At 72.5% G+C, this 55,450-nt stretch carries 55 protein-coding genes (1 of these 55 cut by a window edge); 20 read left to right on the top strand and 35 right to left on the bottom strand.

The window, feature by feature from the left end; translation table 11 throughout:
* The 3 genes from AB0B33_RS40390 to AB0B33_RS40380 form a co-directional block, all read right to left on the bottom strand.
* Positions 1 to 1,094 carry the 5' portion of a GNAT family N-acetyltransferase gene (locus AB0B33_RS40390; protein WP_360781932.1) on the bottom strand. Its footprint begins 109 nt before the window's first position, so only the first 1,094 of its 1,203 coding nucleotides appear in the window; it begins with the start codon at positions 1,092 to 1,094; the stop codon falls past the left edge of the window.
* Between the two features lie 69 nt (positions 1,095 to 1,163).
* Entirely contained in the window at positions 1,164 to 1,937 is a 774-nt protein-coding gene (locus AB0B33_RS40385) for a DUF4333 domain-containing protein (RefSeq protein WP_360781930.1), read from the bottom strand.
* A gap of 160 nt (positions 1,938 to 2,097) precedes the next feature.
* Complete coding sequence (locus AB0B33_RS40380) at positions 2,098 to 4,875, bottom strand: DEAD/DEAH box helicase (protein WP_360781928.1); 2,778 nt, start codon at positions 4,873 to 4,875, stop codon at positions 2,098 to 2,100.
* Positions 4,876 to 5,023: 148 nt separating this feature from the next.
* Here AB0B33_RS40380 and AB0B33_RS40375 point away from each other — a divergent pair, with 148 nt between their 5' ends.
* Positions 5,024 to 5,599: a hypothetical protein gene (locus tag AB0B33_RS40375; RefSeq protein WP_360781926.1), complete on the top strand. Its 576-nt coding sequence runs from the start codon at positions 5,024 to 5,026 to the stop codon at positions 5,597 to 5,599.
* A gap of 463 nt (positions 5,600 to 6,062) precedes the next feature.
* Here the strand turns inward: AB0B33_RS40375 and AB0B33_RS40370 are convergent, their stop codons facing one another.
* The 7 genes from AB0B33_RS40370 to AB0B33_RS40340 form a co-directional block, all read right to left on the bottom strand.
* The gene (locus AB0B33_RS40370) at positions 6,063 to 6,944 is read right to left on the bottom strand and encodes a YegS/Rv2252/BmrU family lipid kinase (protein ID WP_360781924.1); all 882 of its coding nucleotides are present in this window, start codon (positions 6,942 to 6,944) and stop codon (positions 6,063 to 6,065) included.
* On the bottom strand, positions 6,944 to 7,915 hold the full coding sequence (gene tatC / locus AB0B33_RS40365; RefSeq protein ID WP_360781922.1) for a twin-arginine translocase subunit TatC: 972 nt from the start codon (positions 7,913 to 7,915) through the stop codon (positions 6,944 to 6,946). The genes AB0B33_RS40370 and tatC overlap by 1 nt, the downstream gene beginning before the upstream one ends.
* 86 nt (positions 7,916 to 8,001) lie before the next feature.
* Positions 8,002 to 8,316 (bottom strand): Sec-independent protein translocase subunit TatA, encoded by a 315-nt coding sequence (gene tatA, locus AB0B33_RS40360; RefSeq protein ID WP_360781920.1) that lies wholly within the window; start codon positions 8,314 to 8,316, stop codon positions 8,002 to 8,004.
* A gap of 31 nt (positions 8,317 to 8,347) precedes the next feature.
* Positions 8,348 to 8,560, bottom strand: a complete 213-nt coding sequence (locus tag AB0B33_RS40355) for a bacteriophage holin (protein ID WP_360782022.1) — start codon at positions 8,558 to 8,560, stop codon at positions 8,348 to 8,350.
* Positions 8,561 to 8,570: 10 nt separating this feature from the next.
* Positions 8,571 to 9,551, bottom strand: a complete 981-nt coding sequence (locus AB0B33_RS40350) for a WYL domain-containing protein (RefSeq protein WP_360781918.1) — start codon at positions 9,549 to 9,551, stop codon at positions 8,571 to 8,573.
* Entirely contained in the window at positions 9,548 to 10,531 is a 984-nt protein-coding gene (locus AB0B33_RS40345) for a WYL domain-containing protein (protein WP_360781916.1), read from the bottom strand. Before AB0B33_RS40345 ends, AB0B33_RS40350 begins: the two co-directional genes overlap by 4 nt.
* Before the next feature lie 10 nt (positions 10,532 to 10,541).
* Positions 10,542 to 10,973, bottom strand: a complete 432-nt coding sequence (locus AB0B33_RS40340; protein ID WP_247023272.1) for a winged helix-turn-helix transcriptional regulator — start codon at positions 10,971 to 10,973, stop codon at positions 10,542 to 10,544.
* A gap of 108 nt (positions 10,974 to 11,081) precedes the next feature.
* Between AB0B33_RS40340 and AB0B33_RS40335 the strand changes: the two genes are divergently transcribed.
* Both AB0B33_RS40335 and AB0B33_RS40330 read left to right on the top strand, forming a co-directional pair.
* Entirely contained in the window at positions 11,082 to 11,993 is a 912-nt protein-coding gene (locus AB0B33_RS40335) for an NADP-dependent oxidoreductase (RefSeq protein ID WP_360782020.1), read from the top strand.
* Between the two features lie 10 nt (positions 11,994 to 12,003).
* Positions 12,004 to 12,702, top strand: a complete 699-nt coding sequence (locus AB0B33_RS40330; protein WP_360781914.1) for an SDR family oxidoreductase — start codon at positions 12,004 to 12,006, stop codon at positions 12,700 to 12,702.
* Here the strand turns inward: AB0B33_RS40330 and AB0B33_RS40325 are convergent.
* Both AB0B33_RS40325 and pafA read right to left on the bottom strand, forming a co-directional pair.
* Positions 12,699 to 13,724 (bottom strand): oxidoreductase, encoded by a 1,026-nt coding sequence (locus AB0B33_RS40325; protein WP_360781912.1) that lies wholly within the window; start codon positions 13,722 to 13,724, stop codon positions 12,699 to 12,701. The genes AB0B33_RS40330 and AB0B33_RS40325 overlap by 4 nt on opposite strands.
* A 61-nt stretch (positions 13,725 to 13,785) precedes the next feature.
* Positions 13,786 to 15,144, bottom strand: a complete 1,359-nt coding sequence (gene pafA / locus AB0B33_RS40320) for a Pup--protein ligase (protein WP_247023269.1) — start codon at positions 15,142 to 15,144, stop codon at positions 13,786 to 13,788.
* Positions 15,145 to 15,286: 142 nt separating this feature from the next.
* Between pafA and AB0B33_RS40315 the strand changes: the two genes are divergently transcribed.
* The 3 genes from AB0B33_RS40315 to AB0B33_RS40305 all read left to right on the top strand — a co-directional run bounded on the left by AB0B33_RS40315 (position 15,287) and on the right by AB0B33_RS40305 (position 18,909).
* Positions 15,287 to 16,768 (top strand): phosphatase PAP2 family protein, encoded by a 1,482-nt coding sequence (locus AB0B33_RS40315; RefSeq protein ID WP_360781909.1) that lies wholly within the window; start codon positions 15,287 to 15,289, stop codon positions 16,766 to 16,768.
* Between the two features lie 103 nt (positions 16,769 to 16,871).
* Positions 16,872 to 18,107, top strand: coding sequence for an alpha/beta hydrolase-fold protein (locus AB0B33_RS40310; protein ID WP_360781907.1), 1,236 nt, complete (start codon positions 16,872 to 16,874; stop codon positions 18,105 to 18,107).
* Between the two features lie 31 nt (positions 18,108 to 18,138).
* The gene (locus tag AB0B33_RS40305; protein WP_360781905.1) at positions 18,139 to 18,909 is read left to right on the top strand and encodes a class I SAM-dependent methyltransferase; all 771 of its coding nucleotides are present in this window, start codon (positions 18,139 to 18,141) and stop codon (positions 18,907 to 18,909) included.
* Between the two features lie 52 nt (positions 18,910 to 18,961).
* Here the strand turns inward: AB0B33_RS40305 and prcA are convergent, their stop codons facing one another.
* From prcA to dop, 4 genes are all read right to left on the bottom strand, one after another.
* Positions 18,962 to 19,753, bottom strand: coding sequence for a proteasome subunit alpha (gene prcA, locus AB0B33_RS40300; RefSeq protein WP_360781903.1), 792 nt, complete (start codon positions 19,751 to 19,753; stop codon positions 18,962 to 18,964).
* Positions 19,754 to 19,804: 51 nt separating this feature from the next.
* The gene (gene prcB / locus AB0B33_RS40295) at positions 19,805 to 20,659 is read right to left on the bottom strand and encodes a proteasome subunit beta (protein ID WP_247023264.1); all 855 of its coding nucleotides are present in this window, start codon (positions 20,657 to 20,659) and stop codon (positions 19,805 to 19,807) included.
* Between the two features lie 111 nt (positions 20,660 to 20,770).
* Positions 20,771 to 20,965: a ubiquitin-like protein Pup gene (locus tag AB0B33_RS40290; protein WP_013226725.1), complete on the bottom strand. Its 195-nt coding sequence runs from the start codon at positions 20,963 to 20,965 to the stop codon at positions 20,771 to 20,773.
* A gap of 86 nt (positions 20,966 to 21,051) precedes the next feature.
* Positions 21,052 to 22,554 carry a depupylase/deamidase Dop gene (gene dop / locus AB0B33_RS40285; RefSeq protein ID WP_247023263.1) on the bottom strand — a complete coding sequence of 501 codons (1,503 nt, stop codon included), beginning with the start codon at positions 22,552 to 22,554 and terminating at the stop codon, positions 21,052 to 21,054.
* Between the two features lie 41 nt (positions 22,555 to 22,595).
* On the opposite strand from dop, the gene AB0B33_RS40280 reads away from it, so the two are divergent.
* The gene (locus AB0B33_RS40280) at positions 22,596 to 23,114 is read left to right on the top strand and encodes an NUDIX domain-containing protein (RefSeq protein WP_247023262.1); all 519 of its coding nucleotides are present in this window, start codon (positions 22,596 to 22,598) and stop codon (positions 23,112 to 23,114) included.
* Here the strand turns inward: AB0B33_RS40280 and AB0B33_RS40275 are convergent.
* Genes AB0B33_RS40275 through AB0B33_RS40265 form a run of 3 tightly spaced genes read right to left on the bottom strand, consistent with a single transcriptional unit; the run spans position 23,105 to position 25,032 of the window.
* On the bottom strand, positions 23,105 to 23,719 hold the full coding sequence (locus AB0B33_RS40275; RefSeq protein ID WP_360781899.1) for a hypothetical protein: 615 nt from the start codon (positions 23,717 to 23,719) through the stop codon (positions 23,105 to 23,107). The genes AB0B33_RS40280 and AB0B33_RS40275 overlap by 10 nt on opposite strands.
* Before the next feature lie 48 nt (positions 23,720 to 23,767).
* Positions 23,768 to 24,697, bottom strand: a complete 930-nt coding sequence (locus AB0B33_RS40270) for an aldo/keto reductase (RefSeq protein ID WP_360781897.1) — start codon at positions 24,695 to 24,697, stop codon at positions 23,768 to 23,770.
* Positions 24,694 to 25,032 (bottom strand): hypothetical protein, encoded by a 339-nt coding sequence (locus tag AB0B33_RS40265; protein WP_247023259.1) that lies wholly within the window; start codon positions 25,030 to 25,032, stop codon positions 24,694 to 24,696. Before AB0B33_RS40265 ends, AB0B33_RS40270 begins: the two co-directional genes overlap by 4 nt.
* A 48-nt stretch (positions 25,033 to 25,080) precedes the next feature.
* On the opposite strand from AB0B33_RS40265, the gene AB0B33_RS40260 reads away from it, so the two are divergent.
* The 3 genes from AB0B33_RS40260 (at position 25,081) to AB0B33_RS40250 (ending at position 27,347) form a co-directional block, all read left to right on the top strand.
* Entirely contained in the window at positions 25,081 to 25,419 is a 339-nt protein-coding gene (locus tag AB0B33_RS40260; RefSeq protein ID WP_360781895.1) for a metalloregulator ArsR/SmtB family transcription factor, read from the top strand.
* Between the two features lie 85 nt (positions 25,420 to 25,504).
* Positions 25,505 to 26,356: a TIGR03620 family F420-dependent LLM class oxidoreductase gene (locus AB0B33_RS40255; protein WP_360782018.1), complete on the top strand. Its 852-nt coding sequence runs from the start codon at positions 25,505 to 25,507 to the stop codon at positions 26,354 to 26,356.
* A 70-nt stretch (positions 26,357 to 26,426) separates the two neighbouring features.
* A complete protein-coding gene (locus AB0B33_RS40250) occupies positions 26,427 to 27,347 on the top strand; it encodes a DMT family transporter (protein ID WP_360781893.1) in 921 nt (306 codons plus the stop codon).
* 51 nt (positions 27,348 to 27,398) lie between these two features.
* Here AB0B33_RS40250 and arc read toward each other — a convergent pair whose 3' ends face one another.
* A complete protein-coding gene (gene arc, locus AB0B33_RS40245; RefSeq protein ID WP_247023256.1) occupies positions 27,399 to 29,201 on the bottom strand; it encodes a proteasome ATPase in 1,803 nt (600 codons plus the stop codon).
* 357 nt (positions 29,202 to 29,558) lie between these two features.
* Here arc and AB0B33_RS40240 point away from each other — a divergent pair, with 357 nt between their 5' ends.
* Positions 29,559 to 30,455, top strand: coding sequence for a hypothetical protein (locus AB0B33_RS40240; RefSeq protein ID WP_360781890.1), 897 nt, complete (start codon positions 29,559 to 29,561; stop codon positions 30,453 to 30,455).
* 13 nt (positions 30,456 to 30,468) lie between these two features.
* The gene (locus AB0B33_RS40235; RefSeq protein ID WP_360781888.1) at positions 30,469 to 30,915 is read left to right on the top strand and encodes a hypothetical protein; all 447 of its coding nucleotides are present in this window, start codon (positions 30,469 to 30,471) and stop codon (positions 30,913 to 30,915) included.
* Here the strand turns inward: AB0B33_RS40235 and AB0B33_RS40230 are convergent.
* Together AB0B33_RS40230 and AB0B33_RS40225 are read right to left on the bottom strand one after the other, a co-directional pair.
* A complete protein-coding gene (locus AB0B33_RS40230; RefSeq protein WP_247023253.1) occupies positions 30,912 to 31,742 on the bottom strand; it encodes a tRNA (adenine-N1)-methyltransferase in 831 nt (276 codons plus the stop codon). The two genes, AB0B33_RS40235 and AB0B33_RS40230, sit on opposite strands and share 4 nt — an antisense overlap.
* A 62-nt stretch (positions 31,743 to 31,804) precedes the next feature.
* Positions 31,805 to 32,956, bottom strand: a complete 1,152-nt coding sequence (locus tag AB0B33_RS40225) for a M50 family metallopeptidase (protein ID WP_360781885.1) — start codon at positions 32,954 to 32,956, stop codon at positions 31,805 to 31,807.
* 247 nt (positions 32,957 to 33,203) lie between these two features.
* On the opposite strand from AB0B33_RS40225, the gene AB0B33_RS40220 reads away from it, so the two are divergent.
* From AB0B33_RS40220 to AB0B33_RS40210, 3 genes are all read left to right on the top strand, one after another.
* Positions 33,204 to 34,103, top strand: a complete 900-nt coding sequence (locus tag AB0B33_RS40220; RefSeq protein WP_247023251.1) for a RecB family exonuclease — start codon at positions 33,204 to 33,206, stop codon at positions 34,101 to 34,103.
* Positions 34,103 to 34,894: a thioesterase family protein gene (locus AB0B33_RS40215; protein ID WP_360781882.1), complete on the top strand. Its 792-nt coding sequence runs from the start codon at positions 34,103 to 34,105 to the stop codon at positions 34,892 to 34,894. The genes AB0B33_RS40220 and AB0B33_RS40215 overlap by 1 nt, the downstream gene beginning before the upstream one ends.
* Positions 34,895 to 34,958: 64 nt before the next feature.
* A complete protein-coding gene (locus tag AB0B33_RS40210; RefSeq protein WP_247023249.1) occupies positions 34,959 to 35,897 on the top strand; it encodes a ParA family protein in 939 nt (312 codons plus the stop codon).
* 41 nt (positions 35,898 to 35,938) lie between these two features.
* Here AB0B33_RS40210 and hisG read toward each other — a convergent pair whose 3' ends face one another.
* The 6 genes from hisG to metH form a co-directional block, all read right to left on the bottom strand.
* The gene (hisG, locus tag AB0B33_RS40205; protein ID WP_360781880.1) at positions 35,939 to 36,784 is read right to left on the bottom strand and encodes an ATP phosphoribosyltransferase; all 846 of its coding nucleotides are present in this window, start codon (positions 36,782 to 36,784) and stop codon (positions 35,939 to 35,941) included.
* Between the two features lie 32 nt (positions 36,785 to 36,816).
* The gene (locus tag AB0B33_RS40200; RefSeq protein ID WP_247023247.1) at positions 36,817 to 37,080 is read right to left on the bottom strand and encodes a phosphoribosyl-ATP diphosphatase; all 264 of its coding nucleotides are present in this window, start codon (positions 37,078 to 37,080) and stop codon (positions 36,817 to 36,819) included.
* 103 nt (positions 37,081 to 37,183) lie between these two features.
* Complete coding sequence (locus AB0B33_RS40195; RefSeq protein WP_360781878.1) at positions 37,184 to 37,669, bottom strand: methylated-DNA--[protein]-cysteine S-methyltransferase; 486 nt, start codon at positions 37,667 to 37,669, stop codon at positions 37,184 to 37,186.
* A 14-nt stretch (positions 37,670 to 37,683) separates the two neighbouring features.
* A complete protein-coding gene (locus AB0B33_RS40190; RefSeq protein WP_360781876.1) occupies positions 37,684 to 39,144 on the bottom strand; it encodes an AlkA N-terminal domain-containing protein in 1,461 nt (486 codons plus the stop codon).
* A gap of 56 nt (positions 39,145 to 39,200) precedes the next feature.
* Complete coding sequence (locus tag AB0B33_RS40185; RefSeq protein WP_360781874.1) at positions 39,201 to 39,863, bottom strand: HAD family phosphatase; 663 nt, start codon at positions 39,861 to 39,863, stop codon at positions 39,201 to 39,203.
* Between the two features lie 12 nt (positions 39,864 to 39,875).
* On the bottom strand, positions 39,876 to 43,430 hold the full coding sequence (gene metH, locus AB0B33_RS40180) for a methionine synthase (protein ID WP_360781872.1): 3,555 nt from the start codon (positions 43,428 to 43,430) through the stop codon (positions 39,876 to 39,878).
* 38 nt (positions 43,431 to 43,468) lie between these two features.
* Here metH and AB0B33_RS40175 point away from each other — a divergent pair, with 38 nt between their 5' ends.
* Positions 43,469 to 44,374, top strand: coding sequence for a PAC2 family protein (locus AB0B33_RS40175; protein ID WP_247023242.1), 906 nt, complete (start codon positions 43,469 to 43,471; stop codon positions 44,372 to 44,374).
* Position 44,375: 1 nt separating this feature from the next.
* Here AB0B33_RS40175 and AB0B33_RS40170 read toward each other — a convergent pair whose 3' ends face one another.
* The gene (locus AB0B33_RS40170; protein ID WP_360781869.1) at positions 44,376 to 45,314 is read right to left on the bottom strand and encodes a phosphotriesterase; all 939 of its coding nucleotides are present in this window, start codon (positions 45,312 to 45,314) and stop codon (positions 44,376 to 44,378) included.
* A gap of 38 nt (positions 45,315 to 45,352) precedes the next feature.
* On the opposite strand from AB0B33_RS40170, the gene AB0B33_RS40165 reads away from it, so the two are divergent.
* Positions 45,353 to 45,898, top strand: coding sequence for a CGNR zinc finger domain-containing protein (locus tag AB0B33_RS40165; RefSeq protein ID WP_360781867.1), 546 nt, complete (start codon positions 45,353 to 45,355; stop codon positions 45,896 to 45,898).
* A 262-nt stretch (positions 45,899 to 46,160) separates the two neighbouring features.
* Here the strand turns inward: AB0B33_RS40165 and AB0B33_RS40160 are convergent, their stop codons facing one another.
* Genes AB0B33_RS40160 through AB0B33_RS40150 form a run of 3 tightly spaced genes read right to left on the bottom strand, consistent with a single transcriptional unit; the run spans position 46,161 to position 48,804 of the window.
* The gene (locus AB0B33_RS40160; protein ID WP_247023239.1) at positions 46,161 to 46,994 is read right to left on the bottom strand and encodes a metallophosphoesterase; all 834 of its coding nucleotides are present in this window, start codon (positions 46,992 to 46,994) and stop codon (positions 46,161 to 46,163) included.
* Entirely contained in the window at positions 46,958 to 48,220 is a 1,263-nt protein-coding gene (locus AB0B33_RS40155; RefSeq protein WP_360781865.1) for an MFS transporter, read from the bottom strand. Before AB0B33_RS40155 ends, AB0B33_RS40160 begins: the two co-directional genes overlap by 37 nt.
* Entirely contained in the window at positions 48,217 to 48,804 is a 588-nt protein-coding gene (locus tag AB0B33_RS40150) for a helix-turn-helix domain-containing protein (RefSeq protein WP_360781863.1), read from the bottom strand. The genes AB0B33_RS40155 and AB0B33_RS40150 overlap by 4 nt, the downstream gene beginning before the upstream one ends.
* 148 nt (positions 48,805 to 48,952) lie before the next feature.
* Between AB0B33_RS40150 and AB0B33_RS40145 the strand changes: the two genes are divergently transcribed.
* Positions 48,953 to 49,429, top strand: a complete 477-nt coding sequence (locus AB0B33_RS40145) for a MarR family transcriptional regulator (protein ID WP_247023236.1) — start codon at positions 48,953 to 48,955, stop codon at positions 49,427 to 49,429.
* Between the two features lie 158 nt (positions 49,430 to 49,587).
* Positions 49,588 to 51,222, top strand: coding sequence for an ABC-F family ATP-binding cassette domain-containing protein (locus AB0B33_RS40140; RefSeq protein ID WP_360781860.1), 1,635 nt, complete (start codon positions 49,588 to 49,590; stop codon positions 51,220 to 51,222).
* A gap of 57 nt (positions 51,223 to 51,279) precedes the next feature.
* On the opposite strand, the gene mshC is transcribed toward AB0B33_RS40140, so the two are convergent.
* Positions 51,280 to 52,518 (bottom strand): cysteine--1-D-myo-inosityl 2-amino-2-deoxy-alpha-D-glucopyranoside ligase, encoded by a 1,239-nt coding sequence (gene mshC, locus AB0B33_RS40135; protein WP_360781858.1) that lies wholly within the window; start codon positions 52,516 to 52,518, stop codon positions 51,280 to 51,282.
* A 67-nt stretch (positions 52,519 to 52,585) separates the two neighbouring features.
* A complete protein-coding gene (locus AB0B33_RS40130; protein ID WP_360781856.1) occupies positions 52,586 to 53,347 on the bottom strand; it encodes a MerR family transcriptional regulator in 762 nt (253 codons plus the stop codon).
* Positions 53,348 to 53,475: 128 nt separating this feature from the next.
* Here AB0B33_RS40130 and AB0B33_RS40125 point away from each other — a divergent pair, with 128 nt between their 5' ends.
* Positions 53,476 to 54,798 (top strand): hypothetical protein, encoded by a 1,323-nt coding sequence (locus AB0B33_RS40125; RefSeq protein WP_360781854.1) that lies wholly within the window; start codon positions 53,476 to 53,478, stop codon positions 54,796 to 54,798.
* 93 nt (positions 54,799 to 54,891) lie between these two features.
* On the opposite strand, the gene AB0B33_RS40120 is transcribed toward AB0B33_RS40125, so the two are convergent.
* A partial coding sequence (locus tag AB0B33_RS40120; RefSeq protein WP_360781852.1) for a transposase occupies positions 54,892 to 55,450 on the bottom strand: 559 nt, incomplete at its 5' end.

Here is a 55,450-nt window from a genome sequence, read left to right as displayed (position 1 = left end):
GACGCCTTCCACGTGCCGAGGTAGAGCATCGCGAGCGTGGTGACGTCCAGCCGGAGCGCGGCGGGCTCTCCGGTGCGCTCGGCGCCGTCCGGGGTGATCCGGTAGGTGCCGCTGTTGGCCGGCAGCAGCGGATCGGTGACCTCGACCGCGACCGGCTCGGCGGCCCCGTATTCCCGCGCGGCCAAGGCCTTCGGGACGTCGACCAGCCGGACCCAGTGCTCGTCGCCGATCCGGTCGTCGCTCAGCAGGCGGTGGTCGGCCAGCAGCAGTTCGATCGGCTCGTCGAGCGGCCGCTCCTCGGCGACGATCCGGTCCACCAGGTCCACGCCGAGCAGGAACCGCCACAGCCCGGCGAACGCGGCGGGCGTGGCGGCGAACAGGTCCGGCACCTCCAGGTCCTTCGTCCACGGGTGCGCTTCCAGCCCTTCGACGAAGTAGGTCGCGAACCCGTCCGGCCCGTCGGGACCGTGGTGCACCACCGCCTTCATCGGCACGCTGCGGCGCCGACACTGGGCCTCGTAGAGGCGCCACAGCACCTCGGGCCGGGACATCATCCCCGGCCGGCGCCCGATGCGGTCGTAGACACCGGGCAGGAGCTCCCAGGCCCGATCGGCGTCCAGCAGCTCGATCTCGCCGCCGACCGGGGCGTCGGCCCGCAGCCGGGCCCGTGACCGGTCGACGCGGTAGGTGCGGTTCCGCGTCGCCAGGCCGTACCCGAACCGGCCGTAGATGGCGGCTTCGGAAGCCAGCAGGTTCGCGCACACCACCCCGCGCGCGGCGAACTCCTCCAGCTGCGCCGCCATCAGCGCGCGCAGCACGCCACGGCGGGTGCGGTCGGCGCGGACCCCGACGCCGGTGACGCCGGCCATCGGCACCCGCGCCCCACCCGGGACGGTCAGCTCGGCGTCGAAGAACCGGGCCGTGCCGACGAGCTCCGGGTCGAACGCGCCGATCGCCCCACCGGGCTGGTACGCCAGGCCGGAGCGCTCCCACTCCGCGTCGGAGGCCGGGCGGACGTGCACGGTGTCCCGGAACAGATCGCTCGCGGCGCGGTGCTCGTCCGTGCGCAGCGTCCGGATCTCGAAGTCGCTCATCCCCGGATCATCTCCGGAAACGACGAAGTCCGGCCACCGGAATTCCCCGGCGGCCGGACTCCTCGCGAACTACTTGGTGGCGGGCGGGGAAACCTCGTAGTTCCCGCCCGTACCCTTGACCGTGATCTGCACCTGCTGCGGCTTGCCCGCGATCGTGGCGGTGCAGTCGAACTTCGCGCCGTCCTCGACCTTCTGCTCGGCCGGGCAGGTCACGCCGGTGACGCCGTCGATCTTGTACGTCTCGGTGAGCAGCTTCTGCACGTCGGTCTGCATCTGGGTGTTGTTGAAGACCTGCGTCTTGAAGAACCCCGGTGCGACGAACCCGAGCACCCCGACGACCGCCAGCACCACGACCAGCGCGACGATGCCGATCAGCAGGCCCTTCTTGGACTTCGCCGGCTGCTCGCCCTCCGGCGCGCCCGCGCCGGGGTACTGCTGCTGTTGCTGGCCGTAGTCGTACTGGCCCGGCTGCTGCCCGTACTGCGGCTGCGCCTGGGGCCCGCTCTGCGGGTACGCCCCGCCCGGCTGCTGCCCGTACTGGGGCTGGGCCTGCGGACCGCTCTGCGGGTACCCACCACCCGGCTGCTGCTGCCCGTACGGCGGCGGCTGCTGGCCCCACTGCGGCTGCTGCGGGGGCTGCTGCTGCCCGTACCCGCCCGGCTGCTGCCCATAGGGCGGGGGTTGCTGCGGCTGACCCCACTGCTGCTGGTTCGGGTCGTAGGAAGGCGGCTGCTGCTGACCCCACTGGGGCTGCTCCTGCGGGCCGCTCGGCGGGTACCCACCGCCCGGCTGCTGCCCGTACTGGGGCTGCTGTGGGTCGTTGCCGCCATACGGCGTGCTCATCGTCTGCCTCCGCCTGCTTCGCTCAACTGGCTCTCCACCCCGAAACCGCCGTAAAGCCGCGTACGCACGGTGTTCCCAGCGATCCAACCACAGGTCGGACCCGAGCACACGTGTCCCACGCTCACCGTTGTGCCCCGTCCGAGCAGGCCTAACACGGAGTTCACGCGGCGCCCGCGGCCACGACACCACGGCGCAGCGCCTTCACCGCGTCGGCCGCCGCCGCGCCCACCGGGTCGGCCTTGCCCAGCACGTCCCGGATCTGGTCGAGCAGGTCGATCACCTGGCGCGACCACCGCACGAAGTCACCCGCCGACAGCTCCTGCCCGTTCGCCTCGGCCGCCGTGAGCACCTTCTCCAGCGATTCGCCGCGCGCCCACCGGTAGACCGGCCACGCGAACCCGGCGTCGGGCTCGCGCGTGCGGTCGAGCCGGTGGCGCCGCTCGTCCTCGGTCAGCTCGACCCACAGCCGCGCCGTCTCCTGCCACGCCTCGGGCACCGCGCCCCCGGGCAGCCGCGGCTCGCCCGCGGTGTCCCGGCGCGCCTCGAACACCAGCGTGGAGACGACGGCGGCGAGTTCGGCCGGGCCGAGACCACGCCACACGCCGTGCCGGATGCACTCGGCGGCCAGCAGATCGGACTCGCTGTAGAGCCGGGTCAGGCGCCGGCCGTGCTCGGTGACGCGGTCTTCGCCGTCCCCGGCCGACTCCGGGCCCAGGTACCCGCGCTCACCCAGCAGCGCCAGGATCCGGTCGAACGCGCGCGCCAGCGAGTGCGTGGTCGCGGCCACCTTCCGTTCCAGCTGCTGGGTTTCCGCGGTCAGCCGCTGGTACCGCTCGACCCAGCGCAGGTTCGCCTCGCGCTCGGCCAGCCCGTGACCCGGGTGGGCGCGCAGGGCCCGCCGCAGCGCCGCCAGCTCGCCGTCCTCGTTGGCCCCGGACCGCCGCTTCTGCCTGCCCGGCAACGAAATCCCGGCGTTGCGCAGCGTCGAAGCGATGTCGCGCCGGGTCTTCGGCGAACGCAGCTCGATGTGCCGCGGCAGCTTGATGTGCCCCAGCGCCTCGACCGGCGCCGGGAAGTCGGCCACCGACAGCGGCCCGGACCAGCGGTCCTCGGTCACCACGACCGGACGCGGTTCGCGGATCGGGTCCAGCCCCGGGTCCACCACCACGGCGAGCCCGGCGCGGCGCCCCGCGGGCACCGCGATGACGTCCCCCTTGCGCAGCTTCTCCAGCGACTCCGCGGTCCCCGCCCGCCGCGCCGACGTGTTCTGCCGCGACAGCGCCTTCTCCCGCGCCGAGATCTTCGCCCGCAGCTCGACGTACTCCAGCATCTCGTCGAAGTCGCCGGTGATGGCGGCCGCGTACCCCTTGAGGGCTTCCTTGTTCCGCTCGATCCGGCGCGCCGTGCCGACCACCGACCGGTCGGCCTGGAACTGCGCGAAGGACTGCTCCAGCAGCTCCCGCGCCTCGGCCGCGCCGACCTGCGCGACCAGGTTCACGGCCATGTTGTAGCCCGGCCGGAACGACGACCGCAGCGGGTAGGTCCGGGTCGACGCGAGCCCGGCGACCTGCTTCGGGTCCACCCCGGGCTGCCAAGCGACCACCGCGTGGCCCTCGACGTCGATCCCGCGCCGCCCGGCCCGGCCGGTCAGCTGCGTGTACTCCCCCGGCGTCAGGTCGACGTGCGCTTCGCCGTTGTACTTCACCAGGCGCTCCAGCACGACGGTGCGCGCCGGCATGTTGATCCCCAGCGCCAAGGTCTCGGTCGCGAACACGACCTTCACCAGGCCGCGGACGAACAGCTCCTCGACGGTCTCCTTGAACGCCGGCAGCAGCCCGGCGTGGTGCCCGGCGATGCCGCGCTCGAGCGCTTCCCGCCACTCCCAGTAGCCGAGCACGCCCAGATCGCCCTCGGGCAGCTCCGACGTCCGCGCGTCGATCACCCGGCGGATCTCCTCGACCTCGCCGGGACCGTTCAGCCGCAGCCCGGACCGCACGCACTGCGCCACCGCGGCGTCACAGCCCGCACGGGAGAAGATGAACACGATCGCCGGCAGCAGCCCGGCCCGGTCCAGCTGCTCGACGACCTCGACGCGCGACGGCGGCCGGAACCGCGGCATCCGCGACGGCGCACCCCGGCGCCCGCGTGGCCCGCGGAACCCGGCCGGCGCGTACTGGCGGCCGATCTCCTCGGTGCGGCGCAGCAGGGTCGGGTTGATCCGCAGCTCGGCGCCGGGCAGGTGGACGTCCTCGCCGGCGAACAGGTCCAGCAGCCGGTTCCCGACCAGCATGTGCTGCCACAGCGGCACCGGCCGGTGCTCGTCGACGACGACCGCGGTGTCGCCGCGCACCTCGACCAGCCACTCGCCGAACTCCTCGGCGTTGCTGACGGTCGCCGACAGCCCGACCACGCGGACGTGCTCGGGCAGGTGCAGGATCACCTCTTCCCAGACCGCGCCGCGGAACCGGTCGGCGAGGTAGTGGACCTCGTCCATGACGACGTAACCGAGGTCGGTGATCGTCGAGGAGCCGGCGTAGAGCATGTTCCGCAGCACCTCGGTGGTCATCACGACCACCTGGGCGTTGCCGTTGATCGAGGAGTCCCCGGTCAGCAGGCCGACGGCGTCGGCGCCGTGGCGCGCGACCAGGTCGGTGTACTTCTGGTTCGACAGCGCCTTGATCGGCGTGGTGTAGAAGCACTTGCGGCCCTCGGCCAGCGCCAGGTGCACGGCGAACTCGCCGACGACGGTCTTGCCCGCCCCGGTGGGTGCGCAGACCAGCACACCGTGGCCGCCTTCGAGGGCTTCGCACCCCCGGATCTGAAAATCGTCGAACTCGAAGGACGCCTCCGCGGCGAAGCGCGTCAGCTGGGGGTACTTCCCACGGCGCGAGGAGGCCGCATAGGCCTCGGCCGGGGACGGAGAAGGGCTACTGGCCACCTCGTCAGGGTTTCACACCTCCCTGTCGTTCCGCACGCCGCGTGACTGACGGCGTGGCGTGCGGCGCGGTATAGGGCGTTATACACATGAATGTTCACCGGGAACCGGATCGCCGGCGGGTGCGTCGGAGCGGCGGAAGGAGGTCCCGATGACCGAACCGTGCCCGAGCTGCGGGCAGCTGGACCAGGTGCAGCACGTGCCGGCGGTCTACCACGGCGGGCACTCCTTCTACCGCGGCCAGGGCCCGATGGTCGCCGTCCCCGCCGGCGACAGCGTCGTCTACACGCGCAGCCAGGTCAGCGGGATCTCGGTCACCGCGGTCGCCCGCTCCCTCGACCCCTTTCCCCCACCGCGCCGCAGCGGCGGCCTGATGGCGGCCGTGATCGTGCTGGCGCTGGTCGGCGGCTGTTTCCTGCTGCTGCCGTTCTCGGCGGCCGACGACCCGCCGCCCGGCGGGGAGGGTGCCCGGGCGCTGGGCTACGCGGTGCTCTCGCTGCCGGCGTTCGGGGTGTACCTCGCCGTGGGCGTGCTGGTCTGGCTCTACGTCCGCCGCGTGCGGGCGCACCGCAAGCAGCAGAAGGGCGTGCCGGCGGCCCAGCAGGTGTGGGAGCAGGGCTGGTTCTGCCACCGCTGCGGCGGGGTGTACTTCGCCGACACGGGACGGCTGCTGACCCCGGCCCACTTCCGCCAGCTGGTGGCCCGCGCGGGCGGCTACGACAGCTAGGGCCTGTATCGATCAACGACCAAGAAGATCGAGAACACCGGGGACCTCGTGGTCGGCTCGCCCTGGCGTGACGTCCCGCCCGCATCGGCTGCTGGCAAACCGTCTACGGCCTGTTCCGGCGCCGGCAGCGCACCGGTGTGTGGGCGCTGATCCTGGCGGCGTTGCAGACCCGGGCGGCTGGACCACCAAGCTGCACCTGGCCACCGAGCAAGGACACAAACCACTCTCGCTGCTGGTGACCGTGGGGCAGCGAGGTGATTCGCCGCAGTTCGAGGCGGTATTGGCCGGGATCAAGATCACCCGTGCCGGCGGTGGACGGCCACCCACGTTCGATCCGCAGATCTACAAGCAGCGGCACGCGTTCGAGTGTGAGATCAACCGGGGCGTGGCCACGCGGTTCGACAAGCTCGCGGTTCGCTACGAGGCGACTGTGCACGTCGCGGCGATCAACGAGAAACTGGCCCTAAGCGAGCACGGTCAGGGCGCCCGGGACGCAGCTGACCGTCACCGGGACCGTGCCCTGGGGCTCGCCGTCGGCGTACGCGGGCCAGCTGTTGCCGGTCAGGGCGACCGAGCGGGCGCGCAGCGTGCGGACCGCCGGGTGGGTGACGTGCTTGCCCGTGCGCAGGCCCGGGAGCATCCGCATCAGGCCGCGGCGGGTGGCGTGGCCGATGATCGTCACGTCGAAGACGCCGTCCTCGGGGTCGGCCGTCGGGCAGATCGGGACGCCGCCGCCGTAGAAGCGCGTGTTGCCGATCGCGACCAGGGTCGCGTCGAGCTCGATCCGCGCGGTGCCGGTGTCGATGACAACCGGGCGGGAGCGGAAGGACGCCAGCTCGGCCAGGATCGCCAGGTCGTAGCGGCGGGGCCCGGACGGCCAGCGCATCCGGTTGGCGCGTTCGTTGACGCTCGCGTCGAAGCCGGCGCACAGGACGGTCGCGAACCAGGTGTCGCCGATCCGGCCGAGGTCGAGCCGTCGCCGCGCGCCCGATTTCAGGGCCGCCACCAGCGCGTCGACCGCCGCCAACGGCTCGGCCGGGACGCCGAGGGCGCGGGCGAAGTCGTTGCCGGTGCCCGCCGGGACCAGGCCGAGGGCCACGTCGTGGTTGGCGCAGAACTGGACGCCCTGGTGGGCGGCGCCGTCACCGCCGAGGACGATCAGCACGTCCAGGCCCGCGTCGTGGGAGGTCCGCATCAGCTCGCGGGACTCCTCGACGGAGTTGGCGACCAGCACGTCGAGCCGGTCGACGGCGGCCCGCAGCCGCTCCGCGACCGTGTCGGCGATCCGGGCGGCGGCGCCGTGCCCCGAGGCCGGGTGCACGGCGAGCGCGGCGTGGATCCCCACTACGTGACGTCGTCGGTGCTCGACCGGCCGCCGGAAGCGGTCGGCGTGGACGGCTCGTCGTCGACGGTGCTCGGCGTGTAGTCGAACGGCGCGGCCTCGTCGTCGGCCAGCTTGTCCCAGCCCTCGTCACCGCGGGCCTTTTCGAGCTTGCGGTCGTGGAAGCGCGCCATCTGCACGGCGATCTCGAACAGCACGGTGAGCGCACCGGCCAGGCCGAGCATGGAGAACGGGTCCGACCCGGGGGTGGCGAAGGCCGCGAAGACGAACAGCGCGAACACGATGCCGCGCCGCCACTTCTTCAGCTGCGCGTACTTGACCACGCCGACGCGGTTGAGCATCACCACCAGCAGCGGGAGCTCGAAACTGATCCCGAAGATGATCAGCAGCGACAACAGGAACGAGATGTACTTGTCCGCGGTGAGCGCGGTGACGAACGCGTCCTGCCCGAAGCCCATGAGCAGCTGCAGGGCGTGCGGGAACAGGATGTAGGCGAGCACGGCGCCCGCGGCGAACAGCACCGACGCGAACCCGACGAACGTCAGCGCGTACTTGCGCTCCTTGCTGTACAGACCGGGCGCGATGAACGCCCAGAGCTGGTACAGCCAGGCCGGCGAGAGGAGCACGGCGCCGGCGGCGATGCCGACCTTCAGCTGCGTCATGAAGGCCTCGAACGGCACGGTCTGCAGCAGCCGGCACCCTTCGGCGCTGTCCAGCCGCCGGTTCGGCGGGATGGCGCAGTACGGGTCCTTGACGAGGTCGCCGAGCGACGGGATCGGGCCGACCTTGGTGCCGAACCAGATGAACCCGAGGATCCCGCCGATCACGACCGCGAGCATCGCGAAGCCGAGACGGCGGCGGAACTCGTAGATGTGCTCGATGAGCGTCATCGTGCCGTCGGGGTTGGTCCGACGGCTGCGCTTGCGCCGCTTGGACCGGCGGTTGTCACCGTTTCCGGAGGCGGATTCCGCCACGGGTTGTTCCGTTCTCGTCGGAGTCCGCCGGAGCGCGCCGCGACGGGCGCGCTCCGTGGACCGGGGACCGGGTGCGGCTCAGCCGCTCAGCTGGCGTTCTTCTGCGGCTGGTCGGCGGCCTGCTGCTTCTTCAGCTCGTCGAGCTGCCGCTGCAGGTCGGCGACCTGCTGGTCGGTCGAAGCCGGTGCGACGGGCTTGGCCGGGATCTGCTTCGTCTCGACCGGCTCCGCGTCTTCGGCCGCCGCGGCCTTGTCGCCGGTGAGGTCCTTGGTTTCGGCCTTGAAGATCTTCATGGACTTGCCGATGGACCGGGCCGCGTCGGGAAGCCTCTTGGCCCCGAACAGCAGCACGACGACGAGCACCAAGATGATCAAATGCCACGGCTGCAATCCGTTCAGCATGGTGGCCTCCTATCTGCGTCTGGTAGGGATGTTACTGGTTTTCGGGTTTCCGGCGGCGCTCCGCGAAAGCGACGCGCAGCGCGGCCGACCGGGCGCGGATCAACCCCGTCCGATCCTGGGTGTTCTCAGCCACCATGCTTGCGGTCCGCCGGAAGGCACGCAAGACCTTGACGGTCCGGACCAGCAGGACGACGAGCAGCAGCAGGCCGATCGCGGCGAGCACGACGGTGGGCAGGTACGGCACGCGGACCAGCCTAGTGGTCACAGGTTGACGGAAGGTGACGGGCTCGGGCCACCGCGTCGGCGGCGCGGCGGCCGACTTCGGACGCGAGGTCCGCCGGGCTCTCGACCAGCACTTCCCCGCCCTGGCCGAGCACCAGGCGCACCATCCAGGACTGGTCGGCGTAGCGCATCCGGATCCGCAGCCGGCCGCCCTCGAGCTCGTCGAGCTCCTCGCACGGGTAGTACTCGGCTACCCAGCGTGCGTCCGGGTCGAGGACCAGCACCGCCTCCCGCTGATCGGGACGCTGGCGGAAGACACCGTCGGAGATGTCGGTCGGGTGGGCGTGCGCGGGCGGCCGCGACGGCTCGCCGAGGACCGTGAGCTCGTCGATCCGGTCGAGCCGGAACAGCCGGACGCCCTCGGCGCGGCGGCACCAGGCTTCGAGGTAGCCGACCGCCTGGACGATCAGCAGCCGCATCGGGTCGACCGTGCGCTCGGTGATCTGGTCCTTCGACGCGGTGTAGTAGCGGATCCGCAGCGCCCGGCCGTCCTGCAGGGCCCGGGCGACCTGCTCGCGGGTCCGCGCGGTCTTCTCGCCCTCGCGCACTCCCCCGCCGACGACCACGCCGGCGGGCTGCGCCTGCCCCGCCGCGGCCTCGATCTTGGCGATGGAGCGGCGGACGGCGTCGCCGTCGACCACGCCCGGCGTCTCGGCCAGCGCCCGCAGCGCCACGAGCAGCGCGGTCGCCTCACCGCCGGTGAGCCGCAGCGGGCGGTTCATGCCGGCGTCGTGGGTGACGACGATCGTGTCGCCTTCGAAGGACAGGTCGATCAGGTCGCCGGGCCCGTAGCCGGGCAGCCCGCACATCCACAGCAGCTCGAGGTCCTTGCGCAGCTGCTTCGGCGTGACGTCGAAGTCGTGCGCCGCCTCGTCGATGCGGATGCCGGGGCGCGCCAGCAGGTACGGCACGAGCGCGAGCAGTCTCGGCATCCGGTCGGTGGACCCGCTCACAGCGCGCTCACCTGCCGGGCGACGACGGCTTCCAGCCGGTCCTGGACCGACTTCGCCAGCACGTCCGGTTCGAGGACGACGACGTCGGGGCCCTGCGCGCTGATCCAGTCGGCCGCCGACTCCGGGTAGAGCAGGCCGATCTCGACGAGGTCGCCTTCGTCGCCGTCGATGGTCGCGCGCCCGACCACGGTGCCGCGGCGGCGGACGCCCGCGGCGCGGCCGTCGGCGACCCAGACCCGGGCGGTGGTGACCGGCGCGGGTTCGCTGCCGCCGGTGGCCGTGACGAGCTTGAGCAGGTTGACGCCCTCGGGGCGGCGCACCTCGCCGGGCTTGCCGACCGGGCGGACCTGGCCGGTGACGCGGGAGAGGCGGAAGCAGCGGGTGGCGCCGCGATCGCGGTCGTGCCCGACGACGTACCAGCGGGCCCGCCACGACACCACGCCCCACGGCTCGAGCGTGCGCATGATGCGCTCGGGCGAGCCGCTGCGGCGGTACTCGAAGCGCACGGCCTGCCCGCTCTGCACCGCGGCCAGCAGCGGCCCGAACGCCGGTTCGGCGCGCACCCGCGGCTCGACGACGGTGGGCGCCTGGTCGTCGACCTCCAGGCCGGCCGCGCGCAGCTTCACGAGCGCGCCCTGCGCCTGCCCGGTCAGCTCCGGGGAGTCCCACAGCCGCGAGGCGAGCGCGACCGCGGCGGCTTCGTCGGGAGCGAGGTCGATCTCGCCGAGTTCGTAGTCGCGGCGGGCGATGCGGTAGCCCTCGATGGCGTCGAAGGCGGAGTTGCGGCCGGTCTCCAGGGGGATGCCGAGTTCGCGGAGCTCGGTCTTGTCCCGCTCGAACATCCGGAAGTAGGCCTCGTCGCTCGCCGCGTCGCCGTAACCGGGCACGATGCCGCGGATCCGCTCGGCGGTCAGGTACTGCCGGGTGGACAGGAGGGCCAGCACGAGGTTGACCAGCCGTTCGGCGCGGGCGGTGGACACCCGGTAGAGCCTAGCCCGCGCCGCCCGGCCCGATCGTGAGGTCCGGTGTACGCGCGTCGTAATCGGTGCGCGCGGCGTCGACGGCGTCGAAGTTCGCCTCCGCCCAGTCCTTGAACCCGGCCACCAGCGCGCGCAGCGATTCCCCCAGTGGCGTAAGGGAATAGTCGACGCGGACGGGCACCGAAGGCGTCACCTCGCGGTGCACGAGACCGTCGCGCTCGAGCACCCGCAGGGTCTGGGTGAGCATCTTCTGGCTGACGCCGGCGATGCGCCGCGAAAGGTCGCTGTAGCGCTGCGGCCCGTCACCGAGCGCGACCAGGATCAGGCTGACCCACTTGCCGGCGATCTCGTCCAGCAGCTTCCGGGTCGGGCAGGCGGCGAGGTAGGCGTCGTAGGCGGCCTTTTCGGCGTGCCGCCGCTGTTCCGCCGTGCGCGTGGGCACCGGGCGAACCTCCTGGTACGGGGGGAACCTGCGAGTGCGTACTTCCCATTGGAGAGTAGCTCCCCATACGGTCGCGGGGAAGGAGGTCCGATCGTGAGGGAGCAGAGGATGCGCGCGGTGGTGGTCCGGCGGTTCGGTGGCCCGGAGGTGCTGGAGGTGGCTGAAGTCCCGGTGCCGGAGCCGGGTCCGGGGCAGGTGCGGATCCGGGTGGCGGCGGCCGCGGTCAACCCGGTCGACCTCGCGACGCGGGCCGGGGTCCTGACCGCAGCGGGCGTGATCCCGCCGCGGAAGGTGCTCGGCCTGGGCTGGGACGTCGCGGGTGAAGTCGACGCCGCGGGCCCGGGCGCGCGGTTCCGGCCCGGGGACACCGTGCTCGGCCTGCGCGACCGGATCGCGCTCCCGCTCGGCGCCTACGCCGACTACGTCGTTCTCGACGCCTCCGCCGTCGCTCTCGCACCCCCTGGCGTCTCCCCCGTCGAAGCCGCGACCCTCCCGCTCAACGCGCTGACCGCGGCCCAGGCGCTCGACCTCGTCGAGAGCACCGGGACCGTGCTGGTCACCGGGGCGGCGGGCGCGGTCGGCGGGTACGCCGTCGCCCTCGCGCACGCCCGGGGGCGCCAGGTCGTCGCCGTCGCGGGCGAAGCCGACGAGGCCATCGTCCGGGGGTTCGGCGCCGACGAATTCGTCCCGCGCGGCCGGGACCTCGGTGAACGCGTGCGAGCCCGGGTCCCCGGTGGGGTGGACGCCGTCCTCGACACCGCGCTCCTCGGGCTGGACGCGCTCGACGCCGTCCGGGGCGGCGGCGAGTTCGTCGCTTTCGCCGCCGGGGCCGCCCCGATCCCGCTGCGCGGCGTCCGCGTCCGCACCGTGTGGATCCGCGCCGACGGCGAACGGCTCGCCGGGCTGGCCACGACCCTCCGGCCACGGGTCGCCGGCGTCCTCCCGCTCGAGAAAGCCCCGGCAGCGCACGAACGGCTGGCCGCGGGCGGGGTGCGTGGCAGGCTCGTCCTGACTCCCTAGCCTGGACGGCATGGATGATCGCGTACTCCTCATCACCGGTGCCTCGCGCGGGCTCGGCGCCGCCACCGCGCGGCTGGCCGCCGAAGCCGGGTTCAAGGTCGCGCTCGTGGCGCGCAGGGCCGAGTCCGTCACGGCGCTCGCCGCCGAGCTGGGCGAAGACCGGGCCCTCGCGCTCGGCGCCGACGTCGGCGACTGGCCGAGCGTCTCCGGGGCCGTCACGCGGGCCGTCGAGCGGTTCGGGCGGCTCGACGCGGCCTTCGCCAACGCCGGGATCGGCGTCGGGACGTCGTTCTTCGGCGACGACGACCCCGATCCGCGGGCGTGGGAGGAGATGGTGCGCACCAACGTCCTCGGCGCCGCCTACACCGCCCGCGCGGTGCTGCCCGCGCTGAAGGGAACCGCCGGGCACCTGCTGATCACCGGCTCGGTCGCGGGCCGCTACATCCGCAACGCCAGCCTCTACTCGGCGACGAAGTGGGCGGTGACCGGGATGGCCGGCGCGATCCGCGAGGAGGCCGTCGGCACCGGCGTCCGGGTCACGCTGATCAACCCGGGCATCACCGACACCGACATCCTCACCGACGAGCAGCGCACGAAGCCGATGCTGGCGGCCGGGGACATCGCCCGCGCGGTGCTCTACGCCCTCCAGCAGCCGCCCTCGGTCGACGTCAACGAGATCATGGTCCGCCCGACCGGCCAGGTGCTCTAGCGGCTCAGGCGGGCGACGCGGCCTTGGACACCACTGGCCCAGCAGCCCGCGCCGGCGCAGTCGACGCTGTCGAAGCTGCCGTCGTCGAACCGGGTCCAGTGCCGGCCGCCGTCGGGGCTGAGGTCGCTGCCACCGGGGCCGACGGCGAGCACGGTCCCGCCGCGCCAGGCCAGCCCGGAGCGGTACCCCGCGGGGTACTGCCCCGGGGTGGTCCAGGTGCGGCCGCGGTCGCGGGTCAGCGCGACGGCCGGGCCGGGCGCGTCCGGGCTCGCGAAGTCGCCGCCGATCGCGACCCCCTGCGACGGCGAGCGGAAGGCGAGGGCGAACACGCCCGCCGAGGGACTGCTCGGCAACGGCGTGCCGGAGGCGGTCCAGTGGCGGCCGCCGTCACCGGAGTGCAGGACGCGGGCGGTGGTGCCGCCGCCGGTCGCGAGCCAGGCGTCGAACGGCCCCGACGTGGTGATGCACTGACCGCTGGCCGCGAAGCCCGCCTCGCCGGGCAGCGCGGGCGGGAAGCCGCTGTCGGGGACCTGCCGCCAGCTGCGGCCGCCGTCGAAGGTGGCCTGCACGCGGAAATGCCCGTCGACCGGGTCGCTCATCGCCAGGCCGCGCCACGGATCGAAGAAGGCGAGGCAGTCGTAGAACGCGGCCGCGTCGGTGTTCTGGAACGCAAGGCGCCAGTGCGCACCGCCGTCGTCGGTCCGGTAGACGCGCGAATCGGTGCCGGGACCGATCGACAGCGTCACGGCGTGGTCGGCGTCGAAAGCCTCGATGTCGCGGAACTGGAGGGTCTCGGTGCCGGGCGGCCCGACGGACTTCCAGGTGGCCCCGCCGTCGGTGGTGCGCAGGACGGTCCCCTGGGTCCCGCTGACCCACGCGACGCGGGCGCTGACCGCGGAGAGGCCGCGGAACTGGGCGGTGACGCCGGTCGGTTTCAGCTCCCACTTCGGCGGGTGCTCCCCCGCCGAAGCCGGTGCCGCGACGGAGACCAGCAGGGCGAGCACGAGCAGCACGACACGCATGAGGCGATCCTGCCGCACCCGCCCGGCGACTTTCGTAGGGACACCGGGCGGGTGCGCCGGACTAGAGCGAGCTGATCAGGCGTTCCACGCGCTCGTCGACCGAGCGGAACGGGTCCTTGCACAGGACCGTGCGCTGGGCCTGGTCGTTCAGCTTCAGGTGCACCCAGTCGACCGTGAAGTCGCGGCCCGCGGCCTGGGCGGCGGCGATGAAGTCGCCGCGCAGCTTCGCGCGGGTCGTCTGGGGCGGGGTGTCCTTGGCGGCCTCGATCTCGCCGTCGTCGGTGACCCGGCGGACCAGGCCCTTGCGCTGCAGCAGGTCGAAGATGCCCCGGCCGCGGCGGATGTCGTGGTAGGCGAGGTCGAGCTGCGCGATCCGCGGGCTGGACAGGTCGAGGTCGTGCTTGTGCCGGTAGCGCTCGACCAGCCGGTGCTTGATCGCCCAGTCGATCTCGGTGTCGATCTTGCCGAAGTCCTGCTGCTCGACAGCGTCGAGCGCCCGGCCCCACAGCTCGATCACGCGCTCGTTCGCCGGCGTCGTGCCGTTCTCCTTGAGGTGCTGGACGGCCCGGGCGTGGTATTCGCGCTGGATGTCCAGCGCCGACGCCTCGCGCCCGCCGGCGAGGCGCACCTGGCGGCGGCCGGTGAGGTCGTGGCTGATCTCGCGGATCGCCCGGATCGGGTTGTCCAGGGTGAAGTCGCGGAACTGGACGCCGGCCTCGATCATCTCGAGCACCAGGTTCGCCGAGCCGACCTTGAGCATGGTCGTCGGCTCGGCCATGTTCGAGTCGCCGACGATGACGTGCAGGCGCCGGTAGCGCTCGGCGTCGGCGTGCGGCTCGTCGCGGGTGTTGATGATCGGCCGCGAGCGGGTGGTCGCGCTCGAGACGCCCTCCCAGATGTGTTCCGCACGCTGGGAGAGGCAGTAGACCGCCCCGCGCGGCGTCTGGAGCACCTTCCCGGCGCCGCAGATGAGCTGCCGGGTCACCAGGAACGGCAGGAGCACGTCCGCGATCCGGGAGAACTCACCCGCGCGGGTCACCAGGTAGTTCTCGTGGCAGCCGTAGGAGTTGCCCGCCGAGTCGGTGTTGTTCTTGAACAGGAAGATGTCGCCGCCGATGCCTTCGTCGGCGAGCCGCCGTTCGGCGTCGACCAGCAGGTCCTCGAGGATGCGCTCCCCGGCCTTGTCGTGCGTGACCAGCTGGACGAGGTCGTCGCACTCGGCCGTCGCGTACTCGGGGTGCGACCCGACGTCCAGGTAGAGCCGTGAGCCGTTCGACAGGAAGACGTTCGATGAGCGTCCCCAGGACACGACCCGCCGGAAGAGGTAGCGCGCCACCTCGTCGGGCGAGAGCCTGCGCTGTCCGTGGAAGGTGCACGTGACCCCGAACTCGGTCTCGATGCCAAAGATCCGCCGCTGCATTCCACCAGAGTAGGCGCTGGACCCCCTTCGACGGTGCGCCGTTCGGGCGTCGACACGCCCCCGGTATGCCACAGACGGTGAAAACTCCCCGATTCAGGCACGATTGGAGCACTGCTCTTGACGTACCGGGGAAGGCGACTCCTTGACACACCAGCTCATCCAGGCCTTCCGGCGGGTCGGGCGCACCGACCGCGCCCTGATGCACCGCAGCGCCTCGCTACCGGCCACCAAGGCCGACGACGCGCTGATGGTGCTGTCCAGATCGGCGAACAAGTCCCGCCTGTGGTGGGGCGTCGCGGCGCTGCTGGCCGCGCGGAAGGGCCCCACCAGGCGGGCCGCGCTGCGCGGGGTCGTCGCGATCGCCGGTGCCAGCGCCGTCGCGAACCTCATCGGGAAGCCGTTGTTCCCGCGCCGCCGCCCGGCCGAGGAAGAAGTGCCCATGCACCGCCGCCTGCGGAAACGCCCGACCTCGTCGTCGTTCCCGTCCGGGCACTCGGCGTCCGCGGCCGCGTTCGCGACGGCGGTGGCGCTGGAGTCGCCGCGCGCCGGGCTCGCCGTGGCCCCGCTGGCGCTGGCCGTCGCCTACTCGCGGGTGCACACCGGCGTGCACTGGCCCTCCGACGTCGGCGTCGGCCTGGCCATCGGCACCGGCGTGGGCCTGGCCACCCGCCACTGGTGGCCGCTGCACGAGGACATCCCCGCCCGCACGGCCCACGACGCCGACGCGCCCGAGATGGTCGACGGCGACGACATGCTCGTGCTGGTCAACCCGAAGTCCGGGATCGACGGCCAGGACCCGACCGAGGACGCCAGGCACGCCTGGCCGAAGGCCGAGATCCTCTACCCGGACCCCGAGCGGGACCTGCGGGCCCAGCTCGAAGCCGAGATCGACGCGCGGGGCACGGTCCGCGCGCTCGGCGTCGCGGGCGGGGACGGCACCGTCGCCGCGGTGGCCGCGGTCGCCGCCGAACGCGACCTCCCGCTCGCCCTGATCCCGGCCGGCACGCTCAACCACTTCGCCCGTGACGTCGGCGTCCGCGCGATGCCCGACGCCGACGCGGCGACCGAGCTCGGCAACGCCGTCGGCATCGACCTGGGCGAGGTCCGGATCGACGGGGCCGACGCGTCCGCGCACCGCTGGTTCGTCAACACCGCCAGCCTCGGCGGCTACCCGGAGATGGTGCGGCTGCGGGAGAAGCTCCAGGAGAAGCACCCCAAGTGGCCGTCGGCGGCGATCGCGCTGGCCAGGACGCTGCGGCACGCCAAGCCGCTGACCGTCCGGCTCAACGGCAAGCTCACGCAGGTGTGGCTGCTCTTCGTCGGCAACGGCACGTACGCGCCGAAGGGGTTCGCCCCCAGCCGGCGGCCCGCGCTCGACACGGGCCTGCTGGACATCCGGTACCTGCGCGCCGACCTGCCGTACTCCCGCGCCCGGTTCCTGGCCGCGATGCTCACGCGCACGCTGGCCGCCAGCCACGTCTACCAGGAGCTCGACCTGCCCGAGCTGGACGTCGAACTGCTCGACGGCCACCGCCGCGTGGCCACCGACGGCGAGGTCGGCCCGCTCGGCAACCGGTTCCGCTTCCGATCCCGCCCGAGCGCGCTCACCATCTACCGGCTTTGACGGCGCTTTACCTTCTCTCAACGAACCCACAGGCACCTCTGGCTAGCTTCGTGATCGAGGTGCGGGCGATCATGCCCGCGGCCAGGGGACGAGCGGGGACGCGATGGACGGGCACGGGGTGGCGCGCGCCTTTCACGGCGCCGCCACCGATCCGGTGCTGCCGGGCGACGTGACCGAGCGGGCCCGCGACCTGGGCCCGCTCGAGTCGCCGTTCATCTGGCTGACCCTCGCTTCGGCCGCCGTCGCCGTGCTCGCCGTGGTCGTCGCGCTCTGGTACCGCCGCCGGGTGCGGCGCTGGGGGGTCACCGCGTTCGGCGTGCTCCTGCTGCTCGCCGCGGTGACCGCGCTGAACAGCTACGTCGGGTACGTCCGCACGTCCGACGACCTCGCGCGCCTGCTCCAGAAGGGCCCCGGGCCGGTCAACCTGGCCGGGCGCCTGCTCGACGACGGCAAGGAAGCCCCGTCGGCGCCGCGGCCCAGCACGGCGACCGGGACCGGGACCGGGACCGGGACCGGGACCGGGACCGGGACCGCGACCACGGCCGCCGGCCAGCGCGTCGACGTGCTGAACGTGCCCGACCCCGCCCACGGCGTCCCGTCGGGCAGCAACTACGTCGTCCTGCCGCCGGGCTACGACAAGGACACCGCCCGCCGCTACCCGGTCGTCTACCTCATCCACGGCTACCCGTTCGGCGGCCCCCGCGACTGGCTCACCTCCGGCGACGCGCCCGGGACGCTCCTGGCGCTGCAGCAGGCCGGCGTCATCGAACCGATGATCGTGGTCAGCGTCGACCTGACCGCCGGCGTCCCCAGCACCGACTGGGAGTGCCTCGACGTCCCGAACGGCCCCCAGCTGGAGACGTACCTGACGGCGACCGTGGTCCCGGCCGTCGACCACCACTACCGCACCCTCGCCGACCGCGGCCACCGCGCGCTGGGCGGCATGTCCGGCGGCGGCTTCGGCGCGCTGAACATCGGGCTGCACCACGTCGACGAGTTCGCGACCCTGGTGATCGCCCTGCCCTACGACGACCTCAACGACTCGGTCGGCATCCTGGCCGGCAACCAGGCCGTGATCGCCGCCAACACCCCGCGCCGCTACCTGCCGGCCATGAAGTTCACCGCGCCGATCTCGGTGATGCTGGCGGTCGGCACCGGCGCACCGACCGACGTGACGACGGCCCGCCGCATCGCGGACGCCCTGCGTGCGAGGGGCCAGGAGGCGGTGGTGCACGCCGAGCGCGGCTTCAACCACACCTGGCACACGGCGCGGGCGACGCTGCCGTACCTGCTGGCGTTCGCCGACCAGAACTTCCGGGCCTCCCCCGCGACGTCGTGAAAGCCGGTTGCGCCGCCCGAGAGCCTGGAGCATGGACCTCGCGACGCACTACGCCACCGGACCCGACGAAGCCCGCCGCCTCACCCGCACCCCGCACGGGAGGCTCGAGTTCCTCCGCACCCGGGAGCTGATCCGCCGCTTCCTCCCCCCGCGCGCCCGGGTCCTCGACGCCGGGGGCGGCACCGGCGTCCACGCGGCCTGGCTGGCCGCCGACGGGCACGAGGTGCACCTGCTCGACCCCGTACCGGCCCACGCCGGCCAGGCACGCCGGCACCCCGGCGTCACCGCCGTGGTCGCCGACGCCCGCGCGCTGCCCGTGGCGGGTTCCCGCTGCGACGCCGTACTGCTCCTCGGTCCGCTGTACCACCTCGTCGAGCGGGCGGACCGCGCTCGGGCGCTCGCCGAAGCCCGCCGGGTGCTGCGCCCGGGCGGCCTCCTCGTGGCCGCGGGCATCAGCCGCTACCTGTCCCTGCTGGAGACCGCCACCGCGGGCACCCTCACCACGGACCGGGAGGAGCGGATCCGGGCGGTGATCACCACCGGCGCGTACGACGGCCACGCCGGGTTCGTCCCCACCCACTGGCACACCGCCACCGAACTCCACGGCGAAGTCTCGGACGCGGGGTTCACCGGCACGGCCGTCTTCGGCGTCGAAGGCCCCGCCTGGCCCGCGCTCGACGTCGCGGGCCTCGACCGCTTCGACGACCTGGCCGAGCCGGCCCTGCGCGCGGCCCGGATCGCCGAACGGGACCCGCACCTCGTCGACACGAGCGCCCACCTGCTCGCCTTCGCCCGTCGCTGAACGCGGAAGCGGGGCGCGGCCACCGGCCACGCCCCGCTTCCGTGCTTCTGAGTTACTCGCCTTCCGGCTTCGCCTCAGGCTCCTCGCCCGCCGGGTCCGGGACCGGGAGCAAGGCGTCCAGCGCTGTGCCGGTCAAGCGGCGGAACGCGCGGCGCGGGCGGTCGCGGTCCAGGACCGCCACCTCCAGCTTGATCGGGTCGGCTTCGCCGTTGCCGTTCGCCGCCGCCGCGGTCGACGAGCCGGACGAAGACGACGTCGCCGCCGTCGACGGCTGGGTCGGCGTGCGCAGCGCGGCCACCGCCACGCCGAGCGCCGCCTGCAGGTCCAGGCCGTCTTCGAAGGTTTCCTTCAGCTTCGCCGCGATCTTCTCGTTCTGCCCGCCCATGACCACGTACTGCGGCTCGTCGAAGATCGAGCCGTCGTAGGTCAGCCGGTACAGCTGGTCCTCCGCCGCGCTCGCGCCGACCTCCGCGACGCAGACCTCGACCTCGAACGGCTTCAGCTGCTCGGTGAAGATGCTGCCCAGCGTCGCCGCGTACGCGTTCGCCAGCGCCCGCGCGCTCACGTCGCGCCGGTCGTACTGGTAGCCCTTGAGGTCGGCGTGGCGGATGCCCGCCACGCGCAGGTTCTCGAACTCGCTGTAGCGCCCGACCGCCGCGAACCCGATGCGGTCGTAGATCTCGGACACCTTGTGCAACGTCGCCGACGGGTTCTCCGCCACGAACAGCACTCCGCCCGCGTACTTCAGCACCACCACGCTCCGGCCGCGCGCGATGCCCTTGCGCGCCAGCTCGGAACGCTCCCGCATCAGCTGCTCGGGAGAGGCATACAACGGCATCGTCACGGTGTGCGCTCCAGGTCTTCCGGTGTTCCCATGTTCACTGTCGGCTCCGCGTCAGGCGAGCCGGCGCTGCTGGCGCTCGATCCGGCCGGCCACGACCGCCTCGGCGACCGCCGCGGTCTCCGACTCCGGCAGCTGCACGGCGCCGTGCTCCGCGGTGATCGTCACGACGCTCGGGAAGATGCGCCGCACGAGGTCCGGGCCGCCGGACGCGGTGTCGTCGTCCGCCGCGTCGTACAGCGCCTCGACCGCCACCCGGACCGCGCCTTCGACGTCGGCGTCCGGATCGTGCAGCTTCTTCAGCGCCGACTTCGCGAACAGCGAACCCGAGCCGATGCCCGCGTAGCCGCCGTTCTCCTCGTAGCGGCCGCCCGCGGCGTCGTACGAGACGATCCGGCCCGCGTGCTTGGCGTCCTCGGCCTCGAGGTCGTACCCCACGAACAGCGGGATCGCGGCCAGCCCGGCCATCGCCATCTCGAGGTTCGCCTTGACCATGCCGGCCAGCTTGTTCGTCTTGCCGTCCAGCGACAGCGAAACGCCCTCGATCTTTTCGTAGTGCGCCAGCTCGACCGCGTACAGCCGGACCATTTCGACGGCCAGCCCCGCCGTGCCCGCGATGCCGACCGCCGAGTACTCGTCGGTGACGTGCACCTTCTCGATGTCGCGGCTCGCGATCAGGTTCCCCGACGTCGCCCGCCGGTCACCCGCGATCAGCACACCGCTCGCGAACGTGCAGGCCACGATCGTCGTCCCGTGCGGCACGCCCAGATCGGCCACACCGCCCGTCACGCGCCGCTCCGGAAGCAGCTCCGGCGCCTGTACCCGCAGAAAATCCGCAAACGACGACGTCGCCGACGAGAAGTACGCGGCAGGCAGCGCGGGACCCGAGATGCCCCTGGTGTTGTCCATACGTGCTCAAAAGTCCCATCTGTGCGGGCCGGAGCCCCGCGCGCGCCAACGGCCACGCGGAACCCCGGCCGCCGGCTGAACGGTCGGCAAGGGCGCAGTGCCCCGGTGCGGCTACTCGCCGCCCTTCTGCACGTAGGCCCGGACGAAGTCCTCGGCGTTCTCTTCGAGCACGTCGTCGATCTCGTCGAGGATCGTGTCGACGTCCTCGCCGAGCTTTTCGCGCCGCTCCTGACCCGCCGCGCCGGTGTCGTCGAACTCCTCGTCGGAGTCACCACCGCCGTGCTTTTCGATCTTTTCCTGGGCCATCTCGCCTCCCGGTGTGGCTGATGTTTCCTAGCCTACCCAGCGGCCCCGACATTCGGGGTCACGCCGCGATCGCTGGTGCGTCCCGCCTAGTCCGAACCGGTGAGCGCTTCGACCAGCTCCTCGGCGGTCGCCGCGTTGTCCAGCAACTTGCCGACGTGCGCCTTCGTCCCCCGCAACGGCTCCAGGGTCGGGATCCGCACCAGTGACTCCTTGCCCACGTCGAAGATGACCGAATCCCACGACGCGGCCGCGATCGACGCCGCGTACTTCTCCAGCGCCCGGCCCCGGAAGTACGCGCGGGTGTCCGACGGCGGGGTCGTGACCGCGGCGAGCACCTCCTCCTCGGAGACGAGCCGCTTCATCGAGCCGCGCGTCACCAGGCGGTTGTAGAGGCCCTTGGCCAGCCGCACGTCGGAGTACTGCAGGTCCACCAGGCGCAGCCGCGGCGCGCCCCAGGCCAGGCTGTCGCGCTGGCGGTAGCCCTCGAGCAGCCGCAGCTTCGCCGGCCAGTCCAGCCGGTCCGCGCACTCCTGCGGGTCGCGGGCCAGCGCGTCCAGCACCTCGCCCCAGACCCGGAGCACCTCTTTGGACGCCTGGTCGGCGTCGATGCGCTCCAGGTTCTGCGAGGCGATCTCGTGGTAGGCGAACTGCAGGTCGAGGCCGGAGTACTTCTTGCCGTTCGCCAGCGCGACCTGCACCTTCAGCGTCGGGTCGTGGCTGATCTGGTGCACGGCCTTGACCGGCTCGTCGAGCTTCAGGTCGTCGAAGCGGATGCCCGACTCGATCAGGTCCAGCACCAGCGCCGTGGTGCCGACCTTCAGGTACGTCGAGTACTCCGACATGTTCGCGTCGCCGATGATGACGTGCAGCCGGCGGTACTTGTCCGCGTCCGCGTGCGGCTCGTCGCGCGTGTTGATGATCCCGCGCTTCAGCGTGGTCTCCAGGCCGACCTCGACCTCGATGTAGTCCGCACGCTGGGAGAGCTGGAACCCGGCCTCTTCACTCTGCTGGCCGATCCCGACCCGGCCCGAGCCGGTCACGACCTGCCGCGACGCGAAGAACGGCGTCAGCCCGGCGATCACCGCGGTGAACGGCGTCGACCGCGCCATCAGGTAGTTCTCGTGCGTGCCGTAGCTCGCGCCCTTGCCGTCGACGTTGTTCTTGTACAGCTGCAGCTGTGGCTGGCCGGGGACGGACGCCGCCTTCAGCGCGGCCTCCTCCATCACCCGTTCACCCGCCTTGTCCCAGATGACCGCGTCGCGCGCGTTCGTCACCTCGGGCGCCGAGTACTCCGGGTGCGCGTGGTCGACGTACAGCCGCGCCCCGTTGGTCAGGATGACGTTCGCCGCGCCCAGGTCCTCGACGTCCGGGTCGTGGCCCGGCCCGCCGGGGCCGGTCAGGTCGAACCCGCGCGCGTCCCGCAGCGGGCTCTCCACCTCGTAGTCCCACCGCGCCCGGCGGGCCCGGGGGATGTCGGCCGCGGCCGCGTAGGCCAGCACGACCTGGGTCGAGGTGAGTACCGGGTTCGCCGTCGCGTCGCCCGGCACGGAGATGCCGTACTCGACTTCGGTTCCCATGATCCGCCGCATGTCCCCACCCTACGGGGTCGGCCTAGTGGAACGATGCACCCATGCCAGGCAGTGACGAACTCGTTGCCCTCTATGACCAGGCGGGCTCGGTGGTCGGCGAGACCACCCGCGCCCGCGTCCGCGCCGAGGGCCTGTGGCACGCCGCCGGCGTCGTCCTGGTCCGTTCGGGTGACGGAAAAGCCGTTTACGTGCACCTCCGCACCCCGGGGAAGGACGTGTTCCCCTCCACCTGGGACTGCTGGGCCGGCGGCGTGGTCGCCGCGGGCGAGACGCCGGCCGAGTGCGCCCGCCGCGAACTCGCCGAAGAGCTCGGGGTCCAAGGGGTGGAACCCGTTCCGCTGTTCACCAAGGTCTACGACGACGGCCGCAACCGCTGCCACAACTTCGCCTTCGAGGTCCGCTGGGACGGCCCGATCCACCACCAGGCCGAAGAGATCGTCGAAGGCCGCTGGATCCCGCTCGAAGAGCTGCGCGCCTGGATCGACGACCCGGCGCCGGCACTGCCCTTCATCCCCGACGGCCGCGAAGGCGTCCAGGAGTGGTTCCGCCGCTACGGCTGAGCGGTGAGCTTCGCGGTCATGGCGGGCAGCAGGCGCTTGGCCGCGTCCACGGCCCGCGTCCCGGTGCTCGCCGAGACCGTCAGCTCGGACACGAGCGCTCCCTTGGCCAGCAACACCGTGCAGGTCTTGCCGTCGCTCCAGGCCTGCTGCCGCTCGACTCCGGGCTGGGCGGGAACTCCCACCAGCTTGCCAGGGGGGCACTCGTTGTCCGCGACAGCCTGGGCGGCCGAGGAGTCCGGGAACACCACGACGCGGTGGCTCAGCACCGACCCGCTGGGGTAGCGCCAGGTCGCCGTCCGGCTCCCCGCCGACGGCCCGTCCGCCAGACATCCCGCCACCTCGTTCGAGGCCGGTTGCACACCTTCCTCCGCGACGTCCGCGTCGGACAGCAGCGCGGGCTCCGCGAGCAGACCGGGATCGGGTTCCGGCGGCGTGACCGGGACGGCTTCCGCGGGGCTCACCGGCGTTTCGACGGTCGTGACCGGCGCGGACGTCGGCGCCGGATCGTCGTAGTACGTCTCGAGGTTGTTCGGATCGGGCCCTTCGCAGGCCGTCAGGCCCACCAGCGCGACGGCGGCCAACGCGACCACCTGACGATGACGCACCCGGCCTCCTGTCGTCGGTTTCGTGCCTGCGAAGGGTAGTGCAGCCGCTCAGTCCCACTGCAACGAGGACCGGTGTCGCCAGTACTCCTGCGGATCCTCGGCGAGGTCCGCGAGCGCGCCTCGCTCCTCGGCGCTCAGGGCAAGCGTGGTGGCCCGCAGGTTCGCCGCCAGCTGGGCCGGGCTCGCCGGGCCGATGACCGCGCGGTCCGCCCAGTCCTGGCCCAGCACCGCGGCCACGGCGACCGCGTCCGGCCCCGTGCCATGCGCCGCGGCGATCTCCCGCACCGCCGCCGGCGCCTCGACCGCGAGCCGGCCGTTGGCCAGGGTTTCCTTGACCAGGACCCGGTTTCCGGCCGCGTGCGCCGCTCCGAGGGCACGTCCGGCGGAGGGCTCCAGGAGGTTCCACGTCGACTGCACCGCCGAAAACACCGGCCGCCCGGCCACTTCCAGCGCGAACGCCCGCTCGATAGCGTCCGCCTGCCGCGGCCCGGACGTCGAGAACCCGACCGCCACGCCGTTCGCGGCGAGCTCCGCCAGCGCCTCCACCAACGGCTCGTCGGTGAACAGTGGACTGTCCACAGTGAGCGAATGGACCTGGTAGAGCCCGACCCGTTCCCCCAGCAGCGTCAGGGTTTCCGCCCACTGCGCGGCGAACCGCGCCGCCGAGTGCTCCTTCACCTCGTGCACTTCGGCGTCGAGCCGCCACTGCCCGACGTAGGCGTAGCCCCACTTGCTCGAGACCTCGACGTCGGCGTGGCCGCGCTCGGCGAGCCAGCCGGCCAGGAACTCCTCCGAGCGCCCGTAGGACCGCGCGACGTCGACGTGCCGGACCCCGGCCGCATAGGCGTCGTCGAGCACCTCGAACGTCGCCGCGCGCATCGATTCGACGTCCCGCGCCGGCGGCAGCGCCCCCTCGCGGCCCAGGTTGATGTACGCGGGCCTGCCGAGCGCCGCCAGGCCGAGCGCGACGCGGTTCACGCCGTGGCCTTGTGCCGGAGGATGGCCAGCCACTGCCCGGAGTTCTGCGCCTGGCGGTGGAGTTTTTCGAGCCGGGCGGCCGGGGCCCGGACGTAGCCCTTGCCGAACACGGGAGCGATCTGGCGGAGGCTCGCGCCGCCCTCCCGCGCGGCCAGGAGCAGCCAGTCCGAGGCGTCCGCGCAGGCGGCCGACGCGCGGCGAAGCTCCCCGAGCAGGTCGATGAGCTCCTGGGCGCCCACCTCCCCCGCCTCGACGGCGGCGGCCGTCGTCTCGAGCCAGGCCAGTACGTCCGATTCGGTGATGGGTGCGCGCGGCCGCCCGGTTTCTTCGCTCACGGCCCGGAAGTATAGGTCGTTATACGCCGGTATGGTGGGAGGGAAGCCATGACGACACGCACCGAATCCGAGCCCGGCGTCGAGCACCTGCTCGACGTCTTCAAGGCGCTCGCGAACCCCGTGCGACTGCAGGTCCTGCAGTGGCTCCGGGAGCCGGAGCGGCACTTTCCGGTCGAGCGGGCGATCGCCGACCCGGTCGAGGTCGGCGTGTGCGTGAGCCACATCCAGGAGAAGCTGGGGCTCGCACAGTCGACCGTGTCGGCCTACATGGCCTCGCTCCAGCGCGCCGGGCTGGTCCGGGCGACGCGCGTCGGCAAGTGGACGCACTACAAGCGCGACGAGGCCCGGATCGCCGAGTTCGTCGCCGTTCTCGGCCACTCCCTCTGACCTCTCCCCCGTCCGTTCGGCGACTCCCGCCGGCACGTCACATCGTAAATATGCGATACTTCGATTCATGGGTACGATCGAGGGCATGCGGCTCGGCCGCTACGGGATCTGGACGTTCGACTTCGAGGACCGGCCGGCGAGCCTGATCCGGGACTCCGTGCAGGAGCTCGAAGAACTCGGCTGGCCGGCGATCTGGGTCCCGGAACGGGACGGGCGCGAGGCCCTCACCCACGCCGGGTTCCTGCTGTCGGTCACCGAGCGGCTCACCGTCGTCAACGGGATCGCGCAGATCTGGTCGCGCGAGCCGCGCTGGACCCGGGCCGGCGCACAGCTGCTGGCCGAGGCCTACCCGGACCGCCACCTGCTCGGCCTCGGCTACGGCGCCGGCAAACCCGGCACGCGCCCGCTGCGGGCGATGAACGACTACCTCGACGCCATGGACGCCGTCCCCGCACCGGGAACGCGGCGCCTGCTGGCCGCGTACGGCCCGAAGATGCTGGAGCTGGCCCGCGACCGGTCGGCGGGTGCGCACACCTACCACGTGACACCCGAGCACACGGCCCGGGCACGCGAAATCCTCGGCGAGGAACCGTTCCTCGGCGTCGAGCACGCCGTGCTGTTCGAGCCGGACGCGGCCAAGGCCCGCGAACTCGCCCGCACGCACCTGCACCCGTACCTGACCTCGGAGTACAACGTCGCGAAGTTCCGGCGCCTCGGCTACTCCGAGTCCGACATCGACGGCGGCCGCGGTAGCGACCGGCTCGTCGACGACCTCGTGTTCTGGGGCGAGCCGGAGCAGGTGACCGGCAAGCTGCGCGCGCACCTCGACGCCGGCGCCGACCACGTCGGCATCCAGGTGATCGGCCTCGAAGCGGGCACCACCGCGATGCCGCACTGGCGTCGGCTGGCCGAAGCACTGCTGCCCGCGGCGGTATAGGGCGTTATACACAACGGTGAGGTCCGAAAACCGCTGGCTTCGAAACCCGCTGTCCGGCTTGACTGCGCCCATGCGACTGGCGGGTTTCGGGGTCACGGTGCGGTTCGCGCTGCTGGCCGTGGTCTGGGGTGCGAGTTTCCTGTTCATCAAGGTGGGCCTCGGCGGCCTCTCCCCCGCCCAGGTTGCGCTCGCCCGCGTCGCACTGGGTGCGCTCGCGCTGGCCTTCGTGCTGGCCGTGCGCCGCCGCCCGCTGCCCCGCGATCCCGTGCTGTGGGGCCACCTCGCGGTCGTGTCGGTGCTGCTGTGCGTGGTGCCGTTCCTCTTGTTCTCGTGGGCGGAACAGTACATTTCGTCCGGTTTGGCCAGCATCTTCAACGCCACCACGCCGCTCATCACGATGCTGCTGGCGGCCGCGGCGCTGCCCGAAGAACGGTTCACGCCCCCGAAGGTCGCCGGGTTGCTGCTCGGCTTCCTCGGCGTGCTCACGATCGTCGGCGTGTGGCACGGCGTCGACGTCTCGCACCAGCTGACCGCGCAGCTCGCCTGCCTCGGCGCGACGACCTGCTACGGCGCTTGTTTCGTGTACATGCGCCGGTTCGTCTCACCACGCGGGACGGACCCGGTCGTCGTCGCGTTCGGGCAGACCGCCTCCGCGACCGTCCTCTTGGGGCTGCTCGCCCCGGCCATCGCCACCGCGCCGGTGCACCTGGACCTCGCGGTGGTGGCGAGCATGGTGGCGCTCGGCGTGTTCGGCACGGGTCTCGCCTACGTCTGGAACGTCCGCATCATCGCCGCCTGGGGCGCGGCCAACGCCTCGGCGGTCACGTACCTGACACCGGTCGTCGGGGTGCTGCTCGGCGTCCTCGTGCTGGGCGAACCGGTGAGCTGGAACCAGCCGGCCGGCGCCCTGCTCGTGGTGCTGGGCATCCTGGCCGCCCACGGACGGCTACGGGTGCGCCGGCCCGCCGGGCCGGAACTCGTCCGCCGCTAGACACGCCGATGGGGCGGTCGCCGAAGCGGCCGCCCCATCGAGCGTTCGAACCTACAGGTACTGACCGGTGTTCGTGGCGGTGTCGATCGCCCGCCCCGAATCCTGGTTCTTGCCGGTGACGAGCGTGCGGATGTAGACGATCCGCTCGCCCTTCTTGCCGGAGATCCGGGCCCAGTCGTCCGGGTTGGTGGTGTTGGGCAGGTCCTCGTTCTCCGCGAACTCGTCGACGATCGCGTCGAGCAGGTGCTGCACGCGCAGACCCGGCTGCTGGGTCTCCAGCACCGACTTGATCGCCGACTTCTTCGCCCTGTCCACGATGTTCTGGATCATCGCGCCCGAGTTGAAGTCGCGGAAGTACAGGACTTCCTTGTCCCCGTTGGCGTAGGTCACCTCGAGGAACCGGTTCTCGTCACTCTCCTCGTACATCCGCTCGACGGTGTGCTGGATCATCGCGTCGAACGTCGCCTTCGGGTCCCCGCCGAACTCGGCGAGGTCGTCGGCGTGGATCGGCAGGCCTTCGGCCAGGTACTTGGAGAAGATGTCCTTCGCGCCTTCGGCGTCCGGACGCTCGATCTTGATCTTGACGTCGAGCCGGCCCGGCCGCAGGATCGCCGGGTCGATCATGTCTTCGCGGTTGGAGGCGCCGATGACGATGACGTTCTCCAGGCCTTCGACACCGTCGATCTCCGACAGCAGCTGCGGCACGATCGTGGTCTCGACGTCGGACGACACGCCCGACCCACGGGTCCGGAAGATCGAGTCCATCTCGTCGAAGAACACGATCACCGGGGTGCCCTCGGAGGCCTTTTCCCTCGCCCGCTGGAAGATCAGGCGGATGTGCCGCTCGGTCTCCCCGACGAACTTGTTGAGCAGCTCGGGACCCTTGATGTTCAGGAAGTAGGACTTCCCGTCCTCGTTGTCGCCCCGCGCCGCCGCCACCTTCTTGGCCAGCGAATTCGCCACGGCCTTGGCGATGAGCGTCTTGCCGCAGCCCGGCGGGCCGTAGAGCAGGACACCCTTCGGGGGCCGCAGCTGGTACTCCTGGTACAGGTCCGCGTGCAGGAACGGCAGTTCCACCGCGTCCCGGATCTGCTCGATCTGCCGGGTGAGGCCACCGATGTCCTCGTAGCGGACGTCCGGCACCTCCTCCAGCACCAGGTCCTCGACCTCCGCCTTCGGCACGCGCTCGTACGCGTAGCCGGCCTTGGAGTCGACCAGGAGCGAGTCGCCCGGCTTGAGCGGCTGCTCCGCCAGCAGATCGGAGAGCAGGACCACCCGCTCCTCGTCCGCGTGCCCGACCACCAGCGCGCGAAGGCTGCCGCCCTCGACGTCCGGCGCGAGCACCTCGCGCAACGCGCACACCTCGCCGGTGCGCTCGAAACCGCCGCCTTCGACGACGGTGAGGGCCTCGTTGAGCCGCAGCGCCTGGCCGCGGCGCAACGACGAGATCTCGACCGCGGGCGATACCGACACCCGCATCTTCCGGCCCGCGGTGAAGACGTCCACCGTGTTGTCCTCGTACGCCTCGACGAAGACGCCGTACCCGGACGGTGGCTGGGCCAGCCGGTCGACCTCTTCACGGAGCGCGAGGAGCTGTCCTCGCGCTTCGCGCAGCGTCTCGACCAGTTTGGTGTTGCGTTCGGTGAGCTGGCTCACCCGTTCCGAGGCCTCGGCGAGTCGTTGTTCGAGAACTCGGTTCTGCCGCGGCGAGTCCGTCAGTTTGCGGCGCAGCAGCGCCACTTCTTCCTCGAGAAAACGGATCTGCCGAGCCTGCTCGTCCGCCGTCGTCCCAGCTCCGGATGTTGCTGAAGGGTCGGCCTCCTCGCGCCGACCTCCGGGAAGGTCATGATGCATCGGGCACCTCCTCGGAGTGCTTTTCATTCCACGGTACCGGCGATCACCGACAAGAAAAGGCCTTTCCGGATCACAAGATCGGCGCGTCGCGGTTCGCCGGCCTTCCCCAGCACGGACATTCCCGCAGCGCAAGCGGCCATTTCGGTGCCGTGGCACGGGTGTGTCGCGGGTCTTTCCGGGCCGGGGTGAAGCAAGCACGCAGGGAGTACCCCGTCCCCGCCGTGCCCAACCGGCGGGACACCGGGCATTTCCGGCCAGTTCCGCCCTAACCGCGCGGCGGACGGGCCCGGTGGCTAGCATCGGGCCGACGTCGGCACCGTCTGCCGGGTCTTCGAAGGACGCTAGGGGGCACCACTCATGACCTACCCGCCGCAGCAGCCGGGCGGCTACGGCCAGCAGCCCGGAGGCTACGGGCAGCAGCCCGGGCCCTACGGCCAGCCCCAGCAGGGCGGCTACCCCCAGAGCGGACCGCAGCAGCAGCCGGGCTACGGCGGCACCCAGCAGTTCGGCCGGCCGGACCCGTACGGCCAGCCCCAGCAGGGCGGCCAGCCCGATCCGTACGGCCAGCCCCAGCAGGGCGGTTACCCGCCCCAGACGGGCTCTCAGCCCCAGCAGGGCTACCCGCAGTACGGCCAGCAGGACCAGTGGGGCCAGCCCCAGCAGCAGGGTTTCGGCGGCTACGACCAGTACGGGGGCGGCGGCTTCGGCGACGCGCCCCCGCCCAAGAAGAAGAAAACCGGGCTCATCGTCGGCATCGCGGTCGGCGCGGTCGTCCTGGTCGGCGGCGGCGTGACCGCGATCGTCCTGGCCACGAAGGGTGACGACACCACCACCGCCGCCCCGCCGGCCAGCAGCAGCTCGGCCGCCCCGACGTCGGCGCCCAAGACGTCCGCCTCGAAGCCCAAGGCGACCTCGCCGACCCGGCCGTCGACCAGCAGCAGCAAGCCCGCGGGCGGCCCGGCCCCCGCCGGCCAGGCCAGCTCGAAGGAGCTGTTCGACACGACGATCACGGCCTACAACGCCAGCGACGAGAAGGCGCTCGGCGACGTCATCTGCCGCAGCGTCTACGAGGGCACCACCGGCGACATCCCGAAGGTCACGGTCAAGCTGACCGGCGAGCCGCAGGAGACCGGCGACAAGGCCACCGTGCGCTACTCCGCCACCGACGGCAGCAAGACCAAGGTCGGCACCATGTCGGCGCAGAAGGAATCCGGCCTGTGGTGCCTGTCCAACGTGAAGGCGGACGGCTCGTGAGCCGCCGTCGTCGGTGAAGCGCGCGCTCGTCGCCGGGCTGGTCCTGCTCGGCGTGGCCGGCGCGGGTGTGGTGCTGGGACTGCTGCTCGTGGCGCCGTCCGGTGCCCCGCCCGCCCCGTCGAGCACGCCGCGGCCGGCCCGGCCGTCGGCGTCCCCCTCGCCCAGCGCGATGGACACCGCGGCGGTCGGGGTGCTGGCGAAGGCGATCGTCGAGGCGATCGTCCGCCACGACTCGGCGGCGTTCGGCAAGCTGACCTGCCGCCCGCAGAGCGCCGAGGCCCTCGCGGGGCTGCAGCGGACGTGGGACGCGGCCGGCCCGGTCACCGCGACGCTCGCGGAACCCCCCGAGGTGCGCGGTGAGTCCGCGACCGCGAAGGTGCACGTCGAGGCGGTGGGCGGCACGAAGGACACGCCGTTCCCCCTGCACAAGGAGAACGGCCGGTGGTGCGTGCCGGGTTAGCCCTTGCCCTTCGCCGGACGGCGTGACACGCGCGGGGACACGGTGCCGTCGGCCAGCCGGCGCGCGGTGAGCAGGAACGCCGTGTGCGCGACCATCCGGTGGTCCGGGCGGACCGCCAGGCCCACGACGTGCCACGGGCGCATCAGCGTCTCCCACGACTCCGGCTCGGTCCAGCACTGCTGCTCGCGCAGCGACTCGGTGACCCGCGAGAGCTGCGTCACGGTCGCGACGTAGACGGTCAGTACGCCACCCGGTACCAGGTGCGCGGCCACGTTCGGCAGCTGCTCCCACGGCGCCAGCATGTCCAGCACGACCCGGTCGACCTCGCCCTCGTGCGAAGCCAGGTCGGCGACCGTGAGCGACCAGTTGGCCGGCTTCTCGCCGAAGAACTTCACGACGTTGTGCTCGGCGTGCACGGCGTGGTCGTCGCGGATCTCGTAGGACTGCACGGTGCCGGCCGGGCCGACCGCGCGCAGCAGCGAGCACGTCAGCGCGCCCGAACCGGCACCCGCTTCGAGCACGCGCGCGCCCGGGAAGATGTCGCCCCACATCACGATCTGCGCGGCGTCCTTGGGGTAGATGACCTGGGCGCCGCGCGGCATCGAAAGCACGTAGTCCGGCAGGAGTGGGCGCAGCGCGAGGTACGTGGACCCGCCCGCGGACGTGACCACCGAGCCCTCGGGACGGCCGATCAGGTCGTCGTGGGCGAGGCCGCCGCGGTGCGTGTGGTACTCACCGCCGTCGGCCAGCGTCAGGGTGTAGTGGCGCCCCTTCGAGTCGGTCAACTGCACCCGATCACCCGCGCGAAACGGTCCGCTGACCGACAACACTTCCTCCTGTACCCCGAATGGCCGACGACAGATCTTCGCAGGCCGCCCGGGGCGCGGCGTCAGCGGGTGCGGCGGTTCAGCGCGGCCCGCAGGTCGTCCCGGCGCAGCACGCCCGCCGGGCGCCCCTCGTCGTCGACGACGAGGAACTGCCACGCGGCCGTCTCGCGGACCCGCTCGACGACGTCCTCCCCCGGCTCCGACGCCAGGAGCACGGTCTCGGCCCGGATCGGCTCGGCCGCCAGCTCGGCCGGCGCGTGCGGTGAGGTGCCCGCGAGCCGTTCGGCCGCACCGGTGTCCAGCAGCCCGGCGGCGACGCCGTCGGCGCGGACCAGCACCACGCCCCGGCCCGCCGACGCGGCCAGCGCGTCCGACACCGGGCTTTCGGCGGGCAGCTGCAGCACCGGCCGGACGAGTTCGCCGAGCACCAAGCCTTCGGGCCACGTGCGGCGCGCTTCGGCGGCCAGCTCCGAGCGGGCGCCGAGGATCACGAACCACGCCGTGACGACGCAGACGCCCAGCCGCAGCCAGCGGTCCGGGCTAGCCGTGGCCAGGCCCCACAGCGCCCAGACGAGCAGCCCGGCGGCCACGACCGCCCCACCGGCGACCGCGGCGCGGGTCCCCTTCGCGCGGATGCCGGTGGCCGCCCAGACCCCGGCGCGGACCAGCCGCCCGCCGTCGAGCGGAAGTCCGGGCAGGAGGTTGAACACGCCGACGGCGAGGTTCGCGACCGCGCATTCGGCGACCAGGAGCCAGACCGCGCCGTCCGGCGGCACGGCGAACATCAGCAGGCCGCAGAACCCGCCGAGCAGCAGCGAGACGACCGGTCCGGCCGCCGCGACCAGACCTTCCTGGCCGGGGCGCTTCGGCGTGCGGGCCACTTCGGACAGGCCGCCGAGCAGGAAGAGGCGCAACCGCCGCACGGGGATCCCCAGCCGCAGCGCGACCAGGCAGTGCCCGAGCTCGTGCGCGAGCACGGAGAGCCCCAGCAGCACCGCGAACGCGCCGGCCAGCAGCCACGACGTCAGCCCCGAGGCATCCGGGAGCAGCCGACCGACGAGCGGTGCGTAGAGAACTACGACGATCAGCGACCCGATCCACCAGGACGGCGCCAGCAGCACGGGCACGCCGGCGACCCGGAACAGCACGAGGCCACCGTCCGAGCGGACGGCCTGCCGGGTGCCCCCGGTGCCCTGCTCACTGGTCGCGGCCATGCGGAGAGCCTAGAGCCCCCGGTGTGGGGAGCGGGTGATCCGGCCCGGATGGTGTCGCACCCGCGTGTCCTGAGCGGTCCGCAGCGTCGCGGGGGATGTCGTGAAAGGGTCGTTCATGTCGTCTGGCGAGGTGAACGACCCTTTCATGACATGCGGGCGGGCGGCGCCGGGTCGCTTTCCCCACCTCGGGGCCGGTGCGGGCGTTGCGGTCGCCGGAACTGTCGTACCCCGGCGTTACGCTCTGCCCATGCCCGACGCCGACACCGTCACCACGGAACCCCCAGCCTCCGCCGTCGCCACGCAGGTGCGCCGGCGGCCCGCGTTGTCGCCGTCGAGGGCCAGTGACTTCAAACAGTGCCCGCTGCTCTACCGGTTCCGCGCGGTCGACCGGCTGCCCGAGGTACCCACCAAGGCGCAGCTGCGCGGCACGCTCGTCCACTCGGTGCTGGAGCGGCTGTTCGCGCTGCCCGCCGCCGAGCGCGTCCCCGCGCAGGCGCGGGAGCTGCTGGGCCCGGCGTGGACCGACCTGTCCGCGGACCGTCCGGAGTGGACCGAGCTGTTCGACACCGAAAAGCCCGACGACCACGCGGACTGGCTGCGCTCGGCGGAAAAGCTCCTCGACGCCTACTTCGAACTCGAAGACCCGCGGCGGCTCGAACCCGAAGCGTGCGAGCTGCACGTCGAAATCGAGCTCGGCTCCGGTGTCCTGCTGCGCGGCTACATCGACCGCCTCGACGTCGCGCCGACCGGCGAAATCCGGGTCGTGGACTACAAGACCGGTGCCGCGCCGCGGGAAATCGGCGAAGCCAAGGCGATGTTCCAGATGAAGTTCTACGCCGTGGTGCTGTGGCGGCTGCGCGGGATCGTGCCGCGGCAGCTGAAACTCATGTACCTGACCGACGGCCAGTCCCTCGCCTACACGCCTGACGAAGCCGAGCTGCTGCGTTTCGAGCGCACCCTCGAAGCCATCTGGCAGGCCATCCTCAAGGCGGGCAAGACCGGCGACTTCCGCGCCAACAAGAGCAAGCTGTGCAACTGGTGCGACCACCAGGCGCACTGCCCCGAGTACGGCGGCACGCCGCCCGCCTACCCCGGGTGGCCGGAGCCCGACGCGGGCGACGAGACGCCGCTGGACCGGGCCGACTGATGGCCGACGCGTTCTACGTCCCGCGCGGCGAAGGCCGCTACTCCGCGACCGCGCACACCGCCGGCCCGTGGTCTTCCCAGGCGCAGCACTTCGGGCCGCCGTCGGCGTTGCTGGTGCGGGCCCTCGAAACCGTCGAACCCGCGCACCCGGCCGAACTGGCCAGGGTCACCGTCGAAATCCTCGGGCCGGCCCCGGTCGCCGAGCTCACCGTGCGGGCCCGGGTGGAGCGCCCCGGCCGGTCGGTCGAGCTGCTGCAGGCCGAGCTGGCGAGCGCGGAGCGGGTCGTGGCCCGTGCGTCGGCGTGGCGGGTCGCGACTTCCGACACCGCCGAGGTCGCCACCGACGGCGGCCCGATGCTGCCGGCACCGGACAGCGTCACGGAGTCGCCGTGGCCGGAGGGCTGGCAGAGCGGTTACCTCGACGCGGTGGAGTGGCGCGCGGTCCGCGGCGGCATGGACGTGCCCGGCCCGGCGGCGGTCTGGGCCCGGCAGCGGGTCCCGCTGGTCGACGGCGAAGAGCCGAGCGGGCTGCAGCGGCTGTTCACCGTCGCCGACTCCGGCAACGGCGTGTCCAACTTCCTCGACCCGCGGCAGTGGTGGTTCATCAACTCCGAGCTGACCGTGCACGTGCGGCGGGTGCCCGAGGGCGAGTGGATCGGCCTGGACGCGGTCACGCTGGTCGGGCGGCACGGCACCGGCACGGCGACGAGCATCCTGCACGACGTAAGCGGCCCGCTGGCGACCGGCGCGCAGGCGCTGATGGTCCGGCCGCGACAGGCCGGGGGCGGATAGCCACCCACAACGGCCCCGGATCCAATAACCTTCGCGGAACGACCGACTTGAGGAGCGCTCCGGCATGCAGATCACCTCGGTGGTCAACCAGAAAGGCGGGGTCGGCAAGACCTCTCTGAGCGTCGGCACCGCGGCGGCGCTGGCCGAGCGGGGCCGGCGGGTGCTGCTGGTCGACCTCGACCCGCAGGGCCACGCGACGACCGAGATGCTCGGGCTGGCCGAGGTGCCACCGGACCGGCCGAGCCTGGCGAAGGCGCTGGCCAAGACCTGGAAGGGCGCGATCGAGGACCTGGTGGTCCCGCACCCGCGCAGCAACCTCGGCAAGGGCGGCGCGCTCGACGTCGTGCCGACGTCACCGGGGATGTTCGACCTGATCCGGCGGCTCGACTCGTTCCGCGTACCCGGCTGGCAGCTCGCGCGGGTCATCCAGTTCGCCAACTACGACCACTGCATCATCGACTGCCCGCCGGCGCTCGACGTGCTGACGAACAACGCGCTGGCGGCGTCGCACGGCATCCTCGTGCCGGTGCAGCCGGACAAGACGAGCATCCGCGCGCTGCGGCTGCTCGCCGACCAGGTCCGGTACGTCGAGCAGACCGTCGGGCGGCAGCCGCTGTCGTGGTTCGGGCTGGTGCCGAGCCTCTACCGGCGGCCGATCTCGCACTACGCGGCCGCGGCGCTGCAGGAGATGTACGAGTTCGGCATCCCGATGCTGTCGCACCTGCCGCTCGGCGTGGTGATGAACGAAGCGGCGGCGCACGGCGTCCCGGTGACGACCTACGCCCCGGAGACGTTGCAGGCGCTGTCGTTCCGCGAGATCGCGGGCACCCTCGACAGCTACCTGGCGCAGAACCAGGCCCCGGCCGTCGTCCCCGCCGACGAGGAGTTCGTCTTCGAGGACTTCATCTCCGAAGTCGCGGTCGCGCGCAACGTCAACGACAACGGCGTCCGCAAGGGCCTCTACGACCTGCTCCCGAAGAAGCCCAACCGGCCGCGCTCGTGAGTGTTCAGGCGGGTTAGAACCCGCCTGAACACTCACGACGCTCAGAGGCGGCAGGAACGGATGTCGGACGCCAGGATCGCCTTGGCGCCGACCTCGGCCAGCTCGTCCATGACCCGGTTGACGTCCTTGCGCGACACCATCGCGCGCACGGCGACCCAGTCGTCGTCGGCCAGCGGGGCGACCGTCGGCGACTCCAGGCCCGGCGTGATGGCGATGGCCCGCTCGACGAGCGTGCGCGGGCAGTCGTAGTCCAGCATCAGGTACTGCTGCGCGAACACGACCCCGCGCAGCCGCGCCGCGAGCTGCGACTTCGGCTTGCTCTCCCCCGTCTCCTTGCGCTGCAGCAGCACCGCTTCCGAGACGCAGATCGGGTCGCCGAACGCCACCAGGTTGTTCTGGCGCAGCGAACGCCCGGACTCGACCACGTCCGCGATCGCGTCGGCGACGCCGAGCTGGATCGAGATCTCCACCGCGCCGTCGAGGCGGATCACCTCGGCCTCGACGCCGTGGCGGGCGAGGTCGTCGCGGACCAGCCGCGGGTACGACGTCGCGAGCCGCTTGCCGTGCAGGTCCGCCGGCTTCCAGTCCTTGCCCGCCGGGGCGGCGTAGCGGAACGTCGAGCCGCCGAAACCGAGCGCCTGGACCTCCTCGACCGGCGCGCCGGAGTCGAGCGCGAGGTCCCGGCCGGTGATGCCGAGGTCGAGCTCGCCGGACCCGACGTAGATGGCGATGTCCTTGGGCCGCAGGAAGAAGAACTCGACCTCGTTCACCGGGTCGAGCACGGTCAGGTCGCGCTGCTCATGCCGCTTGCGGTAGCCCGCCTCGCCGAGCATCTCCGTCGCCGCGGCGGCGAGGGCTCCCTTGTTCGGCACGGCAACACGCAGCATTTCGCTTCTCTCCTCGTATCTTCGAGCGACAGTCACAGGTAGCGGTAGACGTCCTCGGTCGACAGACCGCGGCCGAGCATCAGCACCTGCACCCGGTACAGCAGCTGGGAGATCTCCTCGGCGAGGCGGTCGTCGGACTCGTGCTCGGCCGCGATCCACACCTCGCCGGCTTCCTCGAGCACCTTCTTGCCCTGGGCGTGCACCCCGGCATCGAGGGCGACGACGGTGCCGGACCCGTCGGGACGGGAACGCGCGCGCTCGGCAAGCTCCGCGAACAGCTCATCGAAGGTCTTCACGGTCTGCAGATCCTTCCACCCCGGGCCCGCGGGCGCCGCCCCGGGCTGGCCGGGATGCCGCCGATCTCACACCACCGTGGAACGTTGTTCCCGAAAGGTGGGATCAGAACAGCGCGCCGCGCTCGAAGTCGAGCAGGTACCGCTTGCGTTCCAGGCCGCCCCCGTAGCCGGTGAGCGAGCCGGTCGAGCCGACCACCCGGTGGCACGGGACGATGATGCCGATCGGGTTCTTGCCGTTCGCCAGCCCGACCGCGCGGGACGCGCCCGGGTTGCCGAGCCGGTCGGCCAGCTCGCCGTACGACGTGGTGGTGCCGTACGGGATCTCGCGCAGCTGCGCCCAGACCGACCGCTGGAACGGCGTGCCCACAAAGGCCAGCGGCAGCTCGAACCGCTCGCGCTGACCGGCGAAGTACTCCTTCAGCTCGGTTTCGGCGCGGGCGAAGATGTCCGCGCCGGGGTCGTGCGTGCCGAACGTCAGCTCGTCCGGGCGGTGGCGCTGCTCGGCCATGTACAGGCCGCACAGCGCGTCGCCCTCGGCGACCAGCGTGAGCGGTCCGCACGGGCTCTCGACAACTGCATGGGTACGCATCGGTCCTCCTGACCTCAAGCCGCGGGCATCCGGTTGATCGCGTGGTCACCGGTGGCCCACAGGTGCTGGGTGGCGTAGGCGCGCCAGGGGCGCCACGCCGCGGACCGGGCGACGACGGCGGCCTGGCCGCCGAGGCCGAGGGTCTCGGCCGCGTACTTGATGCCGAGATCGGTGGGGAGGAAGGCGTCCGGGTCGCCCAGCGCCCGCATCGCGATGCTCTCGACCGTCCACGGCCCGAAGCCCGGCAACGCGGTCAGCGCCGCGCGGGCCGCGTCCCAGTCGCTGCCCGCGCCGAGGTCGAGGCCGCCGGTCAGCGCCTCGACCAGCGCGAGCAGCGTGCGACGGCGGCTGCGGGGCATGGCCAGCGTCTCCGGGTCCAGCGAAGCCAGCGCCTCCGGCGACGGGAACAGGTGGGTCAGGCCGCCTTCGGGGTCCTCGACCGGTTCGCCGTGCGCCACGACGAGCCGGGCGGCGTGGGTGCGGGCCGCCGCCGTCGAGACCTGCTGGCCCAGCACGGCCCGGACGGCGAACTCGGCGCCGTCGACCGTGCGCGGGACCCGGCGGCCCGGTGCGGCCGCCACCAGGGGCGCGAGCAGCGGGTCGGTGGCGAGCTGGTCGTCGACGGCGACCGGGTCGGCGTCCAGGTCGAGCAGGCGGCGGCAGCGGCTCGTCGCGGCAGGCAGGTCGCGGAGGTCGGCCAGGGTCAGCCGGGCGGCGATGTGGCCGTCCTCGGGCCGCAGCGCGACGACACCGGGGCCGTGCGGCAGCCGCAGCGTCCGGCGGTAGGCGCCGTCCCGCCACTCCTCCACCCCCGGCACACCGGTCGCCACGAGGTGCCCGAACAGGTTGTCCGGGTACAGCGGCTTCCGGTAGGGCAGCCGCAGCACGAGCGCGCCGGCGGCCGCGGGCTTGCCCTTGGCGCGCTGCCGCAGCTCGGTCGGCGAGAGAGCGAACACCTCGCGCACGGTGTCGTTGAACGTCCGGATGCTGCCGAACCCGGCGGCCAGCGCCAGCTCGGTCATCGGCAGGGCGGTCGTCTCGATCAGGATCCGCGCGGTCTGCGCGCGCTGGGCCCGCGCCAGCGCCAGCGGGCCGGCGCCGAGCTCGGCGAACACCTGGCGCTCGACCTGCCGGACGCTGTAGCCGAGCCGGGCGGCCAGCCCGCGGACGCCTTCGGTGTCCACGACGCCGTCGGCGATCAGCCGCATCGCCCGCGCCACCAGGTCGGCGCGCTCGTTCCACAGCGGCGAGCCGGGGCTGGCGTCGGGGCGGCAGCGCTTGCAGGCGCGGAACCCGGCCTGCTGGGCGGCCGCCGCGCTCGGGTAGAAGCTCATGTTCCGCGGCTTGGGCGGCACGACGGGACAGCTGGGCCGGCAGTAGATCTTCGTCGTCAGGACCGCCGTGTAGAACCACCCGTCGAAGCGGGCGTCCTTCGCCTGCACGGCCCGCACGCACCGTTCGAAGTCTTCATGCACGCGTCCCAGCATCGCCGAGCGCGGCGACCGGGGCTAGCGGAAATGCGACAGGGGCGTCAGCCCAGCAGAGCCGCCAGCGCCGGCACGTCGACGCCCACCAGCGAGTCGCGGAACACGCGCCGCTCCCCCGCCTCGACCGGGACGTCGTTGGGAATGACCAGGACCGCGCAGCCCGCGGCGACCGCCGACGCCGTGCCCGGCGGGGAATCCTCGACCGCGACGCACCACGCCGGGTCGACGCCGAGCAGTTCGGCCGCCTTGAGGTACGGGCGCGGGTGCGGCTTGTTGAGCCCGTCGACCTCGTCGCCGCACACCGTGACGTCGAAGAAGCCGCGGCCGATCGTGTTCAGCGCCAGCTCGGTCAGGTCGCGCTCGGTCGAGGTGACCAGCGCCGAGCGCAGGCCAGCCGCCTTCACCGCGGCCAATGCTTCGCGGGCGCCCGGGCGCCACGGCAGCGCGTCGTCGAAGAGCCCCGCCGTGCGGCGGCGGATCTGGTCGCCGGTCGACGCGATCGCTTCGGGGGTGACGGGACGGCCGACCACTTCCAGGAGGTACTGCGCGGTGTCGTCCATGTTGGACCCGACCAGTGTCATCCGCTGTTCTTCGGAGAGCTTGCCGCCGAGGGCTTCCGCCGTCTCGTAGAGCGCGACGTCCCACAGCTTCTCGGAATCGACCAGGGTGCCGTCCATATCCCACAGCACGGCAGCGATTCCGTCCACAGTGGATTCTCCTCAGGTGTTGAAGTACTTCGCTTCCGGGTGGTGGCAGACGATCGCGTCGGTCGACTGCTCGGGGTGCAGCTGGTACTCCTCGGACAGCTTGACGCCGATGCGGCCCGGCTCGAGGAGCGCGACGATCTTCGCCCGGTCCTCGAGATCGGGACAGGCGCCGTAGCCCAGGGAGAACCTCGCTCCACGGTAGCCGAGCTTGAAGAAGTCCTCGACGTCCTCGGGGTCCGCTGAGGCGACCGCCACACCGCCGGGCAGGGTCAGCTCGCCCCGGATGCGGCAGTGCCAGTACTCGGCCAGCGCCTCGGTGAGCTGGACGCCGAGGCCGTGCACCTCGAGGTAGTCGCGGTAGGCGTTCGCGGCGAACAGCTCGTTCGCGTAGTCCGCGATCGGCTGGCCCATGGTCACGACGGTGAACGGCACGACGTCGACTTCGCCCGCCTCCCGCGGCCGGTAGAAGTCGGCCAGGCAGAGCCGCCGGTCGCGGCGCTGGCGCGGGAAGGTGAACCGCAGCCGTTCGGGCGCGTCCGGCTCGGGCTCGGTCAGCACGACCAGGTCGTCGCCCTCGGCGACGCACGGGAAGTAGCCGTAGACGACGGCCGCGTGGGCCAGGACGCCGTCGGCGGTCAGCCGGTCGAGCCAGTACCGCAGCCGCGGCCGGCCTTCGGACTCGACCAGTTCGTCGTACGTCGGCCCGGCACCGCCGCGCGCGCCCTTGAGGCCCCACTGCCCCATGAAGGTCGCGCGCTCGTCGAGCATCGCGGCGTAGTCGGCGAGCGCGACGCCCTTGACCACCCGCGAACCCCAGAACGGCGGCACCGGCAGCGGGACGTCGGTGGCGACGTTCGACCGGGCCGCCGGCGGGCCTTCGAGGGCTTCCTCCTCGGCCTTGCGGGCCTTGCGCGCTTCGGCGATCCGCAGGGAGCGCTCACGCCGTTCCTTGCGCTCCACGCGCTTCCGCTCGGCGTCGGCGTCCACCAGCGGCGTTTCCCCGCGCTTGGCGGCCATGATCGCGTCCATCAGCCGCAGGCCCTCGAACGCGTCCCGCGCGTAGCGGACGTCGCCGAGGTCGAGCTCCGTGAGGTCGTTCTCCACGTACGACCGGGTGAGCGCGGCGCCGCCGAGCAGCACCGGCCAGCGCGCGGAGACGCCCCGGGAGTTCATCTCCTGGAGGTTCTCCTTCATGATCACGGTCGACTTCACCAGCAGCCCGGACATCCCGATCGCGTCGGCGCCCTGTTCCTCGGCCGCGTCCAGGATGGTCGTGATCGGCTGCTTGATGCCGAGGTTGACGACCTCGTAGCCGTTGTTGGACAGGATGATGTCGACGAGGTTCTTGCCGATGTCGTGCACGTCGCCGCGGACGGTGGCCAGCACGATCCGCCCCTTGCCGGCGTCGTCCTCCTTCTCCATGTGCGGCTCGAGGTGCGCGACGGCCGCCTTCATCACCTCGGCGGACTGCAGCACGAACGGCAGCTGCATCTGCCCGGACCCGAACAGCTCGCCGACGGTCTTCATGCCCGACAGCAGGGTGTCGTTGATGATCTGCAGGGCGGGCCGCTGCTCCAGCGCCGCGTCGAGGTCGTCGGCCAGGCCGTTGCGCTCGCCGTCGACGATCCGGCGTTCCAGGCGCTCGAACAGGGGCAGCGCGGCCAGTTCCTCGGCGCGCGACGCCTTCGACGACGCCGCGCTCACGCCCTCGAACAGGGCCATCAGCTCCTGCAGCGGGTCGTAGCCCTCGCGGCGGCGGTCGTGGATCAGGTCGAGGGCGACCGCGCGGCGGTCGTCCGGGATCCGCGCCATCGGGAGGATCTTCGACGCGTGCACGATCGCGGTGTCCAGCCCGGCCTGGACGCACTCGTGCAGGAACACCGAGTTCAGCACCTGCCGCGCGGCCGGGTTGAGCCCGAAGGAGATGTTGGACAGGCCGAGCGTGGTCTGGACCTCGGGGTGGCGTCGCTTGATCTCGCGGATCGCTTCGATCGTCTCGGCCCCGTCGCGCCGCGATTCCTCCTGGCCGGTGGCGATGGTGAAGGTGAGGGCGTCGACGATGATGTCGGAAGTGCGCAGCCCCCAGTTCCCGGTGATGTCCTCGATCAGCCGGGTCGCGATGTCGGCCTTCTTCCGCGCGGTCCGCGCCTGGCCTTCTTCGTCGATGGTCAGGGCGACGACGGCGGCGCCGTACTCGCTGACCAGCTCCATGACCTTCGTGAACCGCGACTCCGGCCCGTCGCCGTCCTCGTAGTTGACGGAGTTGACCGCGCAGCGGCCGCCGAGCCGCTGCAGCCCGGCGCGCAGCACCGGGACCTCGGTGGAGTCGAGCATGATCGGCAGCGTCGACGCGGTGGCGAGCCGCCCGGCGAGCTCGGCCATGTCGGCGGTGCCGTCGCGCCCGACGTAGTCGACGCAGAGGTCGAGCAGGTGGGCTCCGTCGCGGGTCTGCTCGCGGGCGATCTCGACGCAGTCGTCCCAGCGGCCCTCGAGCATCGCGGTGCGGAACGCCTTCGAGCCGTTGGCGTTGGTCCGCTCGCCGATCATGAGCACGCTGGCGTCCTGCTTGAACGGCACCGCCTGGTACAGCGACGACACGCCGGGCTCGGGCCGCGGGCGCCGCGGCACCGGAGCGGTGTCCGCGACCGCGGCCGCGAGCTGCCGGATGTGCTCGTCGGTCGTCCCGCAGCAGCCGCCGACCAGGCCGACGCCGAACTCGCGGACGAACCCGGTCAGCGCCTCGACCAGCGCTTCCGGGCCGAGCGGGTAGACGGCGCCGTGCGGGCCGAGCTCGGGCAGGCCGGCGTTGGGCATCACCGACAGCGGCACCCGCGCGTGCTTGGCCAGCTGCCGCAGGTGCTCGCTCATCTCGGCCGGGCCGGTGGCGCAGTTGAGCCCGATGACGTCGACGCCGAGCGGCTCGAGCGCGGCCAGTGCCGCCCCGACCTCGGTGCCGAGCAGCATGGTCCCGGTCGTTTCGACGGTGATCGAAGCGAGGACCGGCACCCGTCGGCCGTCGGCGGCCATCGCCCGCTTCGCGCCGATGATCGACGCCTTCGTCTGGAGGATGTCCTGGGTGGTCTCGACGATCACCGCGTCCACGCCGCCGGCCAGCAGGCCGCGGACCTGCTCCTGGTAGGCGTCCCGCAGGGTGGTGAACGGCGCGTGGCCGAGCGTCGGGAGCTTCGTGCCGGGGCCGACCGAGCCGAGCACGAACCGCGGGCGGTCCGGCGTCGCGAACTCGTCCGCGGCCTCCCGCGCCAGCCGGGCGCCGGCTTCGGCCAGCTCGAAGATCCGGCCGGTGATGTCGTATTCGGCGAAGTTGGCGAAATTCGCCCCGAAAGTGTTGGTCTCGACCGCGTCCGCACCCGCTTCGAGGTAGCCGCGGTGCACGGACCGGACGACGTCCGGCCGGGTGACGTTCAGGATCTCGTTGCAGCCTTCCAGACCACCGAAGTCGTCCAGGCTCAGGTCGTGGGCCTGCAGCGCAGTACCCATCGCCCCGTCGGCCACCAGGACGCGCGAGCCCAGGACTTCGAGAAACGGCGACGACAGGCGGTCGGACATGCTGAACAGGGTAAGGCCGGTGGTCGTAGGCTGGGCCGGTGAGTGAGCCCGTCGACGAGACCCCGCGGCCGCCCGGCGACCGCCCCGAACCCACCCGGCCCTTGATGGTCGTCGCCTTCGAAGGCTGGAACGACGCAGGTGACGCGGCCAGCCGGGCGGTCGAGCACCTGCAGCTGAACTGGGACGCCACGCCCCTGGCCGAACTGGAGCCCGACGACTACTACGACTTCCAGGTCAGCCGCCCGACCGTCCGGATGGTGGACGGCGTCACTCGACGGGTGGACTGGCCGACGACGACGCTCTCCGTCTGCCGCCCGGACGGGTTCGACCGCGACGTGGTCCTCGTCCAGGGACCCGAGCCGAACATGCGCTGGCGCGCGTTCTGCGCGGAGCTGCTGGAGCACATCAAGCAGCTCGACGTCGCGACCGTCGTGACGCTCGGCGCGCTGCTCGCCGACACCGCGCACACCCGGCCGGTCCCGGTCACCGGGACGGCGTACGACAAGGACACGGCGTCGCTCTACGGCCTGGACCTGAACAACTACCAGGGCCCGACCGGCATCGTCGGGATCCTGCAGGACTACTGCGTGCAGGCGGGCATCCCGGCCGTGTCGATCTGGGCCGCGGTGCCGCACTACGTGTCGCACCCGCCGTCCCCGAAGGCGACGCTGGCGCTGCTGCACAAGCTGGAGGACATCCTCGACGTCGAGATCCCGCTCGGCGCGCTGCCGGAGCAGGCCGAGGAGTGGCAGCGCACGGTCAGCGAGATGGCCGACGAGGACGAAGAGATCAGCGAGTACGTCCGCAGCCTCGAGGAGCGCGGCGACGCGCAGACCGAGGTCGCGGAGCAGGACGTCAGCGGCGACAAGATCGCCGCCGAGTTCGAGCGCTACCTGCGCCGCCGCGGCCGAGGCGGCGGACAGGAAGGCTTCGGCCTGCGCTGAGTCACCCGCGCCAGCTGGTGGCGAACGCCCGGGCGGGGTTCGCCACCAGCATGGCCGTGACGACGTCGCCGCCGAGCAGCTTCGCCAGCCGCGGCGCCAGCGTCGTGAGCAGGTACGGGAGGCCACCGGGTTCGCGCCGGGCGGTGGCGGTCGTCGTGTCGCCGCCGAGCAGCAGCTGACCGCCGTGCCCGGTGCCGACGAGGGCTTCGAGACAGTCCGCGAGCCGCCAGTCGGTGGCCCGGTTCGCCAGTGACGGCCCGTCGAACGCCAGGAAGACGCCGGTTCGGGCGATCTCCTGCTGGATCCGCGGCTCCGGGTGGCGGTTGAGGTGCCCAAGGATCACCCGGTCGGCAGGCACGCCGAGGGTGCCGCACAGCAGCTCGGCGATCTCGAGCCCGGCGGTGCCGTGTTCGAGGTGCACCGCGATCGGCGCCCCGGTTTCTTCGTGCGCGACCGCGGCGGCGGTCAGCGTCGTGCGAGCGTGCGCGTCGATCGCGTGGAACGCGCCGGCCACCTTGATCAGCCCCGCGCGGTGCCGCGTCCGCCGGTCTTCCGGCAGGTCGGCGGGCCCGGTGCCCTCGACGAGGTCGGCGACGAAGAGCCGGACCAGGTCGTCGATCACCCGGTGGAGCAGGACCGGCGCGTAGTGCGCGGCCCGGTGCAGCCCGGTCGCGGCGACCACGTGCACCCCGGTCTCCTTCGAGAACTGGGCCAGCTCCCGGGTCCGGCGGCCGAGCCCGAACGGCGTCCACTGCACCACGGCCGAGCCACCCGCGGCCCGGAACGTCAGCAGCTGCTCCAGCGCCGCTTCCGTGTCGTCGAGCTCTTCGCCGGGCAGCAGTTTCGAGGCGAAGAAGAGGTGGTCGTGCGAGTCGGTCACGCCCAGTTCGGCCGGATCGATGTCGCCGGTCAGGGTGCGGACCTTGGGTTCCCCAGTCACGCGGCCGAGTGTAACGGCTCACCCGTTACGATGGCGAGGTGCCGGAAGACTTCCGCCTGGACATGGGCGCACCGTGGCTGAACCTGCTCGCCACCCGCGGCCGCCACTTCGGGCCGCAGCCGGTGGAGCGGCTCCCGACCGCGGCCCGGCTGCGGGACTGGCTGGCCTGCTCGGAGCTGACCCCGTTGGCCCCGGTCACGGACTTCGAGCTGGCCACCGCGCACGAGCTGCGCGAGGTGCTGCGGCCCTTGGCGCTGGGCGTGGTGGACGGTGTCGCGCCGAGTGCCGGGGACGTGCGGGCGCTGACGCGGTTCCTGAAGCCGGAGCCGGTGCACCTGGCCGCGCTCGACCGCTTGCACCGGAGCGCCCCGCCGACGGCGGATGCCGCTTTCGCCCGGCTGGCCCACCAGGCGGCGGACTGGCTCACCGGGCCGCTGCGGCACGACCTGCGGGCTTGTCCGGAGCAGGACTGCCGAGGGGTGTTCGCCGACCCGGGCGGCCGGCGGCGCTGGTGCCCGTCCCCGGCGTGCGCGAGCCGCGGGCGCGTCAGGGCACTGCGGGAACGGCGCCGCACGGAGTCGTGAAGGACAGCGGGCGCCGCAGGTCCATGAGCTTGAGGTCCGGCGCCGCCCCACGGGCTGCTGCCGGGCCCGCGCGCTTCAGGCGCCGACGGCCCGAAGTCCAGCGGGGCCCGACTGTGGGAAGGACGAGCGAGCCCACCGGGGTCACCCGGCCGCGAACCCGATTTCAGCCAAGGCCCGACCTGGGCGGCGAGCGAGCCCACCGTGTCTGCCCGCCCGAGAACCGGTGCCGGGCCGGATCGAGGCCTCGCAGCCGAACCGCGGCTCAGGAGGGCCAGAGGATGCGGCGCATCGGCACCGCGCCCCGAGTCCGCTTGCGCCACTCGCGCGGGTACCCCAGCGACACCTCTTCGAAGCGGACCCCGTCCGCCTCCGTCGTGCGCGGGATGTGCAGGTGGCCGTAGACCGCGATCTCCGCGCGGTACCGCAGGTGCCAGTCCTCGGTCTTCGTCGAGCCGCACCACAGCGCGAACTCCGGCCAGTACAGCGGGGCCGTCGGGTGGCGGTGCAAGGGCCAGTGCGACATCAGGATCGTGCCGTGGTCCTCGGGGATCGCGTCGAGGCGCTCGGTGCTGATCTTCAGCCGGTCCGCGCACCACGCCTGGCGGCTCGGGTACGGGTCCGGGTGCAGGAAGTACTCGTCCGTGCAGACGACGCCGGCCTCCCGCGCCTGGCGCAGGGCCTCCTCGAGGGACTTGCCCTCGGCCTCGGGGGTCCGCCAGCTGTAGTCGTAGAGCAGGAACAGCGGCGCGATGGTCAGCGGCTTCGCGCCGTGCTCCCAGACGGGGTACTCGTCCTCCGGCGTCAGGACGCCGATCTCGCGGCACTGCTCGACGAGGTACTCGTAGCGGGCCTGGCCGCGCAGCTGGCACGGGTCGTTGTTCGTCGTCCACAGCTCGTGGTTGCCCGGCACCCAGACGACCTTCGCGAACCGCTCGCGCAGCGTCTTCAGCGTCCCGATGGTGGCTTCCGCGCGCTCGGCGACGTCGCCGGCCACGAGCAGCCAGTCGTCCGCCGTCTCGGGGACGACCGAGTCCAGGATCGGGCCGTTGCCCTCGTGGGTCACGTGGAGGTCGCTGGTGGCGAAGAGGTGTGGCACCCCTCCACCGTAGCCACCGCGCTCACGGGTTCTTCGCGAAACCTGCGAATCCGGGCCAGCATGAGCACCCCGGCGAACACGTAGACGCCCGCCTGGACGTCGAGCAGCACCGCGGGCCCGGTCGCCGCGACGAGGGTGCCCGCCAGCAGCGCGCCGACGGTCGTGAAGGTGGCGATCACGGCGAACGTCGTGCTCAGCACCCGCCCGGCCCGCTCGGGGGCCACCGCGCTCTGGATCTCCGACAGCACCCCGGCGCCGACGGCCACCCCCGGCGCACCCACGAGGACGAAGAGGCCGACGTAGACGCCCAGCGCGGTCGTCACCGAGGCGAGGTTCCAGATCACCGCGGACAGCACGCCCAGCAGCAGCGAGCCCCAGCCGAGCAGCCGGACCGGCGCCACCCGCCGCGCCACCGTCGCGAGCGCGAACCCGGCGGCCAGCCCGCCGATCGCCTGCACGCCCCGCAGCAGGCCCGCGTCGGCTTCGCTGCCGCCGAGCACGTCCAGGACGTAGACCACGAACAGCACCAGGAACATGCCCTGCGCCAGCGAGGTGAACACCAGCGCGAGCCCGGTGCGCCACAGCCGCCGGTTGTGCGTCAGCTCCCGCAGGCCGTCGAGCCACGCCCGCACGACGGGTTCGTGCCCGGCGGCGGGCGCGGGGGCCGCCACCCGCCGGAACGGCTTGGCCAGCAGCGCCGCCGCCACCACGAGGACGGCGAGGTAGCCGGTGACGACGTCGGCGAGGCCACCGAAGCCCAGCAGCGCGCCGCCCGCCCAGCCGCCGGCGAGCCGGGCGACGCTGCCGTTGACGCTCATCAGGCCGTTCGCGCCGGTCACGTCGGCGACCCCGACCAGCTCCGGCACCAGCGCGTTGCGCGCCGGCTCGAACACCGACGCCAGCGCCGCCTGGGCGGCCATCACGCCGTACACCACCGGGACGCCGGGCTCGGCCAGCAGCGGGAGCGCGACGACGGCGAGCCCGCAGCAGACGCCGAACAGCACCGCGCGGCGGTTCCACCGGTCGGCGACGACGCCGGCGACCGGGCTCAGCAGCACCGCGGGCAGCAGGCCGAGCACGATGCTCAGCGCCGTCGTCGCGGCGGAGCCGGTGCGCTGGAAGACGTAGACCGGCAGCGCCACCTGCAGCATCCATTCGGCCGTCTCGCCGAAGAACGCCGCCACCCACAGCCGCGCGAACGCGGGCACCCCCAGCAGCTGTCTCACGCCTCCGCCTTCCCCGAGTGCTCGATGCGCGGGAACGCGCGCAGGCCGACGTGCACCGACGCCGCGTCCGCCGGCGCGTGGGCCCGGATCGCGCCGACGTAGGGCCGGACCAGCGCGTCGATCGCTTCGGTCAGCCGGGTCAGCTCCGCGGGCGTGACGCGCAGCGCGTAGGTCGACATCCCGGCCGCGGCGCGCCAGGCGGGGTCGAGGTCGTCGAGGGAGTCCAGGTACCGCTGGGTCAGTTCCTGCTCGTGGCTCAGCGTCGCGCCGACGACGCCGAGCTGCGCGGCCCGGTGCGCGGGGTCGTCGGCCAGCTCCCCCACCTCGAGGCCGACCTGCCGGGCGCGCCACGGCCGTTCGCGGCCGTCTTCGGCGTCGGCCCGCTCGACGAGGCCGTACTGCGCGAGCTGCCGCAGGTGCCAGCTGCAGTTGGACGCGGTCGAGCCGACCGCCTCCGCGCACTCGCTCGCGGTGCGCGGGCCGACCGCGGTGAGGTGGTTGAGCAGCGCCGACCGCAACGGGTGCGCCAGCGCGCGCAGCAGCTCGACGTCCTCGATCCGCTTGCGCGGCGGCAGCTCGGCCATCGGTCGCCCCATTCCTGAAAGAAGTGTTTCGAAAGTTTTCTTTCATACTTGGTCCCGCCTGCGGGTTTGTCAACCGGCTGCGTTATCGTTCGCCGCGCAGCAGCTGCACCAGGCAGTGACTGCACCGTGACCCGACCTTGGATGGACGTTGCCCGACCAGCGCGAACTCGCCACCGCCGCCGCCCTCGCCCTCCCCCGGTTCGTGGGCTCGACCGCGCTCTTCCACGCCGCGGTCGCCGAGCGGATGGGCGTCACCCCCACCGAGCTGCACTGCCTGCACCTGCTCCACGGCGGCGTCAGCGACTCCCCGACCGAGCTCGCGGGCCTGCTCGGGATGTCGACCGGGGCGTTCACCCGCCTGCTCGACCGGATGGCGCTGCACCGGCTGGCCGAGCGCGCCCCGGACCCCGCCGACCGGCGCCGGCTCGTCGTCCGGCCGCTGCCCGACCGGATGGCCGAGCTCGCCGAGCTCTACGCGCCGATGGCCCGGTTCGTCGGCGAGCGGCTCGCGCGGTTCGACCGCCGCCAGCTGACGGCGTTGCTCGAGTTCCTCACCGACGGCACCGCGGCCGCCGAACGGTCGACCGTCGAGCTGCCGGATGTGACGCAGGCCATAACCCGTTGACTAACTCTACGGTTGTTGCGTTAACTTGTCTTCACTATGAAGAACTGAACCGCGCCCATCCCGCTTCCGAGGCGGCACCCGGTCGAGCCTGACGCTCCCGCGTGCCACGACGCCCGGCGGGATCTCCGCTTCTTTTCCTCCGGGCCCGGTGATGCGCAATGTCAACCCTTTTTCCCCTGCAGGCCAAGGACGTCGTCTTCGGCTACGGCACCCGCGTGGTGCTCGACGGCATCTCGCTGACCGCGTCGGCCGGGCAACGGCTCGGTCTGGTCGGCGAGAACGGCACCGGCAAGTCCACCCTGCTGCGCCTGCTCGCCGGGCTCGAAGAACCCCGCTCCGGCGAGGTGCTCCGCGGCCCCGACGTCGGGTTCCTGCTGCAGGAACTGCCGTTCGCCATGGAGGCGACGTTCGCCGACGTGCTCGACGACGCCCTCGCCGAGATCCGGGCCGCGTCGGCCCGCCTCGACGAGCTGACCGCGGCGATGACCGACCGGCCCGACGACGAAGGCGTGCTCGAGGAGTACGGCCGGGTCCTGGAGTGGGCCCAGGCCCACGACCTCTGGGACGCCGACCGCCGCGCGAAGCTCGTCTGCGACGGGCTCGGCCTCGGCGGCGTCGCACCGGACCGGCGGCTCGGCACGCTGTCGGGCGGGCAGCGGTCCCGGCTCGGGCTGGCCGCGCTGCTCGTCCGGCAGCCGGAGACGCTCCTGCTGGACGAGCCGACCAACCACCTCGACGACGCGGCGCTGGCGTTCCTCGAACGCCACCTCGCCGAGCTGACCGGGATCGTCGTGCTGTCCTCGCACGACCGGGTGTTCCTCGACGCCGTCTGCACCGACATCGTCGACCTCGACCCGGCCGCGGCGGACCGGCAGGCCGGCGGCGCGGTCCGCTACGGCGGCAGCTACTCCGACTACCTCGGCCACAAGAAGGCCGAGCGGGCGCGGTGGGAGCAGCGCTTCGCCGAAGAACAGGAGGAGCTGAAGGAGCTTCGGGAGACCGTCGCGGTCACCGCGCGGAACGTCGCCTACGGCCGCGGCCCGCGGGACAACGACAAGTTCATCCACCACTTCAAGGGCGCGCGCGTCCAGAAGACGATCTCGCGGCGGGTGCGCGACGCCGAGCAGCGGCTGGAGAACCTCGAACGCGACCAGGTGCGCAAACCCCCGGCGCCACTGCGGTTCCGGGCGGAGCTCACCGGCCGGGCGGCCGGTGAAGGACCCGCGATTTCGGTGCGTGCACTGGAAGTCCCGGGCCGGTTGCGGCTGCCGCGCCTCGACGTCGAGGGGTCGGCACGGCTGCTCGTCACCGGCGGGAACGGCGCCGGGAAGTCGACGCTGCTCTCGGTGCTGGCCGGCCGGCTGGCCCCCGCCGCCGGCACGGTCCACTTCGGACACGGCGTGCGGGTCGGGATGCTGGAGCAGGACGTCGCCTTCGCGGAGCCGCACCGATCCGCGGCCCGGGTCTACCGGGACACGCTCGGCGAGGACGCTCCCCCGCTGAGCCGGCTCGGCCTGCTGGCGTCCCGGGACCTCCGGCAGCCCGTCGGCGCACTCTCGGTCGGCCAGCGGCGACGGCTGGCGCTGGCGATCCTGCTCGCCGAACCACCGGACGTGCTCCTGCTCGACGAGCCGACGAACCACATTTCGCTGACCCTGGCGGAAGAACTGTTCTCGGCGCTGGAGACGGCTCCGGGCGCGGTCGTCCTCGCGTCCCACGACCGCTGGCTGCGCCGCGACTGGTCCGGAGACCACCTTCACCTGACCGACGGCCACCCCACCACCGCGGTATAGGTCGTTATACGCTCAGGGGCCGCACTTTCACGTGAAAGTGCGGCCCCTGGTCGGGTTTCAGAGGTCGATGCCGAGGAGGGCGTCGACGGCGATGCGGATCAGACCGGGAGCCGTCGAGTCGGTGCCGTCGCGGCGGAGGGCCTCGTTCGCCCACGCGTCGATCGCCGCCAGCGCCTTCGGCGTGTCCAGGTCGTCGGACAGGTGGTCGCGCAGCCGGACGATCGTGTCCGCGGCGGACGGCCCGGTGGCCAGCGAGACGGCCTCGCGCCAGCGCGCCAGCCGTGTCTCCGCTTCGGTGAGGAGCGAGTCCGTCCACGGGCGGTCGGCGCGGTAGTGGCCGGCGAACAGGGCCAGCCGGATCGCGCCCGGGTCGACCTGGTCGGCCCGCAGCCGCGAGACGAACACCAGGTTGCCGCGGGACTTCGACATCTTCTCGCCGTCGAGGCCGATCATGCCGGCGTGCACGTAGTGGCGGGCGAACTGGCCGTCCTTGGCCACGGCCTCGGCGTGCGCCGCGCTGTACTCGTGGTGCGGGAAGATCAGGTCCGAGCCGCCGCCCTGCAGGTCGAACCCGAGCCCCAGCCGGTTGACCGCGATCGCGCTGCACTCGATGTGCCAGCCGGGGCGGCCCGGGCCGAGCTCGGACTCCCACGAGGGCTCGCCCTCGCGGGCCACGCGCCACAGCAGCGCGTCGAGCGGGTGGCGCTTGCCGGCGCGGTCGGGGTCGCCGCCGCGCTCGGCGAAGAACTTCGCCATGGTCGGCTCGTCGTAGTTCGACTCGTAGCCGAACCGGCCGGTCGCCGCGTGGTCGAAGTAGATGTCCGGGAACTCCGGGTCTTCGGCCCGGTAGGCGGCGCCGTTGGCCAGCAGCTTGGCGATGACCTCGACGATCTCCGGGATGCTCTCCACGGCGCCGACGAACTGCTGCGGCGGGACCACCCGCAGCGCCGTCATGTCCTCGCGGAACAGCGCCGTCTCACGCATGCCGAGCACGACCCAGTCGTCCTTGTCCCGCGCGGCGCGCTCCAGCAGCGGCTCGTCGATGTCCGTGACGTTCTGCACGTAGTGGACGTCGTGGCCGTTGTCGCGCCACACGCGGTTCACCAGGTCGAACGCGAGGTACGTCGCGGCGTGCCCCAGATGCGTCGCGTCGTAGGGCGTGATGCCGCAGACGTACATCCGGGCGGTGGCCCCGGGCGCGGTCGGGCGGACCTGCCCGGTGGCCGTGTCGTGGAGCCGCAGCGGGCGGGGGGTGCCCGGGATGCGGGGCACGTCGACGGATGACCAAGTCTGCATACCCCGACTGTAAGCGCTGCCCCGCACCCCCTCCCGTCCGGTGGGACTCCTCCCCCACCTGGCGGAGTCATTCCTCCCGGCGGGCCGCGTTCGCTTCGATGGCGTCGCGGACGAACGCGCCCACGCCGGGACGCTGCTCGTCGGCCCGGACCAGGAACTCCAGCTGCGCCGGCTCGGTGGCGTACAGCACACCGATCCGCCGCTGCGTCTCGTAGGAGCACTCGCCCATCACGCGGGACAGCATCTCCCGGTGTGCCTCGGCCAGCTCCCCGGCTTCGGGGCTGTCCGGCGCGGCCCCGGCGTCCAGGACGGCGCCGAGCCGCGCCACCCAGTCCTTGCGGGCGGCCTCCCCCGCCGCCAGGTCCTCCTTGGACGGTGTGGCGGCACCCCGCCACTCGGGGGTGTGCGCCCAGCGGCGGGCGGCTTCTTCCGCGTAGCCGTCCGGTTCGCGGAACCCGCCGAACACTTCGAACTTCTCCTCGGGCGTCAACGCGCTGCCCATGGCTCTCGCCTCCATCACGCGGTCGACGGCCGCGACCATCCGCCCGAGGTCGCCGATCCGCGCCACCAGCAGCTCTCGCTGCCGCTTGAGGTGCGCTTCGGCGTCGGTGCCCGGGTCGTCGACGAGGGTCGCGATCGTCTCGAGGGGAAAGCCGAGCTCCCGGTAGAACAGGATGCGCTGCAGCCGGTCGAGGTCGTCGTCGGCGTAGCTGCGGTACCCCGCCGCGGTCCGCCCGCTCGGGCTGAGCAGGCCGATCTCGTCGTAGTGGTGCAGCGTGCGGACGGTGATCCCGGCCAGTGCGGCGACCTTGCCCACCGGATGCCCCATCGTTCCCCTCCTCTTTCGGTGGCCGTTCGGCCCTTGCGAAGACCACCGTGCTGCCTGACGTGACGTGAGGGTCAAGCATCACCCTTCCTCAACCTTCGTCACGCGGCTCGCGCGGTTAGCCTGGCCGGATGAGCACCGTGATCGTCGCAGGCGGCGCGATCGTCGTGCTCGCGCTGGTCACGGCGGTGGTGCTGCGGCTGCGCCGTCCTCGCCCCCGGTTCGTGTCCGGCGCCGTTCCCGCCGAACCGGTCTCCGCTGTGGCGCGCGGCACGCTGCTGGCGAAGATCGACTCGACGTTCCGGGACGGCCGGTTCTGCGTCCTGCTCGGCCGCGGCGGAGCAGGCAAGACGCACCTCGCCGCCGCCTACGTCCGGGCCGGCCGCTCGCCCGTGGTCTGGGTGCCTGCCGAGGACCCCGCGCGTGCCTTCGCGGCGCTGGCCAGTGGTCCCGACGCCGAAGCGGCTGCCCGCGAGGGTCTCGCGTGGCTCGACGGTCTCGAAGAAGCGCTCGTCGTCTTCGACGGCGCGACCGACCCGGACGCGCTCAACCGCTGGCTGCCCGCCCGCGCCCGCGTCCTCGTGACCACGACGGTGCCGGACTTCGAAGTCCTCGGCCCCACGCTGCCGGTGCCCGCGTTCGACGAGCCCGAAGCGGTCGGCTTCCTCCGTGCGCGATCGGGCCGGGACGCCGCCCCGGCCGAGGTCGCGCGGGAACTCGGTGGCTTGCCGCTGGCGCTGGCCCAGGCGGGCGGCGTGATCCGGACGTCGGGCTTCGGGGAGTACCTCGACCGGCTGCCGCACACCCCGCCGCTGGAGCGGGACCCGGGCGAAGACCACTCCCCGTGCGTCGAGGACACGACGATCGCGGCGCTGCGAGCGGTGGCGGCCCGGGACGGCCGGGCGTCGGTCGTCGCGGAACTCCTCGCCGTGCTGGGATCGCCGGGCGTCCGGCGGGCGCTGGTGCACCGGGTGGGCCCGGACCCGGTGGCGGTGGACGCGGCGCTGGCCGGTCTGGCGTCGGCGTCCCTCACGGAGTTCGACACCAGCGGCGAGGTCGTGACGATGCACCGCTTGACCCGCCGCGCGATCCTGGGCCGGCTGCACGCGGAAGACCGGATGGCCGCGGCTCTGGACCGGGCCTTCGCCGTGGTGGCGGCGGAGGAGACGGCGGACCTGACCGGCCACGCCGCCGCGTTGTGGCGCCACTTCCGCGCCCTGCCGTCGGCGGAGTCGGGTCCTCGGCTGGGCACGGTCCTGCGGCTGCGGCGCCGGTCGGTCGACCTGCTGACGGCCGAGGGCGCCCACGGGCAGGCTCGCGCGCTCGGCCGGGAGGTGCTGGCCGACCACGAGGCGTACCTGCCGAGGGGCCACGAGGACACGGCCCGCGCCGCCCGGGCACTGAGCCGGGCGAACGAGGACCGGACGGGCACCGGCCGTCATCGACGCGCTTAGGGAATGTCTGACAATGCCTTTGTCCAGGTGACCACGGCGTGGAGAACGACCGCTGACCGATAGACGATGGCGAGCTTGATGCCCCTATCGATGTCAAGCGATCGCTGGCAGACCAGTGTGCTGCGTGGCCTGGGCGATGAGGTTGAAGAGCTCTCGCGCGACATAGCGTTTCAGGTAGCGGATCGCTTCGCGCCTGGTCTTGCCTTCGCAGACGCGTCGGTCGAGGTAGGCGCGGGTGCGCGGATCCCAGCGAAGTCGTGCGATGACGATCATGTAAAGGGCGGAGTTGGCTTGACGGTCGCCGCCTCGGTTGAGCCTGCGTCGTTGAGTCTTGCCGGAAGACATCTCGATAGGACTTGCTCCGCAGAGTGCCGCGAAAGACGCTTCATTGGTGAGCCGGTGTGGGTTGTCGCCGGCGGCCAGGAGCAGCGCTGCGGCGGTGTCGGGGCCAACGCCGTATCGCTGCAGCAGTTCGGGTGTGTGGGCGTTGATGGCATCGGTGATCCGCTGGTTGAGGTCATCGACCTCGCAGGTGAGCTCGATGATCCGGCGAGCCGGCAGTCGCAGGGTGTATGCGGCGGCCGCCGCTGGTGTGTCGGGCTGGTCCGGGGCGAGGCCGGCGCACCGACGGACGAGTTTGGGGTTGCTGAGT

The sequence above is a fragment of the Amycolatopsis sp. NPDC049159 genome (assembly GCF_040648295.1).
GTDB lineage: Bacteria > Actinomycetota > Actinomycetes > Mycobacteriales > Pseudonocardiaceae > Amycolatopsis > Amycolatopsis pretoriensis_A.
Note: the sequence above shows the minus strand (reverse complement) of the source record. Positions and strands in the feature narration are given on the sequence as shown.

What these genes read in the sequence shown, in the direction of transcription:
- AB0B33_RS40385 (WP_360781930.1), bottom strand. Translation starts at nt 1,937, where the DNA reads ATGAGCACGCCGTATGGCGGCAACGACCCACAGCAGCCCCAGTACGGG.
- AB0B33_RS40375 (WP_360781926.1), top strand. Translation starts at nt 5,024, where the DNA reads ATGACCGAACCGTGCCCGAGCTGCGGGCAGCTGGACCAGGTGCAGCAC.
- tatA (WP_360781920.1), bottom strand. Translation starts at nt 8,316, where the DNA reads ATGCTGAACGGATTGCAGCCGTGGCATTTGATCATCTTGGTGCTCGTC.
- AB0B33_RS40335 (WP_360782020.1), top strand. Translation starts at nt 11,082, where the DNA reads ATGCGCGCGGTGGTGGTCCGGCGGTTCGGTGGCCCGGAGGTGCTGGAG.
- AB0B33_RS40330 (WP_360781914.1), top strand. Translation starts at nt 12,004, where the DNA reads ATGGATGATCGCGTACTCCTCATCACCGGTGCCTCGCGCGGGCTCGGC.
- AB0B33_RS40325 (WP_360781912.1), bottom strand. Translation starts at nt 13,724, where the DNA reads ATGCGTGTCGTGCTGCTCGTGCTCGCCCTGCTGGTCTCCGTCGCGGCA.
- pafA (WP_247023269.1), bottom strand. Translation starts at nt 15,144, where the DNA reads ATGCAGCGGCGGATCTTTGGCATCGAGACCGAGTTCGGGGTCACGTGC.
- AB0B33_RS40310 (WP_360781907.1), top strand. Translation starts at nt 16,872, where the DNA reads ATGGACGGGCACGGGGTGGCGCGCGCCTTTCACGGCGCCGCCACCGAT.
- AB0B33_RS40305 (WP_360781905.1), top strand. Translation starts at nt 18,139, where the DNA reads ATGGACCTCGCGACGCACTACGCCACCGGACCCGACGAAGCCCGCCGC.
- prcB (WP_247023264.1), bottom strand. Translation starts at nt 20,659, where the DNA reads ATGGACAACACCAGGGGCATCTCGGGTCCCGCGCTGCCTGCCGCGTAC.
- AB0B33_RS40290 (WP_013226725.1), bottom strand. Translation starts at nt 20,965, where the DNA reads ATGGCCCAGGAAAAGATCGAAAAGCACGGCGGTGGTGACTCCGACGAG.
- dop (WP_247023263.1), bottom strand. Translation starts at nt 22,554, where the DNA reads ATGCGGCGGATCATGGGAACCGAAGTCGAGTACGGCATCTCCGTGCCG.
- AB0B33_RS40280 (WP_247023262.1), top strand. Translation starts at nt 22,596, where the DNA reads ATGCCAGGCAGTGACGAACTCGTTGCCCTCTATGACCAGGCGGGCTCG.
- AB0B33_RS40260 (WP_360781895.1), top strand. Translation starts at nt 25,081, where the DNA reads ATGACGACACGCACCGAATCCGAGCCCGGCGTCGAGCACCTGCTCGAC.
- AB0B33_RS40255 (WP_360782018.1), top strand. Translation starts at nt 25,505, where the DNA reads ATGCGGCTCGGCCGCTACGGGATCTGGACGTTCGACTTCGAGGACCGG.
- AB0B33_RS40250 (WP_360781893.1), top strand. Translation starts at nt 26,427, where the DNA reads ATGCGACTGGCGGGTTTCGGGGTCACGGTGCGGTTCGCGCTGCTGGCC.
- arc (WP_247023256.1), bottom strand. Translation starts at nt 29,201, where the DNA reads ATGCATCATGACCTTCCCGGAGGTCGGCGCGAGGAGGCCGACCCTTCA.
- AB0B33_RS40240 (WP_360781890.1), top strand. Translation starts at nt 29,559, where the DNA reads ATGACCTACCCGCCGCAGCAGCCGGGCGGCTACGGCCAGCAGCCCGGA.
- AB0B33_RS40225 (WP_360781885.1), bottom strand. Translation starts at nt 32,956, where the DNA reads ATGGCCGCGACCAGTGAGCAGGGCACCGGGGGCACCCGGCAGGCCGTC.
- AB0B33_RS40220 (WP_247023251.1), top strand. Translation starts at nt 33,204, where the DNA reads ATGCCCGACGCCGACACCGTCACCACGGAACCCCCAGCCTCCGCCGTC.
- AB0B33_RS40215 (WP_360781882.1), top strand. Translation starts at nt 34,103, where the DNA reads ATGGCCGACGCGTTCTACGTCCCGCGCGGCGAAGGCCGCTACTCCGCG.
- AB0B33_RS40210 (WP_247023249.1), top strand. Translation starts at nt 34,959, where the DNA reads ATGCAGATCACCTCGGTGGTCAACCAGAAAGGCGGGGTCGGCAAGACC.
- hisG (WP_360781880.1), bottom strand. Translation starts at nt 36,784, where the DNA reads ATGCTGCGTGTTGCCGTGCCGAACAAGGGAGCCCTCGCCGCCGCGGCG.
- AB0B33_RS40195 (WP_360781878.1), bottom strand. Translation starts at nt 37,669, where the DNA reads ATGCGTACCCATGCAGTTGTCGAGAGCCCGTGCGGACCGCTCACGCTG.
- metH (WP_360781872.1), bottom strand. Translation starts at nt 43,430, where the DNA reads ATGTCCGACCGCCTGTCGTCGCCGTTTCTCGAAGTCCTGGGCTCGCGC.
- AB0B33_RS40150 (WP_360781863.1), bottom strand. Translation starts at nt 48,804, where the DNA reads ATGGCCGAGCTGCCGCCGCGCAAGCGGATCGAGGACGTCGAGCTGCTG.
- AB0B33_RS40140 (WP_360781860.1), top strand. Translation starts at nt 49,588, where the DNA reads ATGTCAACCCTTTTTCCCCTGCAGGCCAAGGACGTCGTCTTCGGCTAC.
- mshC (WP_360781858.1), bottom strand. Translation starts at nt 52,518, where the DNA reads ATGCAGACTTGGTCATCCGTCGACGTGCCCCGCATCCCGGGCACCCCC.
- AB0B33_RS40130 (WP_360781856.1), bottom strand. Translation starts at nt 53,347, where the DNA reads ATGGGGCATCCGGTGGGCAAGGTCGCCGCACTGGCCGGGATCACCGTC.
- AB0B33_RS40125 (WP_360781854.1), top strand. Translation starts at nt 53,476, where the DNA reads ATGAGCACCGTGATCGTCGCAGGCGGCGCGATCGTCGTGCTCGCGCTG.